Genomic DNA, 55166 nt, shown 5'->3' on the forward strand with positions numbered 1-55166 from the left:
TCTAATTTCGGATAACAACGATCCGTTTTCAAACTTGAAGGTGTTTTTTGTTTGTCTCATATTATGGGGTCAGTCCCCAAGGGCAGGCTTTTTTATTCACAATATGAGAGCGGTCTGTTCAAAAAATACCGATGACAGCCGAAATATATGATAGGAATTTTGATGCAGGACAATCAAGTTATGCAATTCCAAAGCCATACAATATGTTAAAATATAACCAATAGAAATTAGAAAAGGTTGTGAAAGGGGCATGACCGCATACGAGATTCCGTCATCTCAAGTTGGAGTCAAGATCAACAAATGGTACAAGCACATTTTAGCGTTTCAAGCGGCTGATGCCATAAAGCTGAAAGAGGAAATTGATGAGGATATACAACGTATGGAGGAAGACCAGCTGCTGCTGTTATATTATCAGCTGATCAGCTACCGCCATCATATTATGCTTGATTACGTCAAGCCGGAATGCACCGAACAATCACAGATTCAGTACAGCGAGCTGCAAAAGACGATCGAAAGCACGGACAGCATATCGGGACTGTCTGAGTATTATTTCCATTTGTTCAGAGGAATGTATGAATTCGATCACAATAACTATGTTGCGGCTATTTCTTTTTACCGGAAAGCGGAAAAACTCCTTTCATTTGTCGAGGATGATATAGAGAGGGCGGAATTCCATTTCAAGATGTCTGAAGTGTTTTATGTCATGAAGCAGACTCATTTTTCCATGAATCACGGGATTCAGGCGCTGGATACGTATATGAAACACGATTTCTACAGAGTGCGGAGAATTCAATGCCATTTCGTCATCTCAGGAAACTACATCGACTGCAAAAACTACGACAAAGCGCTTGAGCATTTAGACGAAGCCCTCCGCCTTTCTTTGCTTGAAGGACAGCCCCGCCTGATCGGGTCTTCGCTTTACAATCTGGGGAATTGTTATTCTGAAAAGCGGGATCTGGATGAAGCGGCCCGGTACTTTAGAAAAGCGGTTCCCGTTTTTGAAGAGCATCAGCTTGAACAGCTTCCGAAGGCGCTGTTCAGCTTAACGCACACCCTTTTCAGGCTGCGTGATGACCAAGCGGCCCTTACCTATTATGAAAGAGGGGTTATGATCGCGAAAGAACGGGGCGACCGATTCAGTTTAGAGAAGTATAAGTTTTTACAAGCGCTTTATTTGGAGTCACTCAATATGGATTTAATCCATGAAGTGTTTGACTATATGAATGAAAAATCGCTGTATGTGTATATTGAAGATTTCGCCTTAGAGGCCGCCGTTTACACGAGCGCACATGAGCAATATAAAGAAGCGGCGTATTTTTATGAAAAAGCGATTCGCATGAGAGAAAACATTCAAAAAGAACAGTGTTTATACGATATATAATTTTTCTTAACCATCTGATCAGCAGATGGTTATTTTTTTATGCACATCATAACGTTTGACCATAGAAAAAAACGGAAAAATCGCAAAAGAGAGAAAAAAGTATGATGGGAAGGAGGGATTTGTTGTTCGGATTCAATGATATGATAAAGTTTTTCGTATCATTTCTCATCATTCTGCCGATGGTGTCTGTCATCCATGTGTCGGGACACAGCTTTATGGCCATGCTGTTCGGAGGCAAGGCATCATTGGATATCGGAATGGGGAAACGTCTTTTAAAAGTAGGGCCGATTCAGGTTCGGCGTATCTACTTCATAGATTCTTTCTGCAAGTTCGGCGAATTGCGGATAGATAACCGTCTGACGAGCGCGCTCGTCTATTCCGGAGGCTGTCTGTTTAATCTCGCTTCTATCTTTTTAATAAATCTGCTGATCATAAAAGATGTCCTCGAGCCAAACTTATTTTTTTACCAATTTGTCTATTTTTCAACTTATTATGTTTTCTTTGCCCTTCTGCCGGTGCAATACGGGGATAATAAGCTGTCAGACGGATTGGCTGTTTACAAAGTGCTCCGCTACGGGGAACGCTGTGAAATCAATAATTGAGAGTTTACATGTTTGCTATCAGGCTGAAAGGGAAGAAAACAAGTACACAGAACAAAAAAGGAGCTGAAGAGATCATGAGTCAAGATAACGGTTTAAAAGACAAAGTAAAAGGCGGCATGAACAAAATGAAAGGGGAAGCAAAGGACAAAGCAGGCGACATGGCAAACAAGTCCGACTTAAAAGCGGAAGGTAAAAAAGACAAAGCGAAAGGCAGCCTGCAAAAGGGTGTCGGCAAAACGAAAGATAAACTCAGTGATGATTAATTTGATAGTGAAACACAGCAAAAGCCCAAAATATTTTGGGCTTTTTGTTATGAGAAATGACAAAAATTCCAGTTCATTTGGTTAATATTCACTAAATTTTTAAATATTCTATAAATTCCCCGGCAATTTCTTTATAATATTCACAAAGAATGTAACCTTTCTTCACATTTGATTAAACGTTTGTTGAAGAAAAAAATGAGAAATCGGTAATTTCTGCAAAAGGAATCGGGCCGTTCACCGTCGAATAACTTTTATCACTTAACATTTCATGAGGTGAAGGGGGTGACGGCCGCCTGCATCGTTTCGGTATGACCATGCGGATTGTGTTTGACTATCACTAAGGGGGAATACAGATGAAACTGACACCGGTTGAACAAGAAAAATTGCTTATTTTTACGGCGGGAGAGCTCGCTAAGCAGCGGAAGGCGCGCGGCGTTCTGCTGAATTATCCCGAAGCCGCCGCATATTTGACCTGTTATCTGATGGAAGGCGCGAGAGACGGAAAAAGCGTTGCTGAGCTGATGGAATCCGGCCGCAATGTATTGACGGAAAAAGACGTTATGGAAGGCGTTCCGGAAATGCTGGACAGCATTCAGGTGGAAGCGACGTTCCCGGACGGGGTTAAGCTTGTCACCGTTCATCAGCCGATCAAAGCGGAGGTGAAGTCATGAAGCCGGGAGCGATTCAAGTCGCAAAGGGGATCATCACCATTAACGAAGGCCGGAAGACGCTGGAGGTGTCAGTCACCAATAACGGAACACGGTCAGTGCAGGTAGGATCGCATTTTCATTTTGCCGAAGCCAACGGCGCCCTTTCCTTCAATCGGGACAAAGCAATCGGCATGCGCCTTGATATCCCGTCAGGCACATCTGTCCGTTTTGAACCGGGAGAAGAGAAAACCGTTACGCTCGTGGAAATCGGAGGGCGAAAAACGGTCAGAGGTCTGAACGGCATGGCCGATACGTATATGGATGAGCGGGGAAAAGAGAAGACTCTGTCAAATCTTAAAAAAGCCGGATGGATGGAGGAGGCGATCCGATGAAAATGTCACGTGAGCAATACGCAGAACTGTTCGGACCGACAACGGGAGACAAAGTCAGACTCGGAGATACGGATTTATGGATTGAAGTCGAAAAAGATTTCACGAATTACGGTGAAGAAATGATTTTCGGCGGAGGGAAAACAATCCGGGACGGCATGGGGCAGAACGGGCGTATCACCGGGAAAGACGGAGCGCTTGATCTGGTCATTACAAACGCCGTTATCCTGGATTATACCGGAATCGTCAAGGCGGATATCGGGGTGAAGGACGGCCGGATTGTCGGCGTCGGAAAAAGCGGCAACCCTGATATTATGGATGGGGTGGACCCGCACATGATTATCGGTGCCGGAACAGAAGTTATTTCCGGCGAAGGGAAAATCGTAACGGCCGGCGGGGTGGATACGCATATCCACTTTATCTGCCCGCAGCAGATGGAAGTCGCGCTTTCTTCAGGCGTGACCACGCTTCTCGGCGGCGGAACAGGTCCTGCGACGGGAAGTAAAGCGACGACTTGTACATCCGGTGCATGGTACATGTCGAGAATGCTGGAAGCGGCCGAGGAGTTTCCGATCAATGTCGGTTTCTTAGGAAAAGGGAATGCATCCGATAAAGCGCCGCTGATCGAGCAGGTGGAAGCAGGCGCGATCGGCCTGAAGCTGCATGAAGATTGGGGATCAACGCCAAGCGCCATTAAAGCTTGCATGGAAGCAGCGGATGAGGCGGACATTCAGGTGGCAATCCATACAGACACGATAAATGAAGCGGGCTTTTTAGAAAATACGCTTGATGCGATCGGCGACCGGGTTATCCATACATATCACATAGAGGGAGCCGGCGGAGGCCACGCACCGGATATTATGAAACTCGCATCTTACGCCAATATCCTGCCGTCCTCTACGACGCCGACGATCCCGTATACCGTCAACACGATGGACGAGCATCTTGATATGATGATGGTCTGCCATCATTTAGATTCAAAAGTGCCTGAAGACGTGGCGTTCAGTCATTCACGCATCAGAGCGGCCACCATTGCGGCGGAGGATATTCTGCACGATATCGGCGCGATCAGCATGACGTCATCTGACTCGCAGGCGATGGGCAGGGTGGGAGAAGTGATTATCCGGACATGGCAGGTGGCCGATAAAATGAAAAAACAGCGCGGCGCTCTATCAGGAGAAAACGGCAATGACAATGTGCGCGCCAAACGCTATATCGCCAAATACACGATCAACCCGGCCGTCACTCACGGCCTGAGCCATGAAGTCGGTTCCGTTGAAAAAGGAAAGCTCGCCGACCTTGTACTATGGGACCCGGTTTTCTTCGGCGTCAAACCTGAACTTGTGCTCAAAGGCGGCATGATCGCCCGCGCCCAGATGGGAGATCCGAATGCTTCCATTCCGACGCCTGAGCCCGTGTTTATGCGGCAGATGTACGCATCATACGGTAAAGCAAACCGAAATACCTCTATTACATTTATGTCCCAGGCCGGTATCGCAAACGGTGTGCCGGAAAAGCTCGGCCTTGAAAAAATGATTTCTCCCGTACGGAATATCCGTAAGCTGAGTAAGCTCGACATGAAGCTGAATGACGCGATGCCGAATATACAAGTCGATCCGAAAACCTATCAGGTGTTCGCCGACGGAGAAGAGCTGGCATGCCAGCCCGTCAGCTATGTTCCGCTCGGACAGCGTTATTTCTTATTTTAATCCCTCTTCGGCCGGTTTCCCGCCGGCCTGTTTACACCTCTATTGCCAACTTGATTTCATCCTGCCGCCCGTTTTAGTGTATATTAGTAGTTGACAAACAAATGAAATGTAACTATTGCGGTTACAACGGTGGTGAAAAACATGATTAACAGCCGTCTTGCTGTGGCCATTCACATTCTATCGCTGATCTCAACGGATGAACGGGCGTCATCGGATATGATTGCGGGCAGCGTAAACACCAATCCCGTCGTCGTGCGGAGAACGATCAGCCAGCTGAAAAAAGCGGGTATTCTGACATCCCGAGCGGGTGTTCCGGGAGCCAGCCTGAAAAAAGATCCGTCGGAGATCACCCTCTTAGAGGTTTACAGGGCGGTGCAGAATAAGGAAGAGCTTTTTGCGGTTCACGACAATCCGAACCCCGACTGTCCGGTCGGCAAAAATATTCAGCGCGCGCTCGATGAGACGTTCGGAAGCGTACAGCGGGCAATGGAGAATGAACTTGCGAGCAAGTCCCTTTATGATGTAATGAATCATCTCTTTTGTTAAAAAGAGATTGGTTCATGCCGCTAGCGGTGTAACAAAAATGGTTACAAGGGATAATGAGGAAATCACGGTTTTGACCCCATATTCAGACAAGCCTGGATGCGGGATTGCGATCTGTTTAATGAAGAAATCCTCCGAAACTAAAGGAGGTGGTTACCGGGATATTTTTATTTTGCTTAAGACTTATGTGAAGGTGTCAGCTGTGAGCTAGTTAAACAAAAAATGATACCCTGCCTCCAGCAATGCCAAAACCGTTCGCCTCTTAACAATCATTGTAAAATTTCTCTAGGAACGATCAGCAGCCCGTTAGCTGCCCCTAATTAAAGATGAGCTGTTACCACACTGTTACATTAGAACTTCCGCTGCTTTTATATCCTTCTGTCGCTAAGACTTGATAAGCCCAATTACTGCCCAGATTCATTCCATGGCTCTTCCATGCGTTAACATGATTGCTGAAAGTGATTGCAGCGTTGCTTCCGGTCGGTCTCTTCGACTGGCGAACACTCCAGTACTGCGTAAAAGTAGTGTTATCGCCATCAATGGAAGGTGCGTTATAACGTGTCGTTGTATATATGTCATATGTACCTCCATCACTGTTTACAGTACCTTTATACGTTCCGGTAGGTCTGTAAGTACCCCATGAATCCACTACATAATATTCGATGAGAGGTGCTCTCGTCCAGCCATATAAAGTCAAATATCCATTGCCATTCGGCGCCCAGACTCCGGCATTATAGTTTATTGTTCTAAATGGCGAGCCTGTAGTCCAGCCTTTACCAACAACGAAATTTCCGGTATTAGACCAATTAACACTGTAATTCCCGCCAGATCCATTGACTGCGTTTACTGTTCCGCCCCCATCAGTCCAATTTTGCCAGTAATCTGTACCAGCTGCAGAGGCGGTTGCCGAAAACATGCTGATACTCATGAAAGCTGCCGTTAATCCAACTAAGAATTTCTTTTTAAACTTAAACATATGTTACCTCCTATACTATTTTTTCTGACTTTGACATGAGGCAGCACTCGTAAATATTTAACGAACGCCAACGCTTTTGATCGTTCCTTTCAATATAATAGCATGAATACATGAGTGAATATTAAGAACAATTGTAATTTAATTACAAAGACCCAAAAAACTGTATGATAAGTGGTCTTGTTCCATCAGGGCCTTTATCCTTATTTTGCAGAATCACAATTCTTGCTTCTAAACCTGATCAGGAACAGTCGAACAATTGAGTGATTTCAGTTGAAACTCTGAGGAAAAGCTTTATTTGAATAAACTTTTTTGAGCTGAAGCCGGAATGTCTGAAAGAATATTTGCAGACAGCTGCATCAGCTGCATCAGCTGCGCCATTATGCCATCGCCGTATTGGCAAATCCGAAGCACAAAAACGAACGCTTTACCGTTATTGAAGAAGCGGAATAAGAAAAAATCCCGGGCGGATGCGCCGGGATTTTCCTTTTTAATATGTATTGGCATCAATATTATTAAACACGCCGTCCACGATGCCGAGCGTCATGAGGACAATGAAGAGAACGATACCGAGAACGGACAAGCCGACCGTCACAATCAGGTAGATCCCCTGCATTTTCACGAACTTTGCATAATTCTCCAGCATATGTTCCTCTGTCAGTTCATTGAACTGCTCCGCCATCTGTCCCGCTTCATTTGCCGAGCGCATCAGAAAAATGCCGGCAATGATCTGCAGAACGCCGGGAATGGCTCCGATTAAAAAGAAAAACGCGCCCGACAGCGCCGCAAACGCACCCACGATAATAAATAAAATACCTGTCGCTTTTCCCCATTTCGAAATAGAAATAAGCGAACGATTCACTGATTCAGGTTTCAAACTATGGCACTCCTTTACAAAAAAATACTCACTTTTCATTTATACACTATTCGGTCATTCTTTTGAATATAAAATGTGTTTTTTCATGCCGTGTCCGTTTTTACCTGTTATGACTGTCTATTGAAGGGATGATGTTCAACAAGTAGACATTGCAGATGGAATCGTCATTAACCAACTGAAAAAGCTCTATTTCATAATTTAATAGTGCAAGAAGCAAAAGAGTGCTGACTCTATCAGCGGTGAATAGCTTTTAGTAAGAATCTAAAAAAAGTCAGTTCCAGAAAGAAGGGTTAAGATGCTACCATTTAACAGTTATTGTGTGTGATTGTACTTCATAAGATCCAATATTAAGTGTAACCGCAACTCGGTTTCTGCTAAAGTGTTCTTTTCTTAATTTATTGATAGAGAATGATTTTGTAGGAGTTCTTTTTGAGAATGAGCCTTTTAATTGATATTGTGAAGCGCCCTCTGAGACTCTAAGATAAGCAGTATAATTTAATGTTCCGCATTTTCCGTTAGTTTCTCCATACCAATCAATTGTAGATGCTTTTTTAGAATATGTATAAGCGTCAACCCAAACTCTGACCTTACAGCCTTTCTTTCCAACTTCAGTCCACGGGCCTGTAGCTGCTTGAGCTTTACCAACCGGAATACTCAGAAGGCCTAGTGAAAGAACAACAACCGATAATAAAATTGAGATTTTTTTCATGATAATTTCCTCCTTTTATGAAATATTTTACTATATATTATAAATTAATCAATGTATATTCCAATTTTAAAAATAGTGTAATTTAAATTTATAAAAGATAAGTGCGAATACTCATGGAAATTTGGTTGTTTATACCTTTAAATGTGTATAACCAAAATTGTTATGGTTATACACGTCTTTTAAAGGTGAAATAAGCTAATGCTTATCATTTTACAAAATCGGCGAAAGAAGTCTTGAAATCGATTCTTTAATGCGGATCCGCAGCGAACGCTCCTGATATTCTTCATACGTATATTTTCTGGAGACGAGCAGATCTTCTTTAAATGAGGAAATGAGTTTTTTCGCAATGGTGACGTCATAAATAAAGGCGTTGACTTCAAAATTAAGTCTGAAGCTTCTGACGTCGATATTCGCCGTACCGACTGAAGCCGTCTCATCATCGACGACAATCGTTTTTGCATGAATAAAGCCGTTATCGTAAATGTAGACTGAGGCTCCGGCTTTCAAAAGATCGCCGATGTAAGATAAAGTCGCCCAGTAAACGAAAGCGTGATCCGGCTTGTTCGGAATCATGATTTTGACGTCGATGCCTGACAGACAGGCGATCCTGAGGGCATCTAAAAGACTTGAGTCAGGAATAAAGTAAGGCGTCTGAATCAGGATTGACCGTTTGGCCGTTGAGATCATCTTGATATAGCCGTTTTTAATTTGTTCCCATTCTGAGTCCGGTCCGCTCGTGACAATCTGCATCCCGACGTTGCCCTTCGGCTCGCATTCCGGAAAATGATTCGGAACGTATGTGAGCGTATGATGATGGGAGGCTTGGTTCCAATCGAGGATAAACCGTGTCTGAATGGCGTGTACCGCCGTGCCTTGAAGCCTGAGGTGCGTATCGCGCCAGTAGCCGAATTTCGGATTCAGGCCGAGATATTCATCTCCGACGTTAAAGCCGCCGACATAGCCGGTTTCGCCGTCAATGATGACGAGCTTGCGGTGATTCCGATAATTGAGCCGCAAATTAATCGGACGAAGCCTGGAAGGAAAAAAGACTTCCACATGGCCGCCGGCGTCCCGCAGCGGTTTGAAGAATTTTTTTCTGAGTGATCTTGAACCGAGTTCATCATATAACACTCTGACTTTTACGCCTTCACGTGCTTTTTTCACTAAGGCATCGCGCAATTTTTTTCCCAGTTCATCACCTTTATAAATATAGTATTGAAGGTGAATGTGATCTTTTGCGTTGGAAATGTCCTTCATTAAGCGTTTGAACTTATCGCGCCCGTCCGTCAAAATCTCCACCGAATTATCCTCTGTAAAGACCGCGTGGTTGTTCATGACAAGCATATAGATGAGGTCTTTATTATCCACAGTCGCCCTGTTGTTAAATTGGAATTGCCTCGACTTCAGATCTTTCAGCTGAAACTTCAGCAGCTTTTCTATCCCGATTTTTTTACGGTCTTCCCACTGAAACAGATGCTTGCGTCTCAGGTTATGGCCGAATAACAGGTATAAAATAAACCCTAAAATGGGAATAAAAAAAAGAACCAAGAGCCAAGCCCATGAAGCGCTGGCATCGCGTCTTTCTTTGAAAATCATGATGACGGCCAAAAGTATATTTAAAACGAAAAAAAATCCGAATAAAATAAATGAAATGCTCACTTTGCAACCCCGCTATATCATATTTATCAAGACTGTGCCCATTAGTATTCCGACAAGTGCAGCAATCTGATTCCCATTTCAAATTATAACATTGACATTTTGAAAGAATAAAGAGCCGGAATCAAAGATGAATGCAGTTTTCTTTCAAAGAAAGTTCCGAGTGCGGTAAAATATGCATATATGAAAAAGAAGACAAAAATGACAGCAAAGGGGAGAGGGCATGAAGCTGGAGCATGCGGAACAATTGCCGGGATTCATAAAAAAAGAAATTCAGAAAATACAAATCGCCATCGCGCCGCTGATGAAAAAAAGCATCATTTACCGTTTTCTTGCTTTCCCGCTCGCCGCTTTTAGTCTGTTTCATCTGGCATCGCTTTTGATTCAGGCCCCTTCCGGGAGAGGAGCTCTCGTATCGGCCGGCATTTTTGCCCTCCTTGCGGCTCTGGGTCTTGCGTTTTTTAAGGAAGCCGGCCATCAGCGGAAACAGGTGCAAAAAACGATCCGCCTTTATATGCTGAACAGAATCAGAAAAAGCGACATTCTGTCCGAGGAACGGAAAAGCGCCTATACCCGGCTGATTGCCGAGGAGCCGTCTGCGATGAAGAGCTTTATTGAATTTTTAACGGAAGAAGACCGGAAAAAAGAAATGCTTTATTAAAAAAGAGCTGACACGCGATCAGCTCTTTTTGTCATTCAAACACCGGGTCGTTCTCATAGTAATATGAATCAGGCGTGTCATACGTATCAGTGCTGTGATAAGCGATAATTCCGATGACAGCGAAGATGACGACTAAAATAAAAGCGAGAATGCCCAATACCACACTGGATGCCGCGTAAAAAAACTGCATTTTGATAAATGACGCGTAATGTGCAAGCATATTTTCTTCCGCGTTTTCTTCTAGTCCTTCCTGAAGGGCGGCAGCCGCTTTTGCCGAGCGCATCAGCATGACGCCGGAAATGATGAGCAGAACCCCCGGAATGGCTCCGAGCAGTGTCACAATGGCTGACAGAGCGGAAAGAGAGCCCGTGATGATCAGAAACACGGCGGTGATCTTTCCCCATTTGGCGATGTCGGCAAGGGAACGGGCTTTTTTATTGAGCGGCTGGTTTTCGTCTTTCTCTTTATCGATGGTGATCATGACAGTTCTCTCCCTAAAATGTTCAAGTCATATCGTTTTCCGTCCATTTCGGCGATACCCGGGAATACGCCCCATTCGGTAAAACCGAATTTTTCAAACAGCTTAATGCTCGGCACATTATGTCCGAAGATAAAAGCCATCAGGCTGCGGATGCCGATTGCCGGAGCGAGTGCCAGGGCTTCTTTCAGCAAAAAGCTTCCTGCTCCTTTGCCGCGGCAATCCTGATGCAGATAGATGCTGATCTCCGCCGTTTTGTCATAGGCCGGACGGCCGTAAAACGTTTCAAAGCTGATCCAGGCCGCCACTTTGCCGGTTTCATCTTCCGCGACCATCAGCGGGCGCCGGTCCGTGTGCCGCAGAAACCAATCCATCCGGTCTTCGGGCGTCACTTCTTCCGTATCAGCCGTTACCATTCGTGAGGCAATCGTCGAGTTGTATATGGCCACCACCGCATCTAAATCCTCCAATACGGCTTTGCGCAGGGTCAAATTCATATTCCGGGATCTCCCTTCACATTTTATTACATAATCAAGTGCAATCTGCACATACTATTTCCAAAAAAGTTTTTTATGGATGTGTATATATTTTCAGAAAAGTGTTCAGAATGTTGCTGAGGTGATGAACAAATGAGAGAGGAAGAAAAGAAAACTTCTCAAGTCAAAAAACTTCAGCGGTTTTTTCGCAAACGCTGGATATTCCCTGCAATCTACTTAGTCAGTGCGGCCGTCATTTTAACAGCTGTCCTTTGGTATCAATCCGTTTCGAATGATGTGAAGGACAATCTGACGAACAACGGCGGAAACTCCGCGTATGACAGCGGCAAAGACGATGCCGTCGAAGTAGGCAAGTCAATGGAAAACGTCGCAATGCCGGCTGCTCATTCTGAAAATGTTTCTGTTGTGAAAAAGTTTTATGAAACTGATGCCGCAAAAAAAGAGAAAGAAGCAGCACTTGTTAACTATAATAACACGTACAGCCTCAGTAAAGGAATTGACTTAGCTGAGAAAGACGGAAAATCATTTGATGTTTCTGCTTCTCTGAGCGGTACGGTTGTTAAAGCTGCTAAAGACCCGGTACTGGGATATGTGGTTGAAATTGAACACTCAGACGGCCTGTCTACTGTCTATCAGTCTTTATCTGAAGTCAGCGTGGATCAGGGCGACAAAGTAAAGCAGAACCAGGTCATCGGTAAATCCGGAAAAAACCTTTACAGTGAAGAAAGCGGAAATCACGTGCACTTTGAAATCCGCAAGGACGGCGTAGCGATGAACCCGCTCAATTTTATGGACAAGCCGGTAACATCTATTGAAAAAGCGGCGGCTGAAGAGAAAAACGCTGTGACAGAAGAAACGGAAGGGTCAATTCAGCAGTCTTCCGAGAAAAAAGATGTGACGCCTAAAAAAGAAACCGAAGAAAAACCAGGTGACAAAGAGGACGGCACAAAAGACAAGACAGATGGTAAAGATGACGGCTCAATGAAAGATTCGGGCAAGTAATCTTGATCCCAAAGCGCCTATCAGCTCAGATAGGCGCTTTTCATATTGCCGCATGTGCCTTTATACTAGTAGAAAACGAAGGAGATGCTGAATGAATAAATGTCTGGCGGCCGGGTGGCTCGTCTTTGTTTTCGTTTCTGCTTTGACGGAAAGCTTTCACGATATGATTGTGTCGCAGACGGTGTCCTTCCGTTTCACGCCGCATCCGGATGTGTCCGGTTTCTTTGTGTTCGATATGGCGGAGCTCGCCATACCGGAAGCGGCGATTCAAAAGCTCGGGCACGCGTTTTCATTTTTTGTGCTCGCCTATTTGTTTTTCAGGGAGCGCAGGCGCATGAAGAGGGCGGTGCTGTATGCATTGGCCGCCGCTTTCCTGACAGAAATCGTCCAGCTCTTTTTCGGCAGAAACGGATGCCTCCGCGATGTGCTGATTGACAGTCTCGGCATTGCCGCATTCTGTGCTTTACAAAGGAAAAAGCATACAGCCAAACATACAAAAACCGGCAGTCTGTGACAGACGCCGGCTTTTTTTATATATTATGGTTTGTCGATTTGCTTTTATGAACGATACTTTCATAGATTCGCACGATCAGATCGACAATCGGACGAAGCACATTTGAAAATCTGAACAGCAGGAATCCGACAATGAGGGAAACGATAATGCTTCCGAGCACATCGATCGGATAATGGTGGCCGACCCAAATTCTTGAGAAGCCGGTCAAAAGGCCGAAAATCACAAGCGGCCAGCCGAGTTTTTTGTTGCGGAACAGAATCGCAATTGAAATCGCCAAAGCGCCTGTCGTATGGTCACTCGGAAATGAAGCATCCGCGGCATGAGGGATCAGCGTATGAACCGTATGTTCGACAAAGGGGCGCGGCTCGACATAGACTTTCGTGATGAGGTAGTTGACGATAAGCGCTGCAACACCCGTGAAGCCCGCGTACAGGGCGTTTTGTCTGCCTTTTGTGCTTCCGAACAGCCACATGGCAAGCAGGAAAAGGGCGTAGGCGTAAATGGCGTATTCCGTAATAAATACCATGATAGAGTCGAGAATGGCACTATGGTGCGACAAACCATTGATCGCTTTAAATAGTTCGTAATTCACAAATATCACCTTTTATCTTTATTTTATATGAACAGTGTAATGCTTTTTTCTATGAGACACAATTGGTATTAAAAATAATCATAAAAAAGTAAACAGAATGAAACGTGACTGTATTACTGTGCGTCAAGTATGCGGGAAAAGAATAGCCGAAGGAGTTTTGTCCGTTGCTGAAACGTTTGAAAAACGCCGATCTGCCGCTTGTGTTTGTCATTATGCTGCTTTGCGGATTCGGCTTGTTAATGGTGTACAGCGCCAGTGATGTGATGGGGTCTCAGCGGTACGGAGATCCATCCTATTTCTTCCATAAGCAGAGTGCCTCTTTACTGATCGGATTATGCTTATTTCTATTTGCCGCCTGTCTGCCGTATAAGCGGTATGCGCGGCTTGTACCGCTGTTTGTGGTCGGTTCGCTGGTATTGCTGCTGCTCGTCTTGATACCGGGAATCGGGCTGGAGCGGAATTTTTCCCGCAGGTGGCTGGGAGCGGGCCCGCTTGTCGTACAGCCGTCTGAATTGGCGAAGATCGCCATGATTTTGTATTTCGCTTCGATTTATACGAAAAAGCAGCCGTACATTCATCAATTTGTGAAAGGGGTTCTGCCGCCTTTAGTGATTTTGGGAACTGCTTTTCTGCTGACATTGGCGGAGCCTGATTTAGGGACGGCTTCCTTAATCCTGGCGGCGTGCGGGTCGATTTTATTATGTGCCGGCTTGAAAAAGCGCCATCTGTTCGTGCTCGGCGCGACGGCGGTGTCGGGGGTTGTTTATCTCGCATTTTCCGCTTCCTATCGTGTGAAGCGCCTCGTTTCCTTTACCAATCCGTTTGGTGACGCGAATGGGGACGGCTATCAGCTGATTCAATCCTATTTTGCTATTTCCGGAGGCGGGTTTTTCGGAAGAGGGCTTGGAAACAGTGTTGAAAAAATGAACTATCTGCCTGAGGCGCATACCGATTTCATTATGGCCGTGATCAGCGAAGAGCTGGGGATATTCGGTGTTCTGATCGTTTTGGGATTATATTTTGCGTTAATGCTTCTCGGCGTAAAAACGGCCGTGCGGGCTGATGACCCGTTCGGGAAGCTTCTTGCCATCGGAATTACGTTTCAATTAATGTTTCAGGTTGTATTGAATTTGGGAGCGATGAGCGGACTTCTCCCGGTTACGGGTGTGCCGCTTCCGTTTATCAGCTACGGCGGTTCTTCATTGATTATGACGCTGTTTTTGTGCGGCATACTGGTCAATATCAGTACATATGCGAAAAAACAACCCGTACGGCATAAGCGGCCTGTCCCGCATGAAAAAAAGGTTTCTTCTTTTTAATGAAGCCCGAAAAAAACGCCCGGGACATTTCTGTCTCCGGGCGTTCTGCCTGTTTATAAAGCTCCTGGTCCTTCTTCTCCGGTGCGGATATTAATCGTGTTTCCGATTTCATAGACGAATATTTTGCCGTCTCCGGGCTCTCCCGTTTTCAGCACTTTCTTCGCCGTTTCCACGACTTGATCAACGGGGACCTTGCTGACAACGATTTCCACTTTCAGCCGTTCATACACATTGCTCTCAATTTTGACTCCGCGGTACAGTTCGGTGTGGGCTTTTTGAAGGCCGCAGCCGTGTACGTTGGAGAAGGTCAGCGATGTGACTCCGATTTTACCGAGTTCCTGTTTCAATGTTTCAAACTTAGCCGGACGCGTAACGATTTCTACCTTGAACATTTGACCGCTCATCTAAGCCACTCCTCACTTTATAAGTCCTGATATGCTTTTTCCCCGTGCATCGTTAAATCAAGCCCAAGTGACTCTTCTTCTTCACTGGCGCGCAGGGGAATGAACAGACCTACAATTTTAATGATAACGAAAGTGACAATAAATACAAATACATAGGTTGCCGCAATGGCCGCAATCTGCTTCCAGAGCAGTCCCGGATCGCCGTAAAACAGCCCGTTTGCCCCGCCGTCATTGACGGAAGTGGTTGCGAATAAACCGGTCGCGATGCCGCCCCATGTCCCGCCGATCCCATGCAGGCCGAAAGCGTCAAGCGCATCATCATAACCGAAAGTCTTTTTGAGCCAATAAACGCCCCAAAAGCAGACAAGCCCGCCGATGAAACCGATTACGATGGAAGAGAATGGCGTAACGAACCCGGCAGCCGGCGTAATGGCGACAAGCCCGGCGATTGCGCCTGATACAGCACCCAGCATGGTCGGTTTTTTATTCAGCATCCATTCGATTAAAATCCAGCCGATAATTCCGGCTGCAGCCGCGGTGTTTGTGTTAATGAAGGCAAACATCGCGATACTGTCAAGCGTGAGGGCGCTGCCGACATTGAAGCCGAACCATCCGAACCAGATGAGCGCTCCGCCCAAGAACGTGTAAATTAAGTTGTGAGGGGAAGCCGCCGTGCCGTCCTTGCGTTTCCCGAGCACAATCGCCAGCACGAGCCCGGCGACCCCGGAAGAAATGTGGACGACGTTTCCGCCTGCGAAGTCAAGAGCGCCCATTTGGCCGATCCAGCCGCCGCCCCATACCCAGTGCGCAACGGGCGTATATACGAGGGAAGCCCACAAAAAGGAAAATACAAGAAAAGCACTGAATCTCATGCGTTCAGCAAATGCTCCGGAAATAATGGCCGTCGTCAGTACGGCAAACGTCATTTGGAACATCATGAACAAGGAATGCGGGATCGTATCACTATAACTTCCGGGTTCAAAGCCGACCCCCTTCAGCCCCGCCCATTCAATCCCGCCAAGCCATGTATTCCCGGGGGCAAAAGCAAGTGAATATCCGTACAAAACCCAAACGACGGATACGATGGCGAGAGAAGAAAAACTATGCATCGCCGTGCTGAGCACGTTTTTGCTTTTTACCATTCCCCCGTAAAACAAAGCCAGCCCGGGGGTCATCAGCCACACGAGTAAAGCGCAAAAGAACATAAATACTGTATCGCCCATCTGCATGTTGTATTCCTCCGTCTCATTCAGAATGTAATTGTGATTAATTCATTATTATAGAGAAAAAAGAACGATAAAACATTTTCATGTAAGGTTATCTGACATGGTTTTTTGCGTTCATAATGCTGCTTTTTCAAATGGGTGCCGTGCGACTTTATATCCATAAAAAGAGCGCCGGAGCACGGCGGAAGAAATCCTGTCCGGGAAAGAGTAAAATAAACGGGGTGAGAAACACTAACTGCATCAGGAGGAATCATTATGACAACATCATTAAATCTGCAATTTGAAAAAACGGCTTTGGTCCTTATTGATTTACAAAAAGGCATTGTGCCGATGGATAAAAGCGGTACCGTTGTGCCGAACGCGAAAAAATTAATTGAGGTGTTCCGGGAAAAAGGCGGATTTATCAGCTTTGTGAACGTGGATTTTCATGACGGAGCGGATGCGCTGAAGCCGCTGACGGATGAAGAGGCGGCGGGCCATTCGGCTCCGCCGGCGGACTGGGCTGAATTTGTGCCTGACATCGGAGTGAAAGAAAATGATTATACGGTAACAAAACGGCAGTGGGGCGCGTTTTTCGGCACGGACCTGGACCTTCAGCTCAGAAGACGGGGGATCGACACGATTGTGTTATGCGGGATTGCGACAAACATCGGTGTGGAGAGCACGGCGCGAGAAGCTTTTCAGCTCGGGTATCAGCAAGTTTTCGTAACTGACGCGATGGCGACATTCAGCGATGAACAGCACGAAGCGACACTCAAGTTTATCTTCCCGAAAATCGGCAGAAGCCGGACGACGGAAGAATTTATCGCACAGACAAAATGACAATCTCCAAAAAAAGCCGCGTCCTGTTCTTGACAGCCGTGGCTTCGGGGACGATGCTGAACCCATTGAACTCGTCGATGATTTCTCTTGCGCTTCACAGTATTCAGCATGAATTTCACCTGTCGTTTACAACGGTGTCCTGGCTGATATCGTCCTTTTATCTGGCCAGCGCGGTGGCGCAGCCTGTTACCGGGAAGCTCGGTGATATGCTCGGCAGGAAGAAGCTGTTTTTGATCGGGCTTCTGCTTGTTGCCGTCTCAGCGGTCGGCGCGCCGTTTGCGCCGACTTTTATGACTTTGCTGGTCATGCGGCTTTTTCAATCGATCGGAAGCAGCGCGATATATCCGTCCGGCGTCGGATTGATCCGTTCAAATATACGGGAGAAGCAGGCTTCGGCGCTGGCCGTCCTGTCAATCTTTGCATCAGCCATGACGGCGCTCGGTCCGACTCTCGGCGGTTTTCTGATCGTTTGGGGAGGGTGGCCGGCAATCTTTTTCGTCAATCTGCCGTTTATCATTCTCAGCTTTTTTCTCGGAATGTATATGTTTCCGAAAGATGAAAAACGCGAGATCGGCGGCTTGAAAGGTGTGCTCCGCCAGCTTGATACGATCGGGATACTCCTGTTTGCCGGGGCGATTATCCTTCTCCTGTCGTTTTTATTGTCCTTCAGTACGAAGCCTCACTATACAGAAGGCGTATTTGGGCTTTTGTTTGTCGGGCTGTTTATCTGGCGCGAGCTGAAAACAGAGAAACCGTTTATTGATGTCAGGCTGTTTAAAACGCATCGGAAACTATCGTCGGTGTATATTCAATTTATTTTGCTGAATATATTCTTTTACTGCATCTTTTTCGGGCTTCCGAGCTATTTTCAGGATGAAATGCATTTGTCCGTTCAGACAAGCGGGTTGATTATGCTGTTTATGTCGGGCATGAGTATTCTGGTGTCGCCTCTGACCGGAAAATGGATAGATAAGAAAGGGCTTCTTCAGCCGATTGTTGCCGGAACCTGCCTGACCGCGATCGGAGCGGTGCTGTTAACGTTTTTCTTTCTTCAGGCGCCCATGATAGGAAAAGGGCTGATCCTGTCCGTGCTGGGTGTCGGCTACGGCTTCGGAAATGTCACGTTTCAGGCGGCCATGCTGACAACGAGCCCCGCCGACATGGTCGGAACAACGTCCGGCCTGTTTCAGACCTGCCGGTATCTCGGTTCGATTTTGTCTTCTGTCATTTTGGGCATTCTTTTCGGAAAAGAAATTACCGCCGGCCATTTTCATATGCTTGGGACGATTCTTATCGTTGTCGGCGCTGTAAGCCTTTTGATGGCGTTCCGGTTTTCGGTTCTCCTCAAAAAAGCCTCTTAACAGGCGCAACAAAAAGAGACGGGCTCTCCCCGTCTCTTTTTTTGTGTAATGTGCTCAAAAATCAAAACGATTATTGTCGACAGCGACCAATGTTATTTACGGAATTTTCAGTTATATTTTTTCACATGTGATGTAAGGAAAACGCACATGCGGGAGGGAGAAAATGAAAAAAACAACGAGTGATCGGCTAAGCAACAAAGATTTACTGCCTTTAGAAGACGGCGAACGGACATGGAAAGCGGTGAATTTTGCATCCATCTGGATGGGTTGTATTCATAATATCCCGACCTACGCGACTGTGGGCGGGCTCATTGCGATCGGTCTTTCTCCGTGGCAGGTGCTCGCCATTATCGTGACGGCGTCACTCATTTTGTTCGCCGCTTTGGCCTTGAACGGCCATGCCGGAACGAAATACGGACTGCCTTTTCCGGTCATTATCAGGGCTTCTTACGGAATATACGGCGCTAACATTCCGGCGCTTCTCAGGGCGTTTACAGCCATCATGTGGCTCGGAATTCAAACATTTGCCGGGAGCACGGCTTTACACATTCTGCTTTTGAACATATGGCTGGGCTGGGGGAGTCTCGGCGGAGATTGGAATATACTCGGGCTTCATCTGCCGGGTTTTCTGTCGTTCATTTTCTTTTGGGGCATTCATCTGCTTGTACTGCGGCACGGCATGGAATCAATCAAAAAATTTGAAGTGTGGGCGGGCCCGCTTGTTTATCTCGTCTTCGGCGGCATGGTCTGGTGGGCGATAGATATTGCCGGCGGGCTCGGACCGATTTACTCACAGCCGGGAAAGTTCCACACCTTTTCTGAAACGTTTTGGCCGTTTGCAGCAGGGGTGACGGGCATTATCGGAATATGGGCGACGCTGATCCTGAATATCCCTGACTTCACCCGGTTCGCCGCGTCGCAAAAAGAACAGATTCGCGGCCAGTTTTACGGGCTGCCGGGAACGTTTGCGCTGTTCGCGTTTGCAAGCATCACGGTGACATCCGGATCACAAGTAGCATTCGGAGAACCGATTTGGGATGTGGTGGAGATTTTGGCCCGGTTTGATAATCCTTTTGTTATCGCTCTTTCGGTCATCACACTTTGCATCGCCGCCGTCTCGGTTAACGTGGCGGCAAACATCGTGTCACCGGCCTATGACTTGGCGAATGTCCTGCCGAAGTATATTACATTCAGGAGGGGTGGGTATTTGACCGCCGTTTTGGCTCTGTTCACAATACCGTGGAAGCTGATGGAGAGCGCCACGAATGTTTATGCGTTTCTCGGGCTCATCGGCGGGATGCTCGGACCGGTGGCCGGGGTGATGATGGCTGATTATTTTATCATCAGAAAAAGGCGGCTCTCAGTTGAAGACCTTTATTCGGAAACCGGACAGTACACTTATTACAAAGGCTATAATTACCGGGCCTTTGCCGCGACCTTTCTCGGCGCGTTTATTTCTTTAATCGGGATGTACGTCCCGGCGTTCGCCGGCATCTATGATATCTCCTGGTTTGCGGGTGTCATTTTGTCATGTCTCGGTTATACGGCGCTTATGTATATTCATCCTCCTTATGTAAAAGCGGCAAGACGAATCGCGCGGGAAAGAGCGGCCGAATAAAAAAAGCCGGGGCTGCCCCCGGCTTTTTGTCATATCAGTCTGCGATTGAAACGTTTCCGTCCGCTTCAAGCGGCGTTCTTTTTTTCTGGCTCCAGCCATACAGGAGTAAAGCAATCAGGACGAACAGCCCCGCTGCCAGATAAATCGAATGGAATCCGGCCGAAGCGACAAAGAGGCCGAATACATAGGATCCGCCGGCAATCCCGCTGTCAAAGAAAGTGAAGAAGGTAGCCGTCGCAAAGCCTGAACGGTGTCCGGGCGAGTTCTGAATCGCCAGTGTCTGCATACAAGGTACGATAGAGCCGTATCCGAGACCGATTACGGCACCGGACAAGAGAAGCATGAGGGCGCTGTTTGTCATCGCCAGCATGCAAAGCCCCGCGGAGAACACGATAATCGACGGATAGATGACGATTCCCGGCCCCACTCTGTCAAACAGCTTTCCTGTGAAAGGACGGGCGGCCATCATCGTCACTGCGAAACAGACGAAGAAATAGCCGCTGACATCCAACAGGTGGATCGTCTTTGCATAAACGGATAAATATGAAGTCACACTTGAATAACAGAAAGAAATGGACAACCCGACAATCGCGATTTTAAGCGCGCCTTTTTCAAACATGTCGGAGAAAGAAAAACGGAAGACAGTCGTTCCGCTGTTGTTTTGATCCGGCACACGAATCATAAAAGCAATCAGCAAGCCTAAAGAAACAAATACGGCAAAAATCGTAAAGAAAACCGGGAACGAAATGACTTTCACAAGACTCAGTCCGAGAAAAGGACCGATCGCCATGGCAAGGTTCATAGACATCGCAAAATAACCGAGCCCCTCGCCGCGCCGCTTGGCAGGAATAATGTCAGCGGCAATTGCGCCCGTGACCGTCGTTAAAATGCTGAACCAGATGCCTTGGAAAAAACGCAGTCCGAGCAGCAGATAGAAATTGTGTAGCGGCAAATACAGATAAGAAGACAGGGCGAACAGCGCCAAGGATACAATCGTCATTCTTTTCTTGCCGAACCGTTCAATAATCGCCCCTGAAAAAGGACGGGTGATAATAGCAGATAACAGGAACAGGCTGATCAAAAGCCCTCCTTGCGATTCACTGCCGCCAAGCTCCTGAATCATATAGATAGGCAGCACGGCCAAAAATGTATAAAAGAACACAAAGACAAATAAATTCACGAGTACGACCATAATAAAATCTTTGGTCCAGATCGAGTCAGATTTACTCAAAAGTACAGCACTTCCCTTTCTTTTCTATTTCGTTAAAAACACATTCAGAAACTCAGAAAAAGCTTCCTTATCTCCATCTTGGAAATCCGCAAGCATGTCTTCCTCGAACTTCAGCATCTCTTGATTGATGCTGTCGTATTTCAATTCAGCTTCCTTCGTCAGGACGACGAGCTTTTCCCGCTTGTCTTCTCCCTGTTCCCGCTGAATCCAGCCGTTTTCTTCAAGGCGTTTGATTGTTCTGGTAACGGTCGGCGCCTCTACGTTCAGATAGGACCAGATTTCTTTTTGGGTCATCGGTCCGATCGTTTTTAAGCAATATAGGATTGACCATTGAGAGGAGTACAGGCCGAATGGTTCCAGCCGTTCATTGGCTTTCTTCGTAATCAGGCGGGCGCATTGATTGATTTGGTGAATGAGGCGTCTGTTGACGTGGATCATTTCCGTTCTCCTTTTCAAAAAACTTACCTAAGTAACTAATTGTGCTGTTTCATTCTACAGCAGGATCGCGCGGATGTAAACCCCCCGATCAAAAAGCAGAAAATTATGACCCGCCCCTTGTCCTTATTGAGTTTTTAGCATATTCCCAATTCATTGCTAATACACTGTTACAAACCTATCAAAGAGAGTGTTTGAGGTGAGGGATCGTGGGCATATTTCTAAAACCTTCTTATATAATCGGACAACGAAGAAGCTGCATCATCAGTGAATCTGTTACAGAATACGGATCTCATTTCACACTTCTCACATCCAACTGGGGAGGTCGAGTGGTGTGCACGATTACATCAAAGAGCGAACAATCAAGATTGGTAAGTATATCGTGGAGACGAAAAAAACCGTTCGTGTCATTGCGAAAGAGTTTGGTGTTTCCAAAAGTACCGTACACAAAGATCTGACAGAGCGCCTGCCTGAAATCAATCCTGACTTGGCGAATGAAGTAAAAGAAATACTCGATTATCATAAATCCATCAGACATTTAAGAGGGGGAGAGGCGACGAAATTAAAGTACAAGAAGGATGAAATTCTTGAAGGGGAGCCCGTTCAGCAGCCGTAGCGCCTGACGTCTGCCGGGCCCTTTTTTCTCCTCCCGGGCGGTTTCGCGAATATCCGCAAAATTTTGTCAAGAACTTATATCGTTCAGCAGCTTTTTTTTGATAAATTATGATAATATATATAATTAGGGCACAATGTGGATATTTTACTGTGAAACAGATATCAAGGAGGATATAAATAGATGTTTGCAAGGGATATTGGAATTGACCTCGGTACTGCAAATGTACTGATCCATGTAAAAGGAAAAGGAATTGTTCTGAATGAGCCTTCCGTTGTGGCACTTGATAAAAACAGCGGCAAAGTGCTGGCTGTCGGTGAAGAAGCCAGACGAATGGTTGGACGTACACCTGGGAATATTGTTGCGATCCGTCCGCTGAAAGACGGCGTAATCGCAGACTTCGAAGTAACAGAAGCCATGCTGAAACATTTCATTAATAAGCTGAATGTAAAAGGACTTTTCTCAAAACCGCGCATGCTGATCTGCTGCCCGACGAATATTACATCCGTTGAGCAAAAAGCGATTAAAGAAGCAGCTGAAAAAAGCGGCGGAAAGCATGTGTACCTTGAAGAAGAACCAAAAGTTGCCGCTATCGGCGCGGGTATGGAAATCTTCCAGCCGAGCGGTAACATGGTTGTTGACATCGGAGGCGGTACGACAGATATCGCAGTTATTTCTATGGGCGATATTGTCACCTCCTCTTCTATTAAGATGGCTGGGGACAAGTTTGACATGGAAATCTTAAATTATATCAAACGCGAGTATAAGCTGCTGATCGGTGAACGTACCGCTGAAGATATTAAGGTGAAGGTCGCAACGGTTTTCCCAGACGCACGTCATGAAGAAATCACCATCCGCGGCCGTGACATGGTTTCCGGTCTGCCGAGAACGATTACAGTAAACAGCAAAGAAGTAGAAGAAGCCCTTCGTGAATCAGTTGCCGTCATTGTGCAGGCCGCCAAGCAGGTTCTTGAAAGAACACCGCCTGAATTGTCCGCTGACATCATCGACCGCGGCGTTATCATTACCGGCGGGGGAGCGCTGTTAAACGGGCTTGACCAGCTTCTTGCCGAAGAGCTGAGGGTGCCTGTTCTTGTCGCTGAGAACCCGATGGATTGTGTTGCGGTCGGAACCGGCGTCATGCTTGATAACATGGACAAGCTTCCAAAACGCAAACTGAGCTGATGATAAAACCTCATTCTGAAAAAGAATGGGGTTTTTTTCTGTCAAACCCTTCACGAACGGGAATGTAAATCCGATAATAAGAAAAAATGCTGATTTTCATTATAGAACAAATGTTCCGGTGAGGCAACTGGAAATAATGCTATTTCAGAGGTGGAAGACTTGTTAAAAGGATTATATACCGCAACGTCCGCAATGATTACACAGCAGAGAAGAACGGAAATGCTGTCAAATAACATCGCAAACGCGAATACGTCAGGGTACAAAGAGGATCAAGGTTCAATCCGCGCCTTTCCCGAGATGCTTCTGAGCCGAATAGAAGGCGACAAAAAAACGAAAATCGGCTCCGTCAACACAGGCGTATACATGCAGGAGCTGAAACCGTTGTTTACGCAGGGAAGCCTGAAAACGACCGATCAGCCGACGGATATCGCGCTTATGGAGAATCAGGTTCCCAAGAATGCCGAAACGAATGAAAACGCCGAGCTGTTTTATCCCGTGCAGACCGCAGGCGGCGTCCGCTATTCAAAAAGCAGCACTTTCTCATTAAATGAAAACAATCAGCTTACGATAAACGGAAACCTTGTGTTATCAACAAACGGACAGCCGATTACAGTCGACAATGAAAAATTCACCGTATCAGAAAACGGAACGGTCACGACAAACGGCCGGCCGGCGGGGCAGATTGATATCAGAATGGAAGAAGACGTGCGCAATCTGAAACGGGACGGCAATGACCTATACAGCACGGCCGACGGCTCTGAACTGCCGAGCGCGGCGGCGAATCCCCAAGTCTCGTATTCATTAAAGCAAGGCGTCTCGGAGCTTTCGAACGTGGACGTGACGAGCACGTATACAGAAATGACGGAAGCATACAGATCATTTGAAGCCAATCAGAAAGTCATTCAGGCTTACGATAAAAGCATGGATAAAGCCGCAAATGAAATCGGCAAAGTGTAACAAAATGGGGGACATTCAATTATGATGCTCAGATCAATGCTGACGGCTTCAACAGCCTTACATCAGCTTCAGCAGCAGATGGATACAGTCAGCAGCAACCTTTCAAACAGTGATACGACAGGCTATAAAGCGAGGGACTCCCGCTTTTCCGAGCTGATCAGACAGCAGTATGACCATATAGATGACAAAAAGGAAAATTCGCCGAACATGCGGAAAACGCCGCCCGGCCTGCGTCTCGGCGCCGGAACGGTCATGACTCCGCAGCTGGACTCAGGGCAGGGAAGCATCAAAAAAACCGACCGTGACCTTGATATCGCGTTCACAACACCTTATCAATATCTTCAGGCAGAAGCGGACGGACGGCGGGTGTATACAAGGGACGGCTCACTTTCCCTCAAGCCGGCCGGCGGAAATGACCGGCTGCTTCAGCTGATGACAGCGGGAGGCAATCCCATTCTCGATGAGAACGGTCAGCCCATACAAATTGACAGTTCGCTGACTCAGCTGAAAATCAGCAAAACCGGAACGCTGACTGCTTCAGACCAGGCGGGAACCCGTTCGCAGACGTTTAATCTCGGCATCGTCAATGTCAATAATCCGCAGGCGCTTCATGCGGAAGGGGATAATCTGTTTTCCGTAAACGGCGCGGGGGCTTCAGCGATTGAAGAGCTTACCGGCGCAAACCGGCAGGCAATCGGCATGGAGCAGGGCGCGCTTGAAGGTTCAAATGTCGATATGTCAAAAGAAATGACCGGCTTAATCGTGTCTCAGCGTTCCTATCAGCTGAACAGCCGCACGATTACATTGGGAGACCAAATGCTGGGCTTAATCAACTCAGTCAGATAAAAGAAGGGGCGTTTTGATCAGCCGCGCATAATAAAAAATGCGGCTTTCTCAAAATCGCCCTTTTTTTTGTAGTAATCAGTAATATCCTGAAGCAGCACTTCCAAATCCACCCACGCTTCAATTTTCTGCAGCTCCAGCACGAGCTTCTGCAATCGGTCGTACGGGTCCTCCTGAGCGGTGTACAGTATGTTGAGCGCGGTCAGCTTCAATTTCATAATCTTGTTCTGCACTTTTTCAGATATGTATAATCCTTTCTGCAGCACGGTTTGTCCTTCGGCGGCAGAGCCGGTTTTAAAAAGTGCTCTGACCGCTTCGTACACACAATGAAGGTAGGAAACGGGAGACTCTTTCTCGAAACGCTGATTGCCCAATACCTTTTTGTAAAAAGGGAGGGCCTCTTTATCTTTTTTCTGGGCGGTCTTTAAAAAACCAAAATTATAATAGGCGTGGCACAGCAGGTTATTGTCATTGATCCGGTCCGTTATCTTTATGGATTCATTGAAGAGCTGTTCTGCGTCGTCATAGCGTGCCTCGTCTATATAATTCACGGCGAGAAGCAGCCGGCAGCTGAGCGTTTTTTTGATGTAGCCGGCTTCATCTTGATAGATTTCCAGCGCTTTATTGACATATTGAATGGAGAGCGCAGGCGACTTCATCATGTAATATGCACCCGCTGTTTTATAATAAAATTCAGCGGCTTCGAAACGGTCCTGAATGGCCGGCAGGTACTGTTCAGCTTCTTTAAAGCGGCAGACAGCACGGTTCGGAGCGCCATTCACCATATGGAATAACCCTTTGAAAAAATAGAAATAATAAGTTAATTCATGATCCATCTCATCTTTGCGCCGCTTCAGCTCGCAGAACAGCTTATTCAGACCGTCTTTTTTCTCAAACAGCAGCTGAAACCGTGCGAAAAACAGCTGATATCTGAGTTTGAGCTTTGCATTCTTTTGTAATTTGGGGAGATGCTGATTGATTTGTTCGTGAAGGGAACGGGCTAGATCGAATTGGCGTTTTCCCATGGCGTCATACCACTCATTCAGCATCACCAGCGTACGTTTTTCAGTAAACTTAGCAATCATCTTCCAACCTCTTTGCATAGGGTAAAAGTCTTTATTTATCATAACACATTAATGGACGAGGCTCATTGCCAGCTGGTTACAGTTTACAGCGCGGTTGAAAAAGAAATTGATTCATAATATACTTCCAAATGTACAGATTGGTTGCCACATATGCCTTCTATACATACTATTGTCGATGAAGGAGATGTCAAGAGAATGCTTGATACTCAGCAAATTAAAGAAATTATTCCCCATCGCTATCCGTTTCTTCTGGTAGACAGAATTACGGAAGTCGAAGAAGGAAAACGGGCGGCGGGATATAAAAATGTGACGGCGAATGAAGATTTTTTCAACGGCCATTTTCCTGAATACCCTGTTATGCCGGGCGTATTAATCGTAGAGGCTTTGGCGCAGGTCGGAGCGGTTGCGATGCTGATTAAAGAAGAAAACCGGGGCAGACTCGCATTTTTTGCGGGGATTGATAACTGCCGTTTCAAAAAGCAGGTAAAACCGGGTGACAAGCTGGAGCTTGAGGTTGATATTACCCGCGCGCGCGGTACGATCGGACGCGGCAAAGGCGTTGCCAAAGTTGACGGCGAGCTCGTGTGTGAAGCTGAATTAACTTTTGCGCTCGGAGAATAAAAGCAAACAAATGGGCTTATAAAAAAGCCCATTTTGTATAGAAAGGGGTGAATGTGATGTGGTCAGAATTTAAAAGCTTTGCGATGCGGGGCAATATCATGGATCTGGCTATCGGTGTCGTCATCGGCGGCGCTTTCGGCAAAATCGTGACGTCGCTCGTTGAAGACATCATCATGCCGCTTGTCGGCCTGCTTCTTGGCGGTCTTGACTTTTCAGGACTGGCCGTGACATTCGGCGATGCTCATATCAAGTACGGAAGCTTCATTCAAACGATTGTGAACTTCTTTATTATTTCATTTTCTATTTTTATCGTGATCCGCACAATAGGCAAGCTGAGACGTAAAAAAGAAGCAGAAGAAGAGGCTGAAGAAGCCGAGGAAACAGATCAGCAGACAGAACTGCTGACTGAAATCAGAGATCTGCTGAAACAGCGGGCTCCTCACAATGACTAGTGCACAAAAAAAGGCTGGATGATTAACGTCCGGCCTTTTTCATGATCATAATTTTTGTTTAAACGCTTCAATCAGCCGGCTGCCCGAGTAGCCTTCTTTCACGAGCGACTCCAGAATGCTTTCTGATCCGGGGTGGTTTCTTGACACCATTTGACCGTAAATTAAAACTTGTATACTTCTTTCCAGCTCGACGATATTTTTGATGCTTCCCGTCAGCTGGGCGGGGCGGTTGCTTTTTTTCGTAATCGTTACAAACACCTTCGCTTCTTTCTGGCTTTTCATCAGCATGTCAAAAAAAGACAAGTGTTCGGCCGGGACCAGTGCTTCAATTAACCAGTGATTTTCTCCGTCCTCTTTATTGATAATCAATCCGTCTAAAAGGGGAAACTGCTCAATCGGCTGATCGTCTTTATCTAAACGTTCCACATTCAGATCAACCAGTTTAAAGGTTTTCATCTCTTATTTTCACCCCTGTTGTCCATGTTTTTCGTTCATTTATTATAACACATATCATTTTTCCCGGGAAAATGCTGTAAGACATGCTTCATCATTTTTGTAGGCGGTCAACATTTAATCATTTCTATTTTTTCATTATAATGTAAAAGAATATGGTCATGGAGAGATGCTTATGAATCAATTGCGCCTGAAGGAAATCTATATAGAAGACGGTTCAAGGCGAAAAGACGATCATTCCTACTTGGTATGCAAAAAGGAAGATTGTGAGGTGCATCTTAACAGAAGGGGAAATGTCGTCTTTTTATATGAAACAAAAGACCGCATGGAACAGTATAAAATTCAGCTTTCACTGACTGATAAAAAGCTGAGTTTTTACTGGTTCGCATGGGACGGCGGAAAGTTTGTCCGCATGTTTGAGAAAGACTGGCTCAAAACGAAACTTTTCTCGCGGCTGCTCAAAAATACATATTACATAAGCGGCCAAAAACAAAAGTTTTTTTTATCAGAAAGAAAAACGAAAACATAAGAGCAGCCTGAACGAATAACGGCTTTATCCGCTTTTTGCTTTCACGAGCCCTTGTACTACAATGAAGCCAGCCTCGAAAAAGAGAGGAGGATACGGCTTGTTTAACCACGTTATGCTTGTCGGCCGGCTGACGAAAGACCCGGAGCTCCGTTTTACATCAGCGGGCATTCCCGTCGCGCATATTACGTTGGCGGTAAACCGCAATTTTAAAAGCGCGTCGGGTGAAACCGGAACCGACTTCGTCAACTGCACCATCTGGAGAAAAAACGCTGAAAACACGGCATTGTACTGCCAAAAAGGGTCAATGGTCGGTGTAAGCGGCAGAATCCAGACAAGAAGCTATGAAAAGACAGACGGCGTAAAAGTTTATGTGACCGAGGTCATGGCTGATACCGTTCGGTTTATGGATCAAAAACGGAAAGAGCCGCTGGCTGAATAGCATGTTTTTTCCTCGATTTCCCGCCTTTCAGCGGGCCCCGCAATACCTCCTTCCCACTCGCCAGTCGAAAGACTGGTTTTTTTGTGCGGGAGCTAAAAAATGGTTAAAAAGAAGTGATTTCGCTTATGAATACTTAAAAACATTGAATATATTGGGATAAAAACTTATAATTACTTACAGATAAGTGACGAAAAAGGGAATGAGGACGTGTATCAAGAAGAAAGACTGATTGCGATAATGGAATATTTGAAACAGCATCGGCGGATCACCGCTGAACAGATATGTTCGCTGCTTCATATTTCAAGAGATACCGCAAGAAGGGACCTTGTAAAGCTGAAAGAGCGCGGGGCCATTATCAGAACACGGGGCGGCGCGATTCTGCCGTCGGTGAATCAGGAAGTTCCGGGCTATTCGGGCCGGCTGAAAACCGTTTCTGAAGAGAAAAACAAAATCGGCAAGCTGGCCGCATCCCTGATCCATAAAGGAGACCGGATCATCCTGGACACATCGACAACCGTGCAGGCCTGCGCGGAGCATTTAAATGTCACCGGCTGCACTGTTATTACAAATTCGATCAATCAGGCCGATATCCTTTCCGCAAAAGAGGGAATTGATATTCACCTGCTCGGCGGAAAGCTCCAGAAGGAACACCGGTTTTTATACGGGGCTTCCGTTGTAGAAAAACTGGGGGATTATCACGCCGATAAGGTGCTGATCGGCGTTGTCGGCATCTCGGAAAACGGCCTGACGATTCCGCATGAAGAAGACGGCATGGTAAAGCGTAAAATGATCCGACAGGCGGAACAGGTGATTGCGCTGAGCGATCACTCCAAGCTTGGCCGTACGAGTTTTTATCAGTATGCAGCTCTGCATGAAATTGACCTGCTGATTACCGATCAGCTGCCTGATCAGGATTTTTGCGATCTGCTCGACCGGCACGGCGTAGAATTGCTTGTAACTGAATCTGAAGAAGAGGATGAGGACATGTGAAACTGATTGCCATAGATCTGGACGGCACACTGCTGAACAGCAGTCATCAAGTAAGCGATGAAAATGAGCGGGCTTTAAGGGAAGCCCGGCAAGCGGGAATTGAAATCGTGGTTTCCACGGGACGCGCGCATTTTGACGTGCACTCCATATTCGAACCGCTCGGCATAAAAACATGGATTATCAGCGCAAACGGAGCCGCCATTCATGCTCCTGACGGCAGCCTGTACCACTGTGATGCGATTGAAGAAACAAGAGCCCGCGGCATTTTGTCATGGCTTGAAGAGAATCAATATTACTATGAGGTGTTTACAAACAAAGCCATCTATACACCTGAAACCGGCAGGCAGCTGCTCGATATCGAAATGGACCGGGTGAAAAGCGCCAATCCTGAAACCGATCTTTCCGTTTTGGAACAGGCGGCTTCAGTGCAATACAGCCAGTCCGGCTTTGCTTACATTCATTCATACCGTGAGCTCTTTGAGAAAGAAGAGCATCTGGATTTTTATAATATTCTCGGATTTTCGTTTGATGAGCGGAAGCTGAAAGCGGGCTGGGACCGATTCAGCGGTCAGAAAGATCTCACCCTTGTCAGCTCTGCCGATCACAACTTCGAACTGGCGTCTCGAAACGCCTCTAAAGGGCAGGCGCTCAAACGGCTGGCGCAAAAGCTCGGCATTCCGATGGCTGAAACCGCCGCGGTCGGTGACAGCTTAAATGACTATTCAATGCTTCAGGCGGCCGGAAAAGGCATAGCGATGGGGAATGCGAGAGAAGATATTAAGGAGATCGCTGATGCCGTTACATTGACAAATGATCAAAACGGCGTTGCGCATATGATCAGGAATTTACTGTGAAAGGTATGGCGATACTGTTCATGACTGGCGTGACGCATTCATGGCAAATGCGGCGTAACAGTAAGGACGACATAAAAGACCGGCTCTTCTGAGAGAGCCGGCCTTTTTGCGTTTAATGTGATTGCGCCGATGCGCTGAGGGTGAATAATTCTTCAAGCTCAGCGGATGACAGCTCGGTAATCCAATTTTCACTTTGGATAATCTGATCGTTCAGCGTTTGTTTCGTTTCGAGCATGGCATCAATTTTTTCTTCAATCGTTCCCGTCGTAATGAGTTTGTGAACGTGGACGAACCGTTCCTGGCCGATTCGGTAGGCGCGGTCGGTTGCCTGGTTTTCCACCGCCGGATTCCACCATCTGTCATAGTGAATGACATGATTGGCAGCCGTCAGGTTCAGGCCGGTTCCGCCCGCTTTCAGTGACAAAATCAGCGTCGGGTATTCTTTCTTCTGGAACCGTTCGACGAGAGAATCGCGTTCCTGCTTGGACAGGCTTCCGTTTAAAAACTGAACCGGTTCTCCGAATGTTTTTTCCAGGAGGCGCTTCATCATATTGCCCATCTGAATGTATTGGGTGAAAATGAGGCAGCTTTCCCCTTGTCCGCGGATCACCGCCATTAAATCAAGCAGCTTTTCCAGTTTGACGGATCTCCCGTTTAACAGCTCTGTCTGTTCTTCCTTCAAATAGAGCGCAGGATGGTCGCATATTTGCTTCAAGCGGCCGAGCATGCTCAGAATCAGCGCTTTCCGCTGCATCCCGGTCAGAGAAGCCATATGTTCAAATGTATCTTTGACAAGCTGTTCATAAAGGGATGCCTGTTCGGCTGAGAGCGGGATAAACTCTTTTTGTTCCAGCTTGTCAGGAAGATTAAGCGCCACTTCTTCATCCCGTTTTGTCCGGCGCAGTAAAAACGGCCGGATTAACTGCTGAAGCTGGTTGATTCTTTTTTCGTCACGGTCTTTTTCAATCGGCAGCACATAGCGTTTATGAAAGCCGGTCAGACTGCCGAGATAGCCTTTGTTCATAAAATCAAAGATCGACCAAAGCTCTGTCAGGCGGTTTTCCATCGGTGTTCCGCTCAGCGCGATATGATGGACGCCTTTCAGCTTTCTGATCGCGCGGGACTGCTTCGTATGCGCGTTTTTAATATTTTGCGCTTCATCAAGGCAGATGGTGCTCCATGTCACGGAAGAAAGCTCTTCCTGATCGGCGTGCGACAGGCCGTAAGAAGTAAGAACGACGTCCGCGTCCTGATAGGCCGGGACAAATGCTTCCCCCTTCGGCCGGCGGGGACCGTAATGAAGCACGGCCTTCAGCTGCGGCGCGAAGGTCTGGAGCTCACGCTGCCAGTTGCCGAGCACCGATGTCGGCGCAATGATTAAGGCAGGCGCTTTTTGCCGGCCGCTTTCCTTCACATGGAGAAAATAAGCGATCATCTGAATCGTCTTTCCAAGTCCCATGTCATCTGCGAGACAGGCGCCGAAGCCGTTTTCCCGTAAAAACAGAAGCCAGTTCATGCCGTACATCTGATAAGGGCGGAGCTGGCCCTGAAACGCGGCGCTGACTTCATGTTCCGGCAGATCCCGGGCTTCCGTCAGTTTGCGGATCAGGCTTCTGAGCTGCTTTGATAATTCGATCTTGATCCCGGCAAATGCCGATGAGTCAATGATGTCCGTGTCCTCGGCTCCGTTTTCCCCGTGATCCATCAGTTCGCGCGCCAGCACGTCGGACATGTGGAGGCCCTCAGATTCCGCTTTTTCCATCAGTTTTTTCATCTGTTTAATAAATTGCGGATCAATTTTCACCCATTGGCCGCGGATGTTGACGAGACGTCTGTTGTTTGCGACAAGCTCATTGAATTCATCCTCTGTCAGCTCAATACCGTTTGTGGCGAATCTCCAGTTGAAATCAAGCAGAGCGTTCATGCCGACGAAGGACTCGCCCCGCGGCGAGGATGACACTTTCGCCTTGAGCATCATATTGCTGTCCCGGACAATCTGCCACCATGATGGGAGAAGAATCTCCACACCCATATCGACAAGCGTCTCACTCGCTTCCGATAAGAAGATCCAAGCCTCTTCTTCAGATATCAGCGTCGTTCCTGAATCAAACGAAAGCCAGGGAACCGTTCTGCGGAAGCGGTCCTGTTCGCGCGCGATTTTTCCGCTGTATGCCTGCCACGCTTTTTTCAGTCCCTTCAGTCCGTCAAAAAAGGTGATGGAGCCGGTTTTTTTCTCACGTAAAAACATTTCGATTTTCCAGTCGTCACCGTCGAAATCAGGCTCGTTTAATCGGAGCCCGACGGTAAACGGCGTCAGATCGTCATGCCAGCCGATTCCCTCGAGAAAATCATCTTCATCCAAAAAGGAGCCTTTAAACGTATGAACGGCCGGTGAGCGGGTTTCGATCCGCCGCCATTTTTCCAGCAGGTCATCATTGTACTGAATGTAGTCCTGGACCGCGGCTGAGAACCAGTCTGCCGTAAAGCCTTCCAGCAAAAGCTCGCGGTCTTTGAAGCGCAGGACGCCATTTTGCCAAGCCTCATAATCTGGAAGAAAATCGCCGTCGGCAATAAATTCGTATATCGTCGAAGCCGCTTCGATTAACGGTTCCGTTTCCTTTGTCAGCTGCACGGTGCTGAATGAATTGAACGAGTTTTTTCCGAGCAGCTCGACGGTCATCCACGGGCTGAGCAGAACGGCCGGAGTGCCGATGAAGCTGACGTCTTCAAGAAACGTTCCGTAAAAGGTGGACTCATGCCATTGGAACAAATGAGTCTTCATCTGACTGAGAGTAAGCGGCTGCTCCTTCTCATCATGGCTTGACAGCGTAAATGTCCAATCTTCCATTTGTTCTACATGAATGAAAATTTCCTTAAGACTCGCCATCAATCAACTTTCCTTTCTGCAATTCTTCTTGAAGGGCGCGCAGCCTCTTGTAGCTTGCGCTCAGCCGGCTGATATACCGCTCCCATACCTGCTGTTTTTTTGCCTTTTTATAAAGCGTCCGCAGTTTTTTCAGATGGCGCGCAGCCTCTTTATAGGCGCTGCGGTTTTTTTGGTCGATAAAAAAGGCCGCCGCCCGGTGATAGGAGGGGATGAGCGCTTCCGGATCACTGGCGGCAATTTCCTTCAGGATGTCCTTTTCGATTTCCCAGACGGAAAAACCGACGAGGCTGTGAATCTCCACCCACTCCGCGTACCGTCGTTTTTCGTACAGGTACTGGCTGTATTCGGTAAAGGTATAGGGAAGGCAGCCGGAAGCAAACCGTTCAAACAGCTGATCATCCCGTGAGTGCCGCGCATAATCCGCCAATAGCGCAAACAGCTCTCCGATAATGTCGCGCATTTCTTTAAACGGCTTATCAAGCTTCGTATAGTTCACGGCAAGCGGTTCGATCCGGCCATACCAAGCTTTCAGCCGTTTCCAGTCTTTTTTCGCGGTGAGTTCACCGAGCCATTGAAAGGTATACGGCAGCGCTTCAGGAGGGAAGCGGGACATATCTTGGAAGACCGCTTCATCATCTTTTTGCAAAAAGGCCAGATGAAGCCGTCCGAACCGCACTTCCGGCGAAAAACGGCGCCCGCTTTCCTGTTCGAGAATCTCCTGTTCACGCGCAACCCATTTCGGCCGGTTCAAAAGCGCGCTCCACATTTCACCGAATACCCGGAGGCGTTCGTATTGAAAAAGCTCTTCTTTCACAAGCAGTCTGCGGAGCACCGGGGGCGTCCGGTCTAAAAAGGGATCGAGTGAAAAAGACAAAGCGTACGTTTTCAGTCTGTCAATGGAGGAATAAATCGTATCCATCAGCTGTTCCACGTATGGATTGATGCTGTAATAATCTTTTTCGGCATCCAATCTGCCTGACTCAATCAAAGTGAACATGTGAAGCCAGACGGCAAGCGCCGAATGAATCTGATATAAGCTTTTAAGCTCGGGTTTTTTCGGGGCGTGTTTTTTGAGCGCTGACAGATAGCCGTAATAAAGGCCCTGCATCGTCTGGCTTCCGGCCGGCGTCCGCGCCTCCCACAGCGAGAATTCCGAATCAAAAAAAGCGAGCCAGCTTGACAGCGACTCTTCATTCGGCAGCACTTTTTCCTGAAACTGCCGGCGGACAAGCTCCCTGCTTTCCTCAAGCTTTTCTCTTTCCAGCCAATGTTCGGTAAAGGTACCGACCCGCTCGAATTGGGCATATACGTAAAGAAAAACGGCCAGCACGTGGCGGCAGATCGCCTCAGACGGGCATGCGCAGCCGCTTTTCACCATGAAAAATAAGTTCAGCGTGACCCTTACAGGCACAACATCCTGCACATATGCGGAAATCTCTGTCGGGGTTTGAACCTGTATACGATAGACGGAATCCTGCCGATATAAAATGAGTGCTTTCTTCATCAGCTGAACATTGTCTTCATTGTAAGGAAGAAGTTCTTTAAGCTGTTCAGCCGCTGCGAGCACATCTTCTTTAGCAATCATATCCTGAAGCATGATTATCGCTCCTAACGAGTCACAAAATAAAAAGATTCCAATTCCTCTATTATATCGCAACACATGGCCCGGAAAAAGTTTTTCCTAAAAAAGGACATAAAAACCCGAATGTGTCGAATGATGTATTAGAGATTGCAAAACAGCACCCGACAGCATATAATAATCTTGTTTTCAATTTAATGGAAGCCGAAAGGAAACGAATGATGAAGAAAACGAAGTTAGATCAAGAGGAGTTTCTGAAGATTTTAATGCATGCGCACGACATTGGTGAGCAGTCCTCTGAGATGACCACAAAAGAAATGCTTGAGAATTTGATTTCTTATATTAAAAATGGATATGCAACATAAAATCCCGCAGGCTCTTGGCCGCGGGATTTTTTAATCTTCCTGTGACACCAGTATTTAAAGCGCTTACAAAATTAAAACAGATTGAAGTGATTGTCTATTTTTGTCGAATTTTGTCATTTGAAAAGGTTAGAAATGACAGTTTAAAACTGTATAATCGTAATTGGAAAAGATCATTGGAGGGAATGGGAATACGCGGAAAGTGATATGGAGGTTATATGGGAGAATCTACAAGCATAAAGGAAATATTCGCAATACTGAGAAAGCGTCTGCTGTTTATACTTATTATTACCGCGGCGGCATCTGCCGCAGGCGGACTCATCAGTTTCTTCGCTCTTACGCCGGTCTATGAAAACTCAACTCAAATTTTGGTCAGCCAATCCAAAAACAATCAAAAAGAAGTCCAATTCAATGATGTTCAAACCAACCTCCAATTAATCAACACGTATAATGTCATCATCAAAAGTCCGGTCATCCTCGATGAGGTGATTAAACAACTGCATCTGTCCATGACTTCGAAAGAGCTGGAATCGAAAATCACGGTGTCCAGCGAGCAGGATTCACAAGTCGTGACGATTGCCGTGAGGGATACGGATGCTAAGCGGGCGGCCGTTATGGCAAATGCGGTTGCAGCCGTTTTTCAGGACAAGATCACCGCCATCATGAACGTGGATAATGTCAGCATCCTTTCAAAGGCCGAAGCGGCGGACAGCCAGTCACCGGCAGAGCCTAACCGTAAGCTGAACATCGCGATTGCGTTTGCCGCCGGACTTTTGGGCGGAATCGGTCTCGCCTTTTTGCTGGAACATCTGGATAATACGATCAAATCGGAAGAACAGCTGGAATCGCTGCTCGGTATCCCGATCCTGGGAACGGTTACTTCAATCAGTACTAAAGACAGCGTTGCCAAAAACTTGAGGATGGCGGAAACCAAACAAGCGGGGGGCGGACATGTTGACGCGTAAAAAAGACAAACCCGGAAAACGAAGCGTGATCGCGATGTCTGAGCCGAAATCCATCAACTCAGAACAATATCGCACGATCCGCACAAACATTGAATTTTCTTCCGTTGATACGGAGGTGAAGTCCCTTTTGATCACATCCGCCGGTCCGGAAGAAGGAAAATCGACAACCGCGGCCAACCTTGCCGTCGTATTTGCACAGCAGGGGAAAAAAGTGCTTTTAATTGATGCGGATCTGCGCAAACCGACGGTTCATTTCACCTTCAAATTGGACAACGGAACCGGATTAACGTCGCTGCTGTTAAAACAGATGCCGTTTCAGAAAGCCGTCCTGCCGGCTGATGAAGCAAACCTGGATATTTTAACGAGCGGGCCGATCCCGCCTAATCCGGCGGAGCTTTTATCGACGGGTGCCATGAAAGATCTTCTGTCAGAAGCCGCCGAAGTTTATGATAAGGTGATTTTGGATACGCCTCCCGTCTTGGCCGTAGCCGATACGAAAATATTAGGCAGCTACACTGACGGGGCCATTATGGTGATCTCAAGCGGGAAAACGGACAAGGAACAAGCGGCCAAGGCAAAAGAAGCGCTCGATTACTGCCCGTGCAAGCTCCTTGGGGCCGTGATGAACGGGAAGAAACAAACGAAACACTCGGACTACGCCTATTACGGACAATAATGTCATAATGGGCGCGGTCCATTCTTTTTAAGGAGGGATTGAAATATGATAGATATCCATTGTCACATCCTTCCTTCCATAGACGACGGCGCGGCGGATGATACAGAAAGCCTGAAGATGGCGAGAGAAGCGGTCAGACAGGGGATTGATACGATCATCGCGACGCCGCATCATGTGAAATACCGCTATGACACGGACCGGCATACGGTCAACGAAGCGGTCAGCCTGTTAAACAAACGTTTGAACAAGGAAGGCATTCCGCTGACTGTTCTGCCCGGCCAGGAAATCAGAATAGACGGAGATCTGCTGGCAGGTCTTCAAAGCGGCTCGCTTGTTCCGCTCCATAATACAAAGTATGTGCTGGCGGAATTTCCGGCGGATCATGTCCCGGCCTACGCTGAAAGGCTGTTTTATGAACTGCAGCTGAACGGATATGTCCCCGTCATCGCCCATCCGGAGCGGAACAGGGAAATTCGCGAAAACCCTTCCGTTCTATACAATCTTGTGAAGAAAGGCGCGGCCGCCCAAGTGACGGCCGGCTGCATTGCCGGAGCATTCGGTCGGAAAGCGAAATCCTTTTCGCTGCAGCTGATGGAAGCGAATTTGATCCACTTTCTCGCATCTGACGCCCATAATCTCGGACCGAGAAATTTTTATTATCAGGAGGCGCTCGGCGTTCTGAAAAAAGAAGCAGGGGCTGAGCTGATTTACATGCTCACGGAAAATGCGGCGCTTCTCGCTGAAAACAAAGCCGTTTATAAGGAACCTCCGCTGCCTGTGGCCCGCCGTAAGCGCTGGGGCCTTTTTTAATCGTCGTCTCCATCCCGTTTAAATGAAGCGTAAGCGGCTGTTTTGCAAGATGATTCTTTTATGCTTATGCTATTATCAGCGGCCGGCGCCGTTTTTTCCTATCATGACCTCGGGCTTCCGGCATTCAGCCGGCGCCGGGATCATATGATAATAACGGTAAGCTGCCCAGCAGCAATTTCTAAACGGTTGGGGGAACACGATGAAAATAACAGTGATCGGAACAGGCTACGTCGGTCTTGTGACAGGAGTGTCTCTTTCAGAAATCGGCCATGACGTAACATGCATAGATATTGACGAACGTAAGGTTGAGCAGATGAGAAAGGGCTTGTCCCCTATCTTTGAACCGGGACTTGAAGATATGATGAAACGAAATATCGGCCGGCATCGGCTGGCATTTGAAACGAGCTACGAAAAAGGGCTTGCGGAAGCGGACGTTATTTTTATAGCGGTCGGGACACCGCAAAAAGAAGACGGGCACGCAAACCTTACTTATATTGAAAATGTCGCCGAACGGATTGCCGAACATATTTCTAAAGATGCGATCGTCGTGACAAAAAGCACGGTTCCCGTGGGAACGAATGACAGGATCAGCGAAGTTATTCATTCACGGCTGAAAGCCGACGTGAACATTTCAATCGCCTCGAATCCGGAATTTCTCCGTGAAGGTTCGGCAATTCGCGATACCTTTCACGGCGACCGCATCGTGATCGGGGCTGAAGACCGGCAGACGCGGGAAACGCTTGACCGGGTTTTCGCGCCGCTTGCGATTCCGGTATATCATACGGACATCAGAAGCGCTGAGATGATCAAATATGCGTCAAACGCATTTTTAGCGGCAAAAATCAGTTTTATTAATGAAATTTCTCATATATGTGAAAAAGTCGGTGCGGATGTGGAATCAGTCGCACACGGAATGGGATTGGATAAACGGATCGGCAATCAATTCTTAAGAGCCGGCATCGGTTACGGCGGTTCCTGTTTTCCGAAGGATACAAACGCCCTCGTGCAGATCGCGGGACATGTGGAGCATGATTTTGAATTGCTGAAGTCCGTCATTAAAGTCAACAATAACCAGCAGTCCATGCTGGTTGATAAAGTGCTGAACAGGCTCGGCGGTGTGACGGGGAAGACCATCGCGTTATTAGGGCTGTCTTTTAAGCCGAATACAGATGATATGCGGGACGCGCCGTCCATTGTCATTGCGGATCGTCTGGCGGCTCTTGACGCCCGGATGACAGCGTACGATCCGATCGCTTCATTTCGGGCTTCCGGGCTGCTTCCGGCTGAAGTTTCCTATCGGGAGTCCATAGAAGAAGCCGTCAGGGGAGCGGATGCCGTCCTGATTCTGACAGATTGGGAACAAATTAAACACTTCCCGCTTGAAGCGTACAAAGAGCTGATGGAAACCCCGGTTATTTTCGACGGGAGAAACTGCCACTCGCTTGAGGAAGCGGAACAGGCGGGCGTGGAATATATCTCAATCGGAAGAAGAGCCGTCGTGCCTCAGACTGATTCTGTCACTTGAAAGGCCGGCAGACCGCGTCGGCCTTTTATCATACAATCATTAGAGACGAAGGGGATATTAATCGTGGAAAAAACATGGAAATTGCCGAAGCAAATGGAATCATCCCGCGGTCTGCTGGAAACGTCAGCACGGCCTTTTATCAAACTGCACGTCAAAAAAGCTGAAACGGGACGGTATGACAGTAAAATTGCCGGAGACCCCTATTTTCCGAAACATGAACCATATCCTAAAGATGAAAGCGGCAGGCCGATGAAGCTTCTCGCTCAAATCAATTTTGCGGATATGCCCGGACTCCCTGATTTTCCGGACACCGGCATTCTTCAGTTTTACATATCGGTCAGTGATGACGTATACGGTCTGAATTTTGACGACGGGTGCGCGCAAACGGGTTTCTGCGTCAAATATTTTGAACATGTGACAGCAGAAGAAGCGGGGCTCATGGATGATTTTTCTTTCGTTCATGTTGAAGAGGAGTACGATTTTCCGATTCAATCAGAAGCGCTGATCACCCCTGAGCTGTCTGCTGAATGGGTGCTCCCGTCTGATTTTCAATTCAGGCAGTATGCCGGGATGGATGCCTTTGACTATTTCGAGCAGTTTGACGATGAGGTGTATGACGAATATACGGCGAACGCATTCGGCCATAAAATCGGCGGCTATGCGTCCTTCACCCAGGAAGATCCGCGGTCTTATTCTCATCAAAACCATACGATTCTGCTTTTGCAAATTGATTCAGATGATGACATTGATTCGATGTGGGGAGATGTGGGAATCGCCAATTTCTTTATCAGACCGGAAGATTTGAAGAAAAAAGATTTCTCAAACGTTTTGTACAACTGGGACTGCAGTTAACGACAGTATGATGATCATGATACAAGGCAAAGGAGACGGTTAATCACTGTCTTCTTTTTTTTAGGGAATTTATCATGGATACATAGAGGAGATCGATGAATGGATATGCCGTTTATGTGAGTCTTTTGGCGTTAATGATGAGCATCTCGGCTGTTGAAAATAAGCCATTTAACCTATTTAAGCTGCTTTCTGTCTATTTTAAAATATAATATATGGAAATATAGTATGGAAAAGTCTGTGCTTTTTGTACGACTTTTTGCGTAAGACGAGGTGAAAACAGATGAGCCATTCAAGCACATTAAGCCATATTAACAGCACGATCAGCCATAAACTGGGCGAGGTTGAACACCAAATTGATAAATTAAAAGAAGCGAAAAGAGAGATAGAATCTCTGCAGGAAGAGGGCGTATCTGAAATCAGGGACATCCTCAGGCCGCACCTGGATCATCATTGGACCGGCACTTTTGCTGAAGAATTTGATGACCGGCGCGATCAGGCCCATACAGAAGCATACAGAATCGTCACAGACAAATACGACGGTTATATTTACCGAATCGGCTTAAAGATGACACAGCTTGAAATTGAAAAAGGAGGGCTCCTTGCCGCCAGAAGCATCGCGAGAGAGGCAGAGCACCTGCTGACGCTGGGAGAAGAAGCCCTTGACACGGTCGGAGAAAAAATACAATCAATCAAAAAAAGCTGGAGTTGGTTTTAATGGCAGAAATAAAACTCAAATACGGAGCCGTCATGAAGCAGCTTGAATCCGTCAGCAGCGCTTTGGAGGCCGTTTCGATCGGGAACGCCGGTTCAAACGGAAAAAACAAGCTCGACTATACCTCCAAATACCAATCCCGCGAGGCAAAGCTTGTATCGATGATCAGCGAATACAAGCAGGCCGTTCATAAGAATATCGCGGACGTTAAAGACAACGTAGATTCTTTGAAAGAACAGGACGAGGCGATCGCCGTAAAATAACGAAAGAAAGGACTTGCCGATGAGCAAAGTGTTTGAATCACAATCGTTAACGGACGAAGCAGATAAGAGAAAGAAACAATACGAAGCCCTTGAAGAGCAGCTGCGTGCGCTCAAACAAGCCTTTCAAGGCGTGGCCGATCTGGGTGATGCTTTGAAAGGGAAAGGCGCAGACAATATAAAAGATTTTTTTCAGGGACAAGCGGAAATCGCCGACAGCTGGCTGACGCTTGTCTCTGCTCAAATTGCGTTTTTAAATGGCATTTCAGGTGACATTAAAGATCAAGAACTCAGCGATACATATGTGGAGACTTCATTTTTGGAGCATGAGCTGCCCAACGCGGATTTGAAAGCTTCAGAGATTGTCTCCGCTCATAAAGCAGAAATCGATTCAATTTTGTCAGGCATCAGCGATATTATTCATCTCGACACATATACGCTGGATGATTACGCTGATAAAATGGGCGATGCCCAGAAAACCAGACGTGACACGATCACGGCAGTCGATACGCTTGATGAATCCCTGACTGCTGAATATCAAAACTTAGAATCTCTGGACAACGCCGTGCTCAGCAAATATTCTGTTCTCATGCAGGCCACCAGCAACGGGAAAAGCGCATCCCCTATGTACTATGACAAAAAAGCCTTCCACAGCAATGAAATCTACAAAAGCGTCACGGCGACAGAAAAACAGGGAACGGACTATATTGACGCAAAAGCCCAGCAGGCCGAAGCAAGACGGCTTCAGGAAAAGGCTGAAGAAGAAGCCAATAAACCATGGTACGAAAAAACATGGGACGGAATCTGCAACTTTACCGGCGAAGTCACCGGCTATTATGATTATAAAAGAGCAGCCGAAGGCGTTGATCCGGTGACCGGAGAAAAGCTCTCCACCGCAGAACGCGTCACAGCCGGAGCGATGGCCGCCGCCGGATTCATACCGGTCGTCGGCTGGGCAGGCCGCGCTTTCAAAGGCGGAAAAGCCATTTACAAAACCGGAAAAACCGTCATTGCCGCAGAACATGCTTTAGATGCCTATAAAACAGGAAAATCCTTAGACATTCTCAAAATGACAGAAATGGGCGCATACGGCCTTGTCGCCTCAAACGGATTCTCCGAAGCCGTCACAGGCAGAGATATGTTCGGAAACAAAGTGTCCGAGGAGAAGCGGAAGCAAGGGGCACTGGAAGCTGCGCTGAGTTTGGTTGGAGCCGGTGCATTGGCGAAGCATGTAAACAAAGGCATACCGCTTGCAAAATCGCCACAAGCATCAAAAGTTGAAAAAGGAAAAAAGATTCTAGACCAAGTAAAAGAATTCAAAGTACCGACGAATGTAAAAATTCGTGTCCACAAGACTGTCACACCGGATGGCGAAACTTTCCCAATCATTCATGCTGATGTGAAAACGACTGCTGTGAAAGATCTTGGGATTGTGAAGATGGCGGGTAGTGGTAAAGGCACCAAGGGTACGGGTAATGTAAGGCATTTAGATGATGTACCTAGAATAAGTGAAATTGAAGTTAACTTTAAGAGAAATATAAAACATGATCCTGAAGAATTTGCAAGACAACTAAAAAATCAAGAAAAAGGAATGAACGAATTAACAGTTAACGAATATTTGAAAAATAGAGAAAGATATATTGCTAAAGGTAGAGCGATAGAAGGAAATGCTGCTCAAAAAATGGCTAGACAAGAAGCGCTTAAAGATAAAATTGCTGAACTACGAAAGCAAGGACTCTCAAGAGCTGATGCGACTAAACAAGCTTCAGATTGGATGGACACACAAGCAGCGCTTCACAATCCAGATCAAATAGCTGGAGGAAGGGCAGACAGTATTGGTGGTTTAGGGGATAAAAGAGTTAATTCCTCCTTAGGATCACAATGGAAATATAGAATTGATATTGTTGATGAGCAAATTAGGAAAACGGCAGAGAATATGTCACCTGCAGAAATAAAGAATACTTATTTGAATGTAAAGTTGACCCAATAACAAAAGGGGGCATTTTAATTGGATACCTTTGAGAACTATATTAAATACGATACAGTTGATGAAAGAATTACTTTAAGATATAAAGACAAACTTCCTGCAGAACTGATAGAAGTATGGGATAAATATGGTTTGGGAACATTATTAAACGGTTTTTTAAAAGTTATTAACCCAGACGAGTATTTAGATATCTTAGAAAGATGTTATATGAGGTACGAGCAAGCGATTCCTATTTTCACCACCTCAATGGGTGATATTATAGTATGGGAAAAAGATAAATACGTTAATTTATTAAATTTTAGAAAAGGGCATGTTCATGTTGTTTCATCTGGATTTGATTTCTTTTTTGATGATTTAAAAGATAATGATTTTATGAATGATGAATTAATGTGGGAACCTTATCCTGAAGCTAGTAGAATATACGGTAAACCTGATTATGACGAATGTTTCGGATACACTCCTTTACTAGGTTTAGGTGGATCTGAAAAAGTAGAGAATCTAGAAAAGGTAAAATTAAGAGAACATATTCTTATTATTACTGAATTTATGGGGCCAATTGAATAGGATTGGTGTTAAGACAAGCACTTGATTTGCACTTAAGGCATCAAGTGCTTCTTTGTATGTAACAGGAATAGCTGAACGAAAAATGAATGTTTGCTTTCCAAGGAGGTAAAAATAGTTCATGGCTGAATTTGAATTTATAAATCATTTAGAAAATAAAACATATAAGGTACCTGAAGAGGATATATTAAAAGCTGAACAAAGAATGAAAGTAGATATTCCAAATGATTTAAAACAATTATATTTAGAAGTCGGTTATGGTTTTATTAAAGGTGAAAGTGATAATGCAATTAATAGGATATTGGGGCCAGGGGCAGTAGCCGACATTAGACTAAGAGAAGGAATTTTTGAGTTTGACCCAGATTTAGATGAACTTTATGATGATGAAAATAAACTTATTTTTTTTGAAGTAAACGAGGGTGTTTATATTTCTATAGATTTACAATTAGAAAACAATCCAAAATTTTATTTTGACACTCAAATAGCTGAGTCGTTAGAGGATTTTTTTAAAAAGTTCCTCAATGATAACGAATATTATATTGATTTAATTGAGGATTAGACTTAAAAATGGGATAGTTAGAAGAATTAATTGACCTTGATTGGCTAGTGAAGCCTTTCAAGGTTTTTTACGAATGAATTGTTATTTTCTGTTTAAAATGACTTAAATGTCTGTTGGGCTATGAACCCCGTCACAGGAGAAAAACTCTCCCACTCAAAGGAGGTAAATAATTGTGAAATATGATTTCATTAAAACTTACAAAGAAAATACATTTTATCAAGTAAGTGAGAATGAAATCTTAGAAGTAGAAAATAAGTTAGGATTAAGGTTACCTTATGATTTGAGACAGTTTCTTCTTGAGGTTGGATACGGCTTTCTGAAAAAATCAGAATATAATATTAATCGCATTCTTGGACCTGCTTCAATTAGAGATGCAAGATTAAAAGTTAATGACTTTGAGTTTTATCCAGATATAGAAGTTTATGAGGAACTTGAAGAAGATAAATTGATTTTTTTTGAAGCAAATGAAAGTGCTTTATTGTTAATTGCATTAGGCAATGAACAAAACAATTCAATATATTACGATGATATAAAAATTGCAGATTCATTAGAAGAGTTTTTAATAGAACTTATGAAAAATGATAAATATTATCTTGATTTAATTGAGGATTAGACTTATAAGAGGGAATGGTTAGAAAAATTAATTAAACTTGATGGCTGCTGAAGCCTTTCAAGGTTTTTTCATAGGTGAATTGTTGTTTTCTGTTTTGTAAATTCTGAATAATTTATTTGGCTTTAGGCTGCGTTCCGGTTACCGGAGAGTTGGTAACCCTACGGTTGTACTTAGGAAAGGTGTATAAAGTAATGAAATACGGACATTATCATAATCAGGTAAAAGAAGTTATTGATTTTTCCAAAACCTTTAAAGCAGTTGCATCACATGATATCTCTTATTTTACTAAAATTATTAATGATGAAGAAAAAGCTAAGTACTATGCTTACGAAGATGTAATTGGTGAAGATGAATATGCGTGGAAAGATATAAAAGAAAACGAGATGAGTGAGGTATGGGGAAAATTTTATGAATTAAACGATGATCAAAAACCACAAAACCTAGACATGCTTCTGAAAATTTTTTCGGAAAATGTCAGAAGTGCTACGACTGAATTTAATACTTTTCTTGAAGAGATCGTAGCAGATCTAAATAATTGTGCAATAAATAGAGCAGTAAACGGGAAAACAGACAATTTTTTTGAAAAACTTTTCAAAATTTATAAAGCGGGCTATTTTCCATGTGGCTGGGATGGAGATTATCCTTATGGAAGTTTTATTGCGTTGTATATCGAAATGAAGAACTTGAACTGATAAGACGATTTTAGAAATGAAAATGAGGAAAACCAATGAAATGAAAATACATCAAATTCACGATTTTGATCTAAATGATGAATCGGATTTTATTCGAACACAACAATCCCTAATACATAAAATCAACCTATCCCCCGTCATCCATCCAGACTCCGTCAACACATGCGCAGGCGTCGACCTCGCTTATTGGGAGCAGGACGGGGAACCGTACGGCGTATGCAGTATCATCGTGATTGACGCTGATACAAAAGAAGTGATTGAAAAAGTGCACAGCATGGGGAAAATCAGTGTGCCGTATGTGTCCGGTTTCCTCGCGTTTCGCGAGCTGCCGCTGATCATCGAAGCGGCCAAAAAGCTGGAGGCGGAGCCGGATGTGTTTTTGTTTGATGGCAACGGGTATCTGCATTACAATCATATGGGCGTTGCCACCCATGCGGCTTTTTTTCTGGGAAAGCCGACGATTGGGATTGCGAAAACCTATCTCAAAATCAAAGGCTGCGATTTTGAGATGCCTGAAAATGAAGTCGGCGCCTACACCGATATTCTCATTGACGGCGAGGTATATGGCCGGGCGCTTCGGACACGGCGGGACGTGAAGCCTATCTTCTTGTCTTGCGGACATAACATTGATTTAGAAAGCAGCTATCAGATCACAATGAAAATGATCAATCGGGAAAGCAGGCTGCCGATCCCTGTCCGTCTGGCTGACCTTGAAACGCATGTTTTGCGAACGTTTTATCGGAAAAATCACGTGTAACACTTGCAGTCCGGGAGGCTGCAAATGTTTTTTATTGATCAGGCCATCTGGGAGGATGACAGGAACCACATGTAAGAAGCATAGACGAAGAAACAGTTATCTATATCGAACAACATATCGGGACTGAAACAAAAAGCACCTGTCCAGGTGCTTTTCTTTATAAATGAGGAACCACAAGCCCTCCATACAAAAACGCCGCGATAATCAGGAAGGCCGGATGCATCTTGAATTTTGTCAAGGCAAGGAGGGAAATCCCCGCAATCATTATCGCTTGAACCCAGCCGATCGCTTTGATGCCGTCTGCGCCGATTTGCCAGGTAAGAATGAGCATCATGACGGCGATGACAGGCTGGACGGACAGCGTCATACCTTTGATGACGGGAGATTGGCGGAAGCGCTGAATGATGCGCAAGAGGACGATCAATGCGAGCGCCGACGGTACGACGGTGGCGATCAGCGCAATCAGGAACCCGGGCCATCCGCCTGCGCTGTAGCCGACATACGCCGCGATTTTGGTTGCGATCGGGCCCGGCAATGCGTTCGCAAGCGCGAGCATATTTGAGAATTGATCGTTTGAGAGCCAGCTGTATCTGTTGACGACTTCTTCAAACATCAGCGGGATCGACGCCGGTCCGCCTCCATATCCGAGTACGTTTGCGACAAAAAACGCCATAAATACATAAATCATGATCATGAGGCAGACATTCCTTTATCTTTTGAACGTTTATTTGTGATTTTGTCTTTCAATTTAAAATGAAACGCGCCGTATGCTAAGAAAATAATAATGACAAAGCCGGGATTGATCTGCAGCGTTTGCAGGCCGATAAAAGCGATGATAAAAAACAGAATGCCCGTGACCCAGCCGAAACCTTTAAGCGCTTTTTGGCCAAACTCGTACGCCATAATGCCGAGCATGACGGCGATTACCGGTGTTACGGCGCCAATCATGCCGGCAACAATTGCTGAGTGGCTTAAGACATTGACAGCCGCAAACAAGCCTACCATAGCAAGACATGTAGGCAGAATATGGGCAAGGGTTGCCACGATTGCGCCTAACGTGCCTTTCAGCTTAAAGCCCAGATACGCGGCCATTTTTGTGGCAATCGGTCCAGGAAGCGCATTTGCGATCGCTAATATTTCTCCGAATTCATCATCATCTATCCATTTGTATTTATTGACGGCTTCATGGCGGATGAGCGGGATCACCGACGGGCCGCCCCCGAATCCGAAAATGCCCGTTCGGACCATCGCCGCCGTAATGTCCCAATAGGGATGTTTCATGGCTATGTCCTCCTTACAGCTTCATGCCCGTTCTGCTTTTATACCGTTTAATCAGCATTTGGCAGTCGACGCTGACGACGCCTTTTTGCGTATAGAGCCGTTTTGTCAAAAACTCTTCCATCTCCTGATCATTTGCGAAAATGCCGTGCATATGCAGCTTGCTCGGTCCGGTCATATGATAAAGGCTTGTCACGGCCGGTTCCTTTTCAAGCTTTAATGCGGTTTCCTCCAAATACTGCGGCTCCACCTCCACATTAAAAAACACGGACACATGGCGGCCGATTTTCGCCGGGTTGATGACAGCGGTGAATTTTTCAATCACACCGGCATCCAGTAAATGCTGAATGCGGTGCTGAACCGCCACTCGCGACAGGTTAACCCGCTTTCCTACGTCTGTATAGGAAATCCTCCCTTCCTCGTGCAAAATCGAAAGAATCTGTTTATCCGTTTCATCAAGGACAAGATTCGGTATGCTGTATTCATGTTCCAATCCGCTTCACCTTCCTTCATTTGGTAGACATTATTGTATCATGAAACGTTACGGTATGAAGGGAGAAATTTTTTATTGTTTTCGATACGTAATAACTTAGAATTATTTCTTATCGAAAAGTAAATAGTGTGTGAGATTTTCTTTCAGGAATGTGGATGGCCGCGAAGCCGCTTTTTATACTTGAGAAAATTTGTAAAGGGGCTTGCCATGAATACTTCAACCATCGGAACGAAACAAATGGTCGTCAGTCCGCATTATCTCGCTTCTCAGGCGGGGGCCGGCATTCTGGAAAAGGGCGGAAACGCATTTGACGCGGCAGTGGCGGTCAGCGCCTGTCTGGCAGTCGTGTATCCGCATATGACGGGTCTTGGCGGGGATTCATTTTGGCTCACTTACCATAAAGAAACGGGACGAATCAAAGCTTATAACGGGAGCGGCCGTTCAGGGAAGCATGTGACGAGAGACTTGTATCGGGGCAGAGAAGCGATCCCTCTGCGCGGGACAGAAAGCGCCATTACCGTTCCGGGAATGGCGGACAGCTGGGATGCCGTGCTTTCGGCGTACGGGCGTCTTTCTCTCGCTGAGGTGCTGAAGCCAGCTCTTGATTATGCGGCAAACGGATTTCCAGTGTCCGCCGACCAGTGCGCCCACACAGAACGCAATCTCGCTCTTTTAGTCTCGATGCCTTACACCTCGGCCATTTTTACGAGAAACAAAAAAGCGCCCATGCCCGGTGAACGGTTTGTCCAAAAGGATCTGGCGGCCAGCTTGGAGCAGCTTGCCCAGAAAGGCAGAAGCGCTTTTTATGAAGGAGACCTCGCTCAACGCATCACATCCTTTCTGCAAAACAACGGCAGCCGTCTGACACTTGATGACTTTAAAGCCCACCGCGGCGAGTGGACGAACCCGGTATCCTCCAATTACCGCGGGTGCAAAATCTATCAGGCTCCGCCGAATTCACAGGGTTTTACAGGCTTAATGACGCTCAATATATTGGAAAACTATGATTTTTCTCAGATTGAACACGGTTCCTTTGACTATTATCATCTGCTGATCGAGGCGCTGAAGAAGAGTTTTCAGCACCGGAATGAAGTGCTGACTGATCCGGCATTTTCTCATATTCCGCTGGATCGGCTGCTTGATAAACGGTATGCAAAGCAGCTCGCGGAAGAAATCGGTAACGTGGCTGCGCCGGCGGTAAGCCGGCCGGTCGGAAGCGACACAGCTTATGCCGCCGTCGCCGATGCGGAAGGAAATGCCGTTTCCTTTATTCAGAGCCTCTATTTCGAGTTCGGATCTGCCGTTACAGCGGGGGAGACGGGCATTCTGCTGCAAAACCGCGGGTCATTTTTTTCGCTGGACGGATCCCATGTCAATACACTTGAACCCTGCAAGCGGACGTTCCACACCCTCATGCCGGCGATGACCTGTAAAGAAGGAAAGCCTCACATCCTGTACGGAACCCAGGGAGGAGAAGGCCAGCCGCAAACTCAGACAGCGATGATTACGCGCATCATTGATTACAAAATGGACCCCCAGCAGGCGATCAATGAGCCGCGCTGGGTCTGGGGACGGACATGGGGAGAGGAGTATGAAGGGCTGAGGGTTGAAAGCAGAATCAGCCCTGAAACGAGAGAAGCCCTAAGGCAGAGCGGCCACCGCGTCGAGACCGTTGGTGATTTTGACGGGCTTATGGGCCATGCGGCAGCGATCGTCATTGATGAAGAAGGCTTTCTCCAAGGCGGGGCCGACCCGCGCGGCGACGGAGCGGCCGCAGGAGTATAGAGCTACGCTAACTGATGAAAAAAATAAGCACGCCAAGCGCGGCAGAAAGACCCGCGTAAAAAGAATTGTACACATTTTGCTTTTCCTCCCGCCGGTGCCGCCATTCCATTAAGCCGCTGCAGAAAAATAGCATGAAAACAACTCCCGCAAATACGTACATTTCATTGAAAAAAGTCACCGCTGCGATGCACGTAATAAGCAGTGTGATTTCGATTAATCGATGTGTGCCGTTTATCGGCTTCTGCTTTTTAACAGGCTTTGGCAAATTGAGAACTTTGACGGCAAATACTTGAAACATAAGGCTGAGCAAAATAAATACGGCTGAAAAAACCAGTAACTGAATGAAATCCATCGTCTGCCTCCTAAAAATGTGTCACTCGTTTCATACGGGTGAGGGCCTTGTAAGTTTCGGCATTCTATAAGACATTAGGCTGAGTTACATGGTAAAAGACTCAAAAAAGACCCCTTACGAAAGGGGTCTTTTTGACTAGTTTCTTCTATTATAATGGTTCCTGCTTCAGGTCGGGCGTACAAGTGTATATGTCTTCCCGAGTCTGGCGTATTCGTTCCCCGCGAGCCTTGCCGCAGGCTTCAGCTCATCTGTCCGTATGTAGCCTTTATCGGCGTCATATACTTGGTCATTCAAATGAAAACAAACGACTCTGCCGATGATGAGGTCTGTCGTCGTTTCTCCGCTGTCATTTTGGAACGGAAGATGGCGTTCGAGTATACATTCAAACCTCACTTTTGCTTCTTTTATACCGGGAACGCTGATGCAAGCGCTGTCTGTCACAGAAAAGTCTGTCATGCCAAGTTCACTGACATCAGGATCAAGCCTTGCCGCCGTTTTGTTAATGTCTTCAATAATGGACTCATCACTGACGTGCACCACGAATTCCCGATGAGCGATTGCGTTTCTCGCGGTGTCTTTCTGCCGACCGTCCGCGCGGCTGACTGAGATGGCCAGAAGCGGCGGTTCTGCGGAGACAACGTTATAGAAACTGAAGGGCGCCGCGTTTACGGCGCCGTTGATGGATGACCGCGTAGTGACAAATGCGATCGGCCGGGGAACAACTGTGCCCGAAAGCAATTTGTAAGTGTCTTTTGCGTTCAGTTCGTCTGCTCGTAAGATATGCATGATTTCGGCCGCCTTTCTTTATCGTATGACCTGATTATACAGAAAGAAAATTCGGAAACACAACAAAAGAAAACCGGCTGCATATCTTATCACGTGGCATATATCTGATTGAGGAAAAAGGCTTCCGTTTAGCCGGCAGCCTATTTACGAATGGTGTTACTTGTAGTTTTTCTTTACAACCCAGATGTTCCCGTCTTTCCAGTACTCTGTTTTGCTGCAGTAATCGTCTTTTTTGCAAGGGTCTTTTTTATGAGGACGATAAGGTTTTTTCTGCGTGCGTTTTTTCTTGCGGCGGCATGATTTCTTGTGGCTGCGAGATTTTTTGTGAGACCGGCATGATTTTTTACGGCTGCGAGATTTTTTGTGAGAGCGGCGCGATTTTTTATGGCTGCGAGATTTTTTGTGAGAACGGGATTTTTTATGGCTGCGAGATTTTTTGTGAGAACGGGATTTTTTATGACTGCGAGATTTTTTGTGAGAACGGGATTTTTTATGGCTGCGAGATTTTTTGTGAGAGCGGCACGATTTTTTATGGCTGCGAGATTTTTTGTGAGAGCGGCACGATTTTTTATGGCTGCGAGATTTTTTGTGAGAACGGGATTTTTTATGCTTGCGAGATTTTCTCTTCTTACTGCTTTTTGGTTCTTGGTACAAATAATCTTCCAATCCCTCGGTGCTTGCGGACTTTACTGCTTCTTCGATATCAGAATGGGAATAGTGGCCCATTTTGAAACCTCCTCATGATATATGTTTTAAGGATGCGATCCTTACTACCACATAGTACGCATGAATGAAAAAAGTGTATGTGTGATTCGCTGAGTTTTATATAAAAAGCACAGCCTAAATTAATACAGGGAGGTTTACCGATGAAAGACCAATCAACATTGCCTCTATACCAGCTGTTTATTCACCCGAAAGACTTAATGGAGCTGAAAAAAGACATTTGGGATGATGATCCGGTGCCCGCGGTGCTGAGAGTGAATCAAAAACGGCTTGACATTGATCTGGCGTACCGCGGCTCTCATATAAGAGATTTTAAGAAAAAATCGTATCATATCGCTTTTTATTCGCCGAAAACATTTCGCAGGGCGAAAGAGATACATTTAAACGCTGAATACAAAGATCCGTCGATGATGCGGAATAAGCTGTCTCTCGATTTCTTCGCGGAGCTTGGGACGCTGTCACCAAAGGCGAATTTCGTAACCCTGCAAATCAATGGCAGACATGAGGGGGTGTATCTTGAGCTGGAGTCAGTGGATGAATATTTTCTGGCGAAACGGAATTTGGCGGACGGCGCTGTTTTTTACGCGGTTGATGACGACGCCAATTTCTCCCTCGTCAGTGATCTGGAGCGGGATACGAAAACATCGCTCGAACTTGGTTATGAAAAGAAAACGGGAACGAAAGAAGACGATTTATACTTGCAGGATATGATCTATAAAATTAATACCGTGCCGAAGTCAGAGTTCAAGGGGGAGATCGTCAAACACTTGGACGCCGATAAGTATTTGAGGTGGCTTGCGGGCATCGTGTTTACCTCAAACTACGATGGATTTGTTCATAATTACGCTTTGTACCGGAATCATGAAACGGGACTTTTTGAAGTCATTCCGTGGGATTACGATGCGACGTGGGGAAGAGACATTCATGGTGATCGGATGGAGGCCGATTATGTCAGAATACAAGGGTTTAATACCTTGACTGCAAGGCTTCTGGATGAACCGTATTTCCGCAAAGCGTACAAACGGCTTTTGGAAGAGACGCTTCAGACCCGGTTTACTATTGAACATATGAAGCCGAAGGTCATGTCACTGTATGAGCAGATCAGGCCGCATGTCGCGAAGGATCCATATAAGAAAGAAGAGATTGATTGCTTTGACCGGGAGCCTGAAGTGATTTGCGAATACATTAAGGAGCGGTCAGCCTTCATCAGCAGTGAGTTAGAGCGGTGGAATATCTGATTTGGAAATGAAGAAAGATTTTTTACAAATAGGCTGGTGAATCAGTTCCCGAAAATAATCGTGATACGTATATATGCATTATGCTTTTTACATTATGAGAAAAATGACTAGGAGGACAATAGATGAAACGCAATACGAAGCGGCAGCGGTCTGATGACAACTTTTTGCATGCAATGGAAGGAAAAGTGATTACTGTCTACCGGGGAGGCCCGGAGTCCAAGACAGGGAGATTAGCAGACATTCAATCGGATTATATCGCTCTTCAGGTTGATAATAAAATCGTTTATTATCAATGGAAACACGTGAAAAGTGTGACGGAAAATACGAGTGAAACCGTATCGCCGGCCGAAGCGGCAGAATGTGAAAAAGCTGATGATTTTCAAGACCTGATCAGCCGGATGACCAATCGCACGGTGCAATTGAATCAGGGAGGTCCGGAATCGAAAAGAGGAAAGCTTCACGAAACAGGGGATGATTTTCTCGTGCTGGAAACAGAAGATGACGGAATTGTATATTTTAACGCCGACCATGTCAAAAGCATCAGCGCGGAACAAGAAGAGGACGGCCAAGAGGAGGAGCGCCCGGAATTTGAAATGGCTGATGATTTTCACGGCATATTTAAACGCCTGATCCACAAATGGGTATCCATCAACCGCGGAGGTCCTGAAGCAGTTGAAGGTATACTTGTGGATAATTCCGACGGCCACTACACTCTTGTGAAAGATAAAGAAGTGCTGCGGATCTATCCTTTTCATATCAAGAGCATCAGCGAAGGGGCAAAAGGAGCAGCTAAAAAAGAGGAGAATAAAGACGACGAGAATAAAGGTGAGAAAGAGAGCGCCGAAGAAGAAAAGCCGCATGAAGAAGAATCACGCGAAGAGCAGCGTACTTCCTCTAAAAAGTCGAAAAGATCATCAAGATCCGTTCGATCCTCAAAACGGGAGGAAGAGAACTCTTATAGCTACGCCACTGTATTAAGGACAATAGATTATCGGTGGAAACACGGCCGTAAATGATTGGAAAGATTGTCCGTAAACGCGGGAGAGGGGGGAATGAAATGGCTGGATTAAGCAGATTTCTGGATAAACAAGTCGATATTGAGATATCGGGGAATACGACATTTTCAGGAACTCTTTTGGATATCGGTCAGGATATCATTGTGATTCATGACGGCCGGACGTTTCTTTATATTCCGCTGCTGCACCTTCAGCGGATGACATTGACGCTCCCGGACGAAGAGAATAAAGAACCGTACGCAAGAAAAAAAAGTCCGCATCCCGAAAAACAGGAACATTCCTTTTCTTACCGGAATACCCTCCAGCATATAAAAGGCAGATTCACAGAAATATTTGTTACGGGAGACCGTTCCATTCATGGGTATGTGACAAGTGTTTTAAATGATTATTTTGTTTTCTTCTCTCCGGTTTATAAGACTCTTTTCATCTCGATGCATCATTTGAAATGGCTGACACCCTATTCCGATGAGCAGACGCCGTATACATTAAACAGTTCAGAGCTGCCGGTTGTTCCCGCTAATGTGCCCCTTGTCCGGAATTTTGAGGAACAATTAAAAAGATATATCGGGAAGCTGATTATTCTGGATTTAGGAGATATACCGAATAAAGTGGGGCTGTTGCAGGATGTCTCAGATAATATTCTTGAATTGACCAATGCAGACGGCGATACTGTTTTTTGGAAATTGAATCATTTAAAAACCATGCACCTGCCATAAATGATAAAACTGCCTCTCTTATACAGCAGGCAGTTTTTTTCATGGGAGC

65 protein-coding genes and 1 pseudogene (1 of these 66 running past the window's edge) are annotated in these 55166 nt (G+C 46.2%); 43 read left to right on the forward strand and 23 right to left on the reverse strand.

Annotation, left to right across the window (positions count from 1 at the left end; genetic code table 11):
* The first annotated feature begins 250 nt into the window (after positions 1 to 250).
* The 7 genes from AC3WTF_RS16005 (at position 251) to AC3WTF_RS16035 (ending at position 5540) form a co-directional block, all read left to right on the forward strand.
* Positions 251 to 1381 carry a response regulator aspartate phosphatase gene (locus AC3WTF_RS16005; protein WP_020956464.1) on the forward strand — a complete coding sequence of 377 codons (1131 nt, stop codon included), beginning with the start codon at positions 251 to 253 and terminating at the stop codon, positions 1379 to 1381.
* A gap of 122 nt (positions 1382 to 1503) precedes the next feature.
* Entirely contained in the window at positions 1504 to 1983 is a 480-nt protein-coding gene (locus AC3WTF_RS16010) for a hypothetical protein (RefSeq protein ID WP_007407583.1), read from the forward strand.
* Between the two features lie 74 nt (positions 1984 to 2057).
* The gene (locus AC3WTF_RS16015; protein WP_012118653.1) at positions 2058 to 2246 is read left to right on the forward strand and encodes a CsbD family protein; all 189 of its coding nucleotides are present in this window, start codon (positions 2058 to 2060) and stop codon (positions 2244 to 2246) included.
* Between the two features lie 353 nt (positions 2247 to 2599).
* Positions 2600 to 2917: an urease subunit gamma gene (gene ureA, locus AC3WTF_RS16020; RefSeq protein ID WP_007407581.1), complete on the forward strand. Its 318-nt coding sequence runs from the start codon at positions 2600 to 2602 to the stop codon at positions 2915 to 2917.
* Positions 2914 to 3288, forward strand: coding sequence for an urease subunit beta (gene ureB / locus AC3WTF_RS16025; protein ID WP_012118652.1), 375 nt, complete (start codon positions 2914 to 2916; stop codon positions 3286 to 3288). Before ureA ends, ureB begins: the two co-directional genes overlap by 4 nt.
* Positions 3285 to 4994: an urease subunit alpha gene (gene ureC / locus AC3WTF_RS16030; RefSeq protein WP_007407580.1), complete on the forward strand. Its 1710-nt coding sequence runs from the start codon at positions 3285 to 3287 to the stop codon at positions 4992 to 4994. Before ureB ends, ureC begins: the two co-directional genes overlap by 4 nt.
* A gap of 141 nt (positions 4995 to 5135) precedes the next feature.
* Entirely contained in the window at positions 5136 to 5540 is a 405-nt protein-coding gene (locus tag AC3WTF_RS16035) for an Rrf2 family transcriptional regulator (RefSeq protein ID WP_003151203.1), read from the forward strand.
* A 331-nt stretch (positions 5541 to 5871) separates the two neighbouring features.
* Here AC3WTF_RS16035 and xynA read toward each other — a convergent pair whose 3' ends face one another.
* The 5 genes from xynA to cls form a co-directional block, all read right to left on the reverse strand.
* Complete coding sequence (gene xynA, locus AC3WTF_RS16040) at positions 5872 to 6513, reverse strand: endo-1,4-beta-xylanase XynA (protein ID WP_020956463.1); 642 nt, start codon at positions 6511 to 6513, stop codon at positions 5872 to 5874.
* A gap of 291 nt (positions 6514 to 6804) precedes the next feature.
* Complete coding sequence (locus AC3WTF_RS16045) at positions 6805 to 7017, reverse strand: hypothetical protein (protein ID WP_129003357.1); 213 nt, start codon at positions 7015 to 7017, stop codon at positions 6805 to 6807.
* Complete coding sequence (locus AC3WTF_RS16050; RefSeq protein ID WP_007407576.1) at positions 7001 to 7387, reverse strand: DUF5362 family protein; 387 nt, start codon at positions 7385 to 7387, stop codon at positions 7001 to 7003. The genes AC3WTF_RS16045 and AC3WTF_RS16050 overlap by 17 nt, the downstream gene beginning before the upstream one ends.
* A gap of 298 nt (positions 7388 to 7685) precedes the next feature.
* The gene (yqgA, locus tag AC3WTF_RS16055; RefSeq protein ID WP_047936269.1) at positions 7686 to 8096 is read right to left on the reverse strand and encodes a cell wall-binding protein YqgA; all 411 of its coding nucleotides are present in this window, start codon (positions 8094 to 8096) and stop codon (positions 7686 to 7688) included.
* A 210-nt stretch (positions 8097 to 8306) separates the two neighbouring features.
* Positions 8307 to 9755, reverse strand: a complete 1449-nt coding sequence (gene cls, locus AC3WTF_RS16060) for a cardiolipin synthase (RefSeq protein ID WP_003151210.1) — start codon at positions 9753 to 9755, stop codon at positions 8307 to 8309.
* A gap of 220 nt (positions 9756 to 9975) precedes the next feature.
* On the opposite strand from cls, the gene AC3WTF_RS16065 reads away from it, so the two are divergent.
* Positions 9976 to 10413 carry a DUF5392 family protein gene (locus tag AC3WTF_RS16065; protein ID WP_007407574.1) on the forward strand — a complete coding sequence of 146 codons (438 nt, stop codon included), beginning with the start codon at positions 9976 to 9978 and terminating at the stop codon, positions 10411 to 10413.
* Between the two features lie 31 nt (positions 10414 to 10444).
* On the opposite strand, the gene AC3WTF_RS16070 is transcribed toward AC3WTF_RS16065, so the two are convergent.
* Together AC3WTF_RS16070 and AC3WTF_RS16075 are read right to left on the reverse strand one after the other, a co-directional pair.
* The gene (locus AC3WTF_RS16070) at positions 10445 to 10894 is read right to left on the reverse strand and encodes a DUF5362 family protein (protein ID WP_015418404.1); all 450 of its coding nucleotides are present in this window, start codon (positions 10892 to 10894) and stop codon (positions 10445 to 10447) included.
* Positions 10891 to 11382: a GNAT family N-acetyltransferase gene (locus tag AC3WTF_RS16075; RefSeq protein ID WP_089072492.1), complete on the reverse strand. Its 492-nt coding sequence runs from the start codon at positions 11380 to 11382 to the stop codon at positions 10891 to 10893. The genes AC3WTF_RS16070 and AC3WTF_RS16075 overlap by 4 nt, the downstream gene beginning before the upstream one ends.
* Positions 11383 to 11520: 138 nt before the next feature.
* On the opposite strand from AC3WTF_RS16075, the gene spoIIQ reads away from it, so the two are divergent.
* Positions 11521 to 12390, forward strand: coding sequence for a stage II sporulation protein SpoIIQ (spoIIQ, locus tag AC3WTF_RS16080; RefSeq protein ID WP_007407571.1), 870 nt, complete (start codon positions 11521 to 11523; stop codon positions 12388 to 12390).
* Between the two features lie 91 nt (positions 12391 to 12481).
* Positions 12482 to 12904 carry a VanZ family protein gene (locus AC3WTF_RS16085; protein WP_007407570.1) on the forward strand — a complete coding sequence of 141 codons (423 nt, stop codon included), beginning with the start codon at positions 12482 to 12484 and terminating at the stop codon, positions 12902 to 12904.
* Between the two features lie 16 nt (positions 12905 to 12920).
* Here the strand turns inward: AC3WTF_RS16085 and AC3WTF_RS16090 are convergent, their stop codons facing one another.
* Positions 12921 to 13496, reverse strand: coding sequence for an undecaprenyl-diphosphatase (locus AC3WTF_RS16090; protein ID WP_007407569.1), 576 nt, complete (start codon positions 13494 to 13496; stop codon positions 12921 to 12923).
* Between the two features lie 164 nt (positions 13497 to 13660).
* Between AC3WTF_RS16090 and ftsW the strand changes: the two genes are divergently transcribed.
* On the forward strand, positions 13661 to 14815 hold the full coding sequence (ftsW, locus tag AC3WTF_RS16095; protein WP_007407568.1) for a putative lipid II flippase FtsW: 1155 nt from the start codon (positions 13661 to 13663) through the stop codon (positions 14813 to 14815).
* Between the two features lie 53 nt (positions 14816 to 14868).
* Here ftsW and AC3WTF_RS16100 read toward each other — a convergent pair whose 3' ends face one another.
* The gene (locus AC3WTF_RS16100) at positions 14869 to 15219 is read right to left on the reverse strand and encodes a P-II family nitrogen regulator (RefSeq protein WP_003151222.1); all 351 of its coding nucleotides are present in this window, start codon (positions 15217 to 15219) and stop codon (positions 14869 to 14871) included.
* 17 nt (positions 15220 to 15236) lie between these two features.
* The gene (locus AC3WTF_RS16105) at positions 15237 to 16448 is read right to left on the reverse strand and encodes an ammonium transporter (protein WP_003151223.1); all 1212 of its coding nucleotides are present in this window, start codon (positions 16446 to 16448) and stop codon (positions 15237 to 15239) included.
* Between the two features lie 252 nt (positions 16449 to 16700).
* Here AC3WTF_RS16105 and AC3WTF_RS16110 point away from each other — a divergent pair, with 252 nt between their 5' ends.
* From AC3WTF_RS16110 to AC3WTF_RS16120, 3 genes are all read left to right on the forward strand, one after another.
* Positions 16701 to 17267 (forward strand): isochorismatase family protein, encoded by a 567-nt coding sequence (locus AC3WTF_RS16110; protein WP_020956462.1) that lies wholly within the window; start codon positions 16701 to 16703, stop codon positions 17265 to 17267.
* Positions 17264 to 18628 carry an MFS transporter gene (locus AC3WTF_RS16115; protein ID WP_020956461.1) on the forward strand — a complete coding sequence of 455 codons (1365 nt, stop codon included), beginning with the start codon at positions 17264 to 17266 and terminating at the stop codon, positions 18626 to 18628. Before AC3WTF_RS16110 ends, AC3WTF_RS16115 begins: the two co-directional genes overlap by 4 nt.
* 163 nt (positions 18629 to 18791) lie before the next feature.
* Positions 18792 to 20246, forward strand: a complete 1455-nt coding sequence (locus AC3WTF_RS16120) for an NCS1 family nucleobase:cation symporter-1 (RefSeq protein ID WP_020956460.1) — start codon at positions 18792 to 18794, stop codon at positions 20244 to 20246.
* Between the two features lie 34 nt (positions 20247 to 20280).
* Here the strand turns inward: AC3WTF_RS16120 and AC3WTF_RS16125 are convergent, their stop codons facing one another.
* Both AC3WTF_RS16125 and AC3WTF_RS16130 read right to left on the reverse strand, forming a co-directional pair.
* Positions 20281 to 21477 carry an MFS transporter gene (locus AC3WTF_RS16125; RefSeq protein ID WP_012118641.1) on the reverse strand — a complete coding sequence of 399 codons (1197 nt, stop codon included), beginning with the start codon at positions 21475 to 21477 and terminating at the stop codon, positions 20281 to 20283.
* 24 nt (positions 21478 to 21501) lie between these two features.
* On the reverse strand, positions 21502 to 21915 hold the full coding sequence (locus tag AC3WTF_RS16130) for a MarR family winged helix-turn-helix transcriptional regulator (protein WP_007407562.1): 414 nt from the start codon (positions 21913 to 21915) through the stop codon (positions 21502 to 21504).
* Between the two features lie 331 nt (positions 21916 to 22246).
* Here AC3WTF_RS16130 and spoIIID point away from each other — a divergent pair, with 331 nt between their 5' ends.
* The 4 genes from spoIIID (at position 22247) to AC3WTF_RS16150 (ending at position 25513) form a co-directional block, all read left to right on the forward strand.
* Positions 22247 to 22528: a sporulation transcriptional regulator SpoIIID gene (gene spoIIID / locus AC3WTF_RS16135; protein ID WP_003151236.1), complete on the forward strand. Its 282-nt coding sequence runs from the start codon at positions 22247 to 22249 to the stop codon at positions 22526 to 22528.
* A gap of 180 nt (positions 22529 to 22708) precedes the next feature.
* Positions 22709 to 23710 carry a cell shape-determining protein Mbl gene (gene mbl / locus AC3WTF_RS16140; protein WP_003151237.1) on the forward strand — a complete coding sequence of 334 codons (1002 nt, stop codon included), beginning with the start codon at positions 22709 to 22711 and terminating at the stop codon, positions 23708 to 23710.
* Positions 23711 to 23869: 159 nt separating this feature from the next.
* Positions 23870 to 24667 (forward strand): flagellar hook-basal body complex protein FlhO, encoded by a 798-nt coding sequence (gene flhO / locus AC3WTF_RS16145; protein WP_007614310.1) that lies wholly within the window; start codon positions 23870 to 23872, stop codon positions 24665 to 24667.
* 24 nt (positions 24668 to 24691) lie between these two features.
* On the forward strand, positions 24692 to 25513 hold the full coding sequence (locus AC3WTF_RS16150; protein ID WP_335536558.1) for a flagellar hook-basal body protein: 822 nt from the start codon (positions 24692 to 24694) through the stop codon (positions 25511 to 25513).
* 17 nt (positions 25514 to 25530) lie between these two features.
* Here AC3WTF_RS16150 and AC3WTF_RS16155 read toward each other — a convergent pair whose 3' ends face one another.
* Complete coding sequence (locus tag AC3WTF_RS16155; protein ID WP_007407559.1) at positions 25531 to 26595, reverse strand: tetratricopeptide repeat protein; 1065 nt, start codon at positions 26593 to 26595, stop codon at positions 25531 to 25533.
* Between the two features lie 195 nt (positions 26596 to 26790).
* Here AC3WTF_RS16155 and fabZ point away from each other — a divergent pair, with 195 nt between their 5' ends.
* Both fabZ and mscL read left to right on the forward strand, forming a co-directional pair.
* Positions 26791 to 27216: a 3-hydroxyacyl-ACP dehydratase FabZ gene (gene fabZ, locus AC3WTF_RS16160; protein WP_003151242.1), complete on the forward strand. Its 426-nt coding sequence runs from the start codon at positions 26791 to 26793 to the stop codon at positions 27214 to 27216.
* 56 nt (positions 27217 to 27272) lie between these two features.
* Positions 27273 to 27668 (forward strand): large conductance mechanosensitive channel protein MscL, encoded by a 396-nt coding sequence (gene mscL / locus AC3WTF_RS16165; protein ID WP_003151243.1) that lies wholly within the window; start codon positions 27273 to 27275, stop codon positions 27666 to 27668.
* A gap of 45 nt (positions 27669 to 27713) precedes the next feature.
* Here mscL and AC3WTF_RS16170 read toward each other — a convergent pair whose 3' ends face one another.
* Positions 27714 to 28124: a YwpF-like family protein gene (locus tag AC3WTF_RS16170; protein WP_012118638.1), complete on the reverse strand. Its 411-nt coding sequence runs from the start codon at positions 28122 to 28124 to the stop codon at positions 27714 to 27716.
* A 172-nt stretch (positions 28125 to 28296) separates the two neighbouring features.
* Here AC3WTF_RS16170 and AC3WTF_RS16175 point away from each other — a divergent pair, with 172 nt between their 5' ends.
* From AC3WTF_RS16175 to AC3WTF_RS16190, 4 genes are all read left to right on the forward strand, one after another.
* Positions 28297 to 28650: a hypothetical protein gene (locus tag AC3WTF_RS16175; RefSeq protein ID WP_003151247.1), complete on the forward strand. Its 354-nt coding sequence runs from the start codon at positions 28297 to 28299 to the stop codon at positions 28648 to 28650.
* A 97-nt stretch (positions 28651 to 28747) separates the two neighbouring features.
* Complete coding sequence (locus AC3WTF_RS16180; RefSeq protein ID WP_003151249.1) at positions 28748 to 29089, forward strand: single-stranded DNA-binding protein; 342 nt, start codon at positions 28748 to 28750, stop codon at positions 29087 to 29089.
* Between the two features lie 207 nt (positions 29090 to 29296).
* The gene (gene glcR / locus AC3WTF_RS16185; RefSeq protein WP_020956457.1) at positions 29297 to 30079 is read left to right on the forward strand and encodes a transcriptional regulator GlcR; all 783 of its coding nucleotides are present in this window, start codon (positions 29297 to 29299) and stop codon (positions 30077 to 30079) included.
* Positions 30076 to 30933, forward strand: coding sequence for a Cof-type HAD-IIB family hydrolase (locus AC3WTF_RS16190; RefSeq protein ID WP_039063770.1), 858 nt, complete (start codon positions 30076 to 30078; stop codon positions 30931 to 30933). Before glcR ends, AC3WTF_RS16190 begins: the two co-directional genes overlap by 4 nt.
* Positions 30934 to 31045: 112 nt before the next feature.
* Here AC3WTF_RS16190 and AC3WTF_RS16195 read toward each other — a convergent pair whose 3' ends face one another.
* Positions 31046 to 33820 carry a DEAD/DEAH box helicase gene (locus tag AC3WTF_RS16195; RefSeq protein WP_007407554.1) on the reverse strand — a complete coding sequence of 925 codons (2775 nt, stop codon included), beginning with the start codon at positions 33818 to 33820 and terminating at the stop codon, positions 31046 to 31048.
* Positions 33807 to 35417: an SWIM zinc finger family protein gene (locus AC3WTF_RS16200; protein ID WP_020956456.1), complete on the reverse strand. Its 1611-nt coding sequence runs from the start codon at positions 35415 to 35417 to the stop codon at positions 33807 to 33809. Before AC3WTF_RS16200 ends, AC3WTF_RS16195 begins: the two co-directional genes overlap by 14 nt.
* 203 nt (positions 35418 to 35620) lie before the next feature.
* On the opposite strand from AC3WTF_RS16200, the gene AC3WTF_RS16205 reads away from it, so the two are divergent.
* From AC3WTF_RS16205 to AC3WTF_RS16275, 15 genes and pseudogenes are all read left to right on the forward strand, one after another.
* Entirely contained in the window at positions 35621 to 35764 is a 144-nt protein-coding gene (locus AC3WTF_RS16205; RefSeq protein ID WP_003151259.1) for a YwzD family small protein, read from the forward strand.
* 215 nt (positions 35765 to 35979) lie between these two features.
* A complete protein-coding gene (tkmA, locus tag AC3WTF_RS16210; protein ID WP_007407552.1) occupies positions 35980 to 36726 on the forward strand; it encodes a protein-tyrosine kinase activator TkmA in 747 nt (248 codons plus the stop codon).
* On the forward strand, positions 36713 to 37402 hold the full coding sequence (locus AC3WTF_RS16215) for a CpsD/CapB family tyrosine-protein kinase (protein ID WP_007407551.1): 690 nt from the start codon (positions 36713 to 36715) through the stop codon (positions 37400 to 37402). The genes tkmA and AC3WTF_RS16215 overlap by 14 nt, the downstream gene beginning before the upstream one ends.
* 45 nt (positions 37403 to 37447) lie before the next feature.
* A complete protein-coding gene (locus tag AC3WTF_RS16220) occupies positions 37448 to 38212 on the forward strand; it encodes a tyrosine-protein phosphatase (protein ID WP_015418388.1) in 765 nt (254 codons plus the stop codon).
* A gap of 199 nt (positions 38213 to 38411) precedes the next feature.
* Entirely contained in the window at positions 38412 to 39737 is a 1326-nt protein-coding gene (locus AC3WTF_RS16225; RefSeq protein ID WP_129003476.1) for a UDP-glucose dehydrogenase family protein, read from the forward strand.
* 63 nt (positions 39738 to 39800) lie between these two features.
* Positions 39801 to 40589, forward strand: a complete 789-nt coding sequence (locus AC3WTF_RS16230) for a YwqG family protein (protein ID WP_047936266.1) — start codon at positions 39801 to 39803, stop codon at positions 40587 to 40589.
* Between the two features lie 280 nt (positions 40590 to 40869).
* Complete coding sequence (locus tag AC3WTF_RS16235) at positions 40870 to 41304, forward strand: coiled-coil domain-containing protein (protein ID WP_015418385.1); 435 nt, start codon at positions 40870 to 40872, stop codon at positions 41302 to 41304.
* Positions 41304 to 41564 carry a YwqI/YxiC family protein gene (locus tag AC3WTF_RS16240; RefSeq protein WP_007614257.1) on the forward strand — a complete coding sequence of 87 codons (261 nt, stop codon included), beginning with the start codon at positions 41304 to 41306 and terminating at the stop codon, positions 41562 to 41564. Before AC3WTF_RS16235 ends, AC3WTF_RS16240 begins: the two co-directional genes overlap by 1 nt.
* 19 nt (positions 41565 to 41583) lie before the next feature.
* Positions 41584 to 42757 (forward strand): annotated as a pseudogene (locus AC3WTF_RS16245) (ribonuclease YeeF family protein); the annotation flags it as partial.
* Between the two features lie 23 nt (positions 42758 to 42780).
* The gene (locus AC3WTF_RS16250) at positions 42781 to 43551 is read left to right on the forward strand and encodes a polymorphic toxin type 15 domain-containing protein (protein WP_412677485.1); all 771 of its coding nucleotides are present in this window, start codon (positions 42781 to 42783) and stop codon (positions 43549 to 43551) included.
* Between the two features lie 18 nt (positions 43552 to 43569).
* The gene (locus AC3WTF_RS16255; RefSeq protein WP_047936265.1) at positions 43570 to 44112 is read left to right on the forward strand and encodes a T6SS immunity protein Tdi1 domain-containing protein; all 543 of its coding nucleotides are present in this window, start codon (positions 43570 to 43572) and stop codon (positions 44110 to 44112) included.
* Positions 44113 to 44230: 118 nt separating this feature from the next.
* Entirely contained in the window at positions 44231 to 44668 is a 438-nt protein-coding gene (locus AC3WTF_RS16260) for an SMI1/KNR4 family protein (RefSeq protein WP_129003472.1), read from the forward strand.
* A gap of 172 nt (positions 44669 to 44840) precedes the next feature.
* On the forward strand, positions 44841 to 45281 hold the full coding sequence (locus tag AC3WTF_RS16265) for an SMI1/KNR4 family protein (RefSeq protein WP_025649364.1): 441 nt from the start codon (positions 44841 to 44843) through the stop codon (positions 45279 to 45281).
* Between the two features lie 191 nt (positions 45282 to 45472).
* A complete protein-coding gene (locus AC3WTF_RS16270) occupies positions 45473 to 45973 on the forward strand; it encodes a hypothetical protein (RefSeq protein WP_012118621.1) in 501 nt (166 codons plus the stop codon).
* Positions 45974 to 46013: 40 nt separating this feature from the next.
* Entirely contained in the window at positions 46014 to 46730 is a 717-nt protein-coding gene (locus tag AC3WTF_RS16275) for an endonuclease V (RefSeq protein ID WP_492314309.1), read from the forward strand.
* 157 nt (positions 46731 to 46887) lie between these two features.
* On the opposite strand, the gene chrA is transcribed toward AC3WTF_RS16275, so the two are convergent.
* The 3 genes from chrA to chrS are packed head-to-tail and all read right to left on the reverse strand — an operon-like array spanning position 46888 to position 48501.
* Positions 46888 to 47424, reverse strand: a complete 537-nt coding sequence (chrA, locus tag AC3WTF_RS16280) for a chromate resistance efflux protein ChrA (protein WP_039063762.1) — start codon at positions 47422 to 47424, stop codon at positions 46888 to 46890.
* Positions 47421 to 48011 carry a chromate efflux transporter subunit ChrB gene (gene chrB / locus AC3WTF_RS16285; protein WP_015418372.1) on the reverse strand — a complete coding sequence of 197 codons (591 nt, stop codon included), beginning with the start codon at positions 48009 to 48011 and terminating at the stop codon, positions 47421 to 47423. The genes chrA and chrB overlap by 4 nt, the downstream gene beginning before the upstream one ends.
* A gap of 13 nt (positions 48012 to 48024) precedes the next feature.
* Complete coding sequence (gene chrS / locus AC3WTF_RS16290) at positions 48025 to 48501, reverse strand: chromate efflux transcriptional regulator ChrS (protein ID WP_007407537.1); 477 nt, start codon at positions 48499 to 48501, stop codon at positions 48025 to 48027.
* 207 nt (positions 48502 to 48708) lie between these two features.
* On the opposite strand from chrS, the gene ggt reads away from it, so the two are divergent.
* Complete coding sequence (ggt, locus tag AC3WTF_RS16295; RefSeq protein WP_277507199.1) at positions 48709 to 50286, forward strand: gamma-glutamyltransferase; 1578 nt, start codon at positions 48709 to 48711, stop codon at positions 50284 to 50286.
* A gap of 7 nt (positions 50287 to 50293) precedes the next feature.
* On the opposite strand, the gene AC3WTF_RS16300 is transcribed toward ggt, so the two are convergent.
* The 3 genes from AC3WTF_RS16300 to AC3WTF_RS16310 all read right to left on the reverse strand — a co-directional run bounded on the left by AC3WTF_RS16300 (position 50294) and on the right by AC3WTF_RS16310 (position 52150).
* Positions 50294 to 50638 (reverse strand): DUF4181 domain-containing protein, encoded by a 345-nt coding sequence (locus AC3WTF_RS16300; protein WP_061047032.1) that lies wholly within the window; start codon positions 50636 to 50638, stop codon positions 50294 to 50296.
* 165 nt (positions 50639 to 50803) lie between these two features.
* Positions 50804 to 51424 carry a flavin reductase family protein gene (locus AC3WTF_RS16305; RefSeq protein ID WP_007407534.1) on the reverse strand — a complete coding sequence of 207 codons (621 nt, stop codon included), beginning with the start codon at positions 51422 to 51424 and terminating at the stop codon, positions 50804 to 50806.
* 156 nt (positions 51425 to 51580) lie between these two features.
* Positions 51581 to 52150, reverse strand: coding sequence for a CotG/ExsB N-terminal domain-containing protein (locus tag AC3WTF_RS16310; RefSeq protein ID WP_339073213.1), 570 nt, complete (start codon positions 52148 to 52150; stop codon positions 51581 to 51583).
* A 140-nt stretch (positions 52151 to 52290) separates the two neighbouring features.
* On the opposite strand from AC3WTF_RS16310, the gene AC3WTF_RS16315 reads away from it, so the two are divergent.
* The 3 genes from AC3WTF_RS16315 to AC3WTF_RS16325 all read left to right on the forward strand — a co-directional run bounded on the left by AC3WTF_RS16315 (position 52291) and on the right by AC3WTF_RS16325 (position 55117).
* Positions 52291 to 53385 carry a CotH kinase family protein gene (locus AC3WTF_RS16315; RefSeq protein ID WP_015240725.1) on the forward strand — a complete coding sequence of 365 codons (1095 nt, stop codon included), beginning with the start codon at positions 52291 to 52293 and terminating at the stop codon, positions 53383 to 53385.
* Between the two features lie 122 nt (positions 53386 to 53507).
* Complete coding sequence (locus tag AC3WTF_RS16320) at positions 53508 to 54401, forward strand: hypothetical protein (protein WP_007614229.1); 894 nt, start codon at positions 53508 to 53510, stop codon at positions 54399 to 54401.
* Between the two features lie 41 nt (positions 54402 to 54442).
* On the forward strand, positions 54443 to 55117 hold the full coding sequence (locus tag AC3WTF_RS16325) for a hypothetical protein (RefSeq protein ID WP_007407530.1): 675 nt from the start codon (positions 54443 to 54445) through the stop codon (positions 55115 to 55117).
* Positions 55118 to 55165: 48 nt separating this feature from the next.
* Here the strand turns inward: AC3WTF_RS16325 and AC3WTF_RS16330 are convergent, their stop codons facing one another.
* Position 55166, reverse strand: a 1-nt sliver of a protein-coding gene (locus AC3WTF_RS16330) for an arsenic transporter (RefSeq protein ID WP_012118610.1). The gene runs 1331 nt beyond the window's last position; just 1 of its 1332 coding nucleotides falls inside the window; its start codon lies off the right edge, out of view — the gene reads right to left on this strand; the stop codon is cut by the window's right edge — 1 of its three bases falls inside, at position 55166.

This window comes from Bacillus sp. EB106-06-01-XG163, from assembly GCF_058791615.1.

What these genes read in the sequence shown, in the direction of transcription:
- AC3WTF_RS16005 (WP_020956464.1), top strand. Translation starts at nt 251, where the DNA reads ATGACCGCATACGAGATTCCGTCATCTCAAGTTGGAGTCAAGATCAAC.
- AC3WTF_RS16015 (WP_012118653.1), top strand. Translation starts at nt 2,058, where the DNA reads ATGAGTCAAGATAACGGTTTAAAAGACAAAGTAAAAGGCGGCATGAAC.
- ureA (WP_007407581.1), top strand. Translation starts at nt 2,600, where the DNA reads ATGAAACTGACACCGGTTGAACAAGAAAAATTGCTTATTTTTACGGCG.
- ureB (WP_012118652.1), top strand. Translation starts at nt 2,914, where the DNA reads ATGAAGCCGGGAGCGATTCAAGTCGCAAAGGGGATCATCACCATTAAC.
- ureC (WP_007407580.1), top strand. Translation starts at nt 3,285, where the DNA reads ATGAAAATGTCACGTGAGCAATACGCAGAACTGTTCGGACCGACAACG.
- AC3WTF_RS16035 (WP_003151203.1), top strand. Translation starts at nt 5,136, where the DNA reads ATGATTAACAGCCGTCTTGCTGTGGCCATTCACATTCTATCGCTGATC.
- xynA (WP_020956463.1), bottom strand. Translation starts at nt 6,513, where the DNA reads ATGTTTAAGTTTAAAAAGAAATTCTTAGTTGGATTAACGGCAGCTTTC.
- AC3WTF_RS16045 (WP_129003357.1), bottom strand. Translation starts at nt 7,017, where the DNA reads ATGCCAATACATATTAAAAAGGAAAATCCCGGCGCATCCGCCCGGGAT.
- yqgA (WP_047936269.1), bottom strand. Translation starts at nt 8,096, where the DNA reads ATGAAAAAAATCTCAATTTTATTATCGGTTGTTGTTCTTTCACTAGGC.
- AC3WTF_RS16065 (WP_007407574.1), top strand. Translation starts at nt 9,976, where the DNA reads ATGAAGCTGGAGCATGCGGAACAATTGCCGGGATTCATAAAAAAAGAA.
- AC3WTF_RS16070 (WP_015418404.1), bottom strand. Translation starts at nt 10,894, where the DNA reads ATGATCACCATCGATAAAGAGAAAGACGAAAACCAGCCGCTCAATAAA.
- spoIIQ (WP_007407571.1), top strand. Translation starts at nt 11,521, where the DNA reads ATGAGAGAGGAAGAAAAGAAAACTTCTCAAGTCAAAAAACTTCAGCGG.
- AC3WTF_RS16085 (WP_007407570.1), top strand. Translation starts at nt 12,482, where the DNA reads ATGAATAAATGTCTGGCGGCCGGGTGGCTCGTCTTTGTTTTCGTTTCT.
- AC3WTF_RS16100 (WP_003151222.1), bottom strand. Translation starts at nt 15,219, where the DNA reads ATGAGCGGTCAAATGTTCAAGGTAGAAATCGTTACGCGTCCGGCTAAG.
- AC3WTF_RS16105 (WP_003151223.1), bottom strand. Translation starts at nt 16,448, where the DNA reads ATGCAGATGGGCGATACAGTATTTATGTTCTTTTGCGCTTTACTCGTG.
- AC3WTF_RS16110 (WP_020956462.1), top strand. Translation starts at nt 16,701, where the DNA reads ATGACAACATCATTAAATCTGCAATTTGAAAAAACGGCTTTGGTCCTT.
- AC3WTF_RS16115 (WP_020956461.1), top strand. Translation starts at nt 17,264, where the DNA reads ATGACAATCTCCAAAAAAAGCCGCGTCCTGTTCTTGACAGCCGTGGCT.
- AC3WTF_RS16120 (WP_020956460.1), top strand. Translation starts at nt 18,792, where the DNA reads ATGAAAAAAACAACGAGTGATCGGCTAAGCAACAAAGATTTACTGCCT.
- AC3WTF_RS16130 (WP_007407562.1), bottom strand. Translation starts at nt 21,915, where the DNA reads ATGATCCACGTCAACAGACGCCTCATTCACCAAATCAATCAATGCGCC.
- mbl (WP_003151237.1), top strand. Translation starts at nt 22,709, where the DNA reads ATGTTTGCAAGGGATATTGGAATTGACCTCGGTACTGCAAATGTACTG.
- AC3WTF_RS16150 (WP_335536558.1), top strand. Translation starts at nt 24,692, where the DNA reads ATGCTCAGATCAATGCTGACGGCTTCAACAGCCTTACATCAGCTTCAG.
- AC3WTF_RS16155 (WP_007407559.1), bottom strand. Translation starts at nt 26,595, where the DNA reads ATGATTGCTAAGTTTACTGAAAAACGTACGCTGGTGATGCTGAATGAG.
- fabZ (WP_003151242.1), top strand. Translation starts at nt 26,791, where the DNA reads ATGCTTGATACTCAGCAAATTAAAGAAATTATTCCCCATCGCTATCCG.
- mscL (WP_003151243.1), top strand. Translation starts at nt 27,273, where the DNA reads ATGTGGTCAGAATTTAAAAGCTTTGCGATGCGGGGCAATATCATGGAT.
- AC3WTF_RS16170 (WP_012118638.1), bottom strand. Translation starts at nt 28,124, where the DNA reads ATGAAAACCTTTAAACTGGTTGATCTGAATGTGGAACGTTTAGATAAA.
- AC3WTF_RS16175 (WP_003151247.1), top strand. Translation starts at nt 28,297, where the DNA reads ATGAATCAATTGCGCCTGAAGGAAATCTATATAGAAGACGGTTCAAGG.
- AC3WTF_RS16195 (WP_007407554.1), bottom strand. Translation starts at nt 33,820, where the DNA reads ATGGCGAGTCTTAAGGAAATTTTCATTCATGTAGAACAAATGGAAGAT.
- AC3WTF_RS16200 (WP_020956456.1), bottom strand. Translation starts at nt 35,417, where the DNA reads ATGCTTCAGGATATGATTGCTAAAGAAGATGTGCTCGCAGCGGCTGAA.
- AC3WTF_RS16205 (WP_003151259.1), top strand. Translation starts at nt 35,621, where the DNA reads ATGAAGAAAACGAAGTTAGATCAAGAGGAGTTTCTGAAGATTTTAATG.
- tkmA (WP_007407552.1), top strand. Translation starts at nt 35,980, where the DNA reads ATGGGAGAATCTACAAGCATAAAGGAAATATTCGCAATACTGAGAAAG.
- AC3WTF_RS16215 (WP_007407551.1), top strand. Translation starts at nt 36,713, where the DNA reads ATGTTGACGCGTAAAAAAGACAAACCCGGAAAACGAAGCGTGATCGCG.
- AC3WTF_RS16220 (WP_015418388.1), top strand. Translation starts at nt 37,448, where the DNA reads ATGATAGATATCCATTGTCACATCCTTCCTTCCATAGACGACGGCGCG.
- AC3WTF_RS16225 (WP_129003476.1), top strand. Translation starts at nt 38,412, where the DNA reads ATGAAAATAACAGTGATCGGAACAGGCTACGTCGGTCTTGTGACAGGA.
- AC3WTF_RS16235 (WP_015418385.1), top strand. Translation starts at nt 40,870, where the DNA reads ATGAGCCATTCAAGCACATTAAGCCATATTAACAGCACGATCAGCCAT.
- AC3WTF_RS16240 (WP_007614257.1), top strand. Translation starts at nt 41,304, where the DNA reads ATGGCAGAAATAAAACTCAAATACGGAGCCGTCATGAAGCAGCTTGAA.
- AC3WTF_RS16260 (WP_129003472.1), top strand. Translation starts at nt 44,231, where the DNA reads ATGGCTGAATTTGAATTTATAAATCATTTAGAAAATAAAACATATAAG.
- AC3WTF_RS16270 (WP_012118621.1), top strand. Translation starts at nt 45,473, where the DNA reads ATGAAATACGGACATTATCATAATCAGGTAAAAGAAGTTATTGATTTT.
- AC3WTF_RS16275 (WP_492314309.1), top strand. Translation starts at nt 46,014, where the DNA reads ATGAAAATACATCAAATTCACGATTTTGATCTAAATGATGAATCGGAT.
- chrA (WP_039063762.1), bottom strand. Translation starts at nt 47,424, where the DNA reads ATGATCATGATTTATGTATTTATGGCGTTTTTTGTCGCAAACGTACTC.
- chrB (WP_015418372.1), bottom strand. Translation starts at nt 48,011, where the DNA reads ATGAAACATCCCTATTGGGACATTACGGCGGCGATGGTCCGAACGGGC.
- ggt (WP_277507199.1), top strand. Translation starts at nt 48,709, where the DNA reads ATGAATACTTCAACCATCGGAACGAAACAAATGGTCGTCAGTCCGCAT.
- AC3WTF_RS16300 (WP_061047032.1), bottom strand. Translation starts at nt 50,638, where the DNA reads ATGGATTTCATTCAGTTACTGGTTTTTTCAGCCGTATTTATTTTGCTC.
- AC3WTF_RS16305 (WP_007407534.1), bottom strand. Translation starts at nt 51,424, where the DNA reads ATGCATATCTTACGAGCAGACGAACTGAACGCAAAAGACACTTACAAA.
- AC3WTF_RS16310 (WP_339073213.1), bottom strand. Translation starts at nt 52,150, where the DNA reads ATGGGCCACTATTCCCATTCTGATATCGAAGAAGCAGTAAAGTCCGCA.
- AC3WTF_RS16315 (WP_015240725.1), top strand. Translation starts at nt 52,291, where the DNA reads ATGAAAGACCAATCAACATTGCCTCTATACCAGCTGTTTATTCACCCG.
- AC3WTF_RS16320 (WP_007614229.1), top strand. Translation starts at nt 53,508, where the DNA reads ATGAAACGCAATACGAAGCGGCAGCGGTCTGATGACAACTTTTTGCAT.
- AC3WTF_RS16325 (WP_007407530.1), top strand. Translation starts at nt 54,443, where the DNA reads ATGGCTGGATTAAGCAGATTTCTGGATAAACAAGTCGATATTGAGATA.